Here is a 57,671-nt window from a genome sequence, read left to right on the forward strand (position 1 = left end):
GTGGCGCCCCGCCCCCGGCCGGCGCGCCACCGGCGCCCGCCGAGAACGACCGCGACGTCCCTCTGGCCACCCGCATCCAGGACGAGAAGAAGCTGCGGCAGAGCAGCGAGCAGGCCATCCAGATCCTGGCACTGCAGTTCCAGGCGACCCGATGCGACGAAGAAGACGTGCTGGCCGGCAACGACGACCCGAACCTGCCGTTGGTCACGTGTTCGACCGACGGGCAGGAGGTCTACCTGCTGGACAAGTCGATCATCTCCGGCGAGGGCATCGCCAACGCCAGCTCCGGACTGGACCAGCAGCGCGGCGAGTACGTCGTCGACGTCGAGTTCAAGAGCGACGCGGCCAAGACGTGGGCCGATTTCACCGCCGCCAACGTCGGCACCCAGACCGCCTTCGTGCTGGACTCGCAGGTCGTCAGCGCGCCTCAGATCCAGGAAGCCATCCCCGGTGGGCGCACCCAGATCACCGGCAGTTTCAACCAGGACTCGGCGCGCGAACTGGCCAACGTCCTGAAGTACGGCTCGCTGCCGCTGTCGTTCGAGTCGTCGGAGGCCGAGACGGTGTCGGCCACACTCGGGCTGTCCTCGTTGCGGGCCGGCCTGATCGCCGGCGCGGTCGGGCTGGTGGCGGTGCTGCTCTACGCCCTGCTGTACTACCGCGTTCTCGGTCTGCTCGTCGCGTTGTCACTGGTCGCTTCCGGCGCCATGGTCTTCGCGATCCTGGTGCTGCTGGGGCGCTACATCAACTACACGCTGGACCTGGCCGGTATCGCCGGTCTGGTCATCGGTATCGGTATGACGGCGGACTCGTTCGTGGTGTTCTTCGAACGCATCAAGGACGAGATACGTGAGGGTCGATCGTTCCGGTCCGCGGTACCGCGCGGTTGGGCGCGAGCGCGCAAGACGATCCTGTCCGGTAACGCCGTGACGTTCCTGGCCGCGGGGGTGCTGTACTTCCTCGCCGTCGGTCAGGTCAAGGGCTTCGCGTTCACGCTCGGCTTGACCACCATCCTCGACGTGATGGTCGTGTTCCTGGTGACATGGCCGCTGGTGTTCCTGGCCTCGAAGTCCGCCACGATGGCCAAGCCGGGACTCAACGGACTCGGCGCCGTCCAACAGATCGCCCGGGAACGACGAGCGGCCGCGCACGCGGCGGGACGGGGCTGACCCATGGCACGTAACCGCACCGACGACATCGAATCGACGGCGATCGAAGCGCCGGACCTGGAAACCGCGGCGGGCGACGCACCCAAGCACAACTTCTTCGTCCGGCTGTACACCGGCACAGGCGCTTTCGAAGTGGTCGGCCGGCGCAAGCTCTGGTACACGGTCAGCGCGCTGATCCTGCTGGTGGCCATCGGCGCGATGCTGCTGCGCGGATTCACCTTCGGCATCGACTTCGAGGGCGGCACCAAGGTGTCCTTCCCGCGGGGCAGCGGCGACATCACCACCTCGCAGGTGGAGACGGTCTTCAACGACACGATCGGCGCCCCGCCGGAGTCGGTGGTCGTCGTCGGCACCGGGGATTCGGCCACCTTCCAGATCCGGTCGGAGACCCTCACCAACGAGCAGACCGAGGAACTGCGCACCGCGCTGTTCGAAGCGTTCCAGCCGGTCGGCGCCGACGGGCAACCCTCCAAGGCGGCGGTCAGCGACTCGGCGGTGTCGGAGACCTGGGGCGGCCAGATCACCGACAAGGCGCTCATCGCGCTGGGTGTGTTCCTGGTGCTCGCCGCGATCTACATCACCGTGCGCTACGAGCGCTACATGGCCGTCGCGGCGCTGGCCACCCTGATGTTCGACCTGATCGTGACCGCCGGCGTGTACGCGCTCGTCGGGTTCGAGGTCACGCCCGCCACCGTGATCGGGCTGCTCACCATTCTCGGCTTCTCGCTCTACGACACGGTGATCGTGTTCGACAAGGTCGAGGAGAACACCGACGGCTACGAACACACCACCCGACGCACCTTCGCCGAACACGCCAACCTCGCGGTGAACCAGACGTTCATGCGCTCGATCAACACCAGCGTCATCTCGACACTGCCGATCGTCGCGCTGATGATCGTCGCGGTCTGGCTGCTCGGCGTCGGCACGCTGATGGATCTGGCGCTCGTCCAGCTGGTCGGCGTGATCGTCGGGACCTACTCGTCGATCTACTTCGCCACCCCGCTGCTGGTGAGCCTGCGCGAGCGCACCGAACCGGTACGCAAGCACACCCGCAAGGTGCTCAACCGCCGCGCGGCCGCCGCAGCCAAGACCGCCGGCGGATCCGAGCTGCTCGACGTGGACGAGACCGACAGCGTCGTCGACGAACCCCGCCAGAGCGCTGTGACCGTGCCCGTCGCCCCTGCGCCGGACAAGCCGGCACCCGGCGCGCGCCCCGTCCGACCGACGTCGAGCCGCACGGGCCGTCCGTCGGGTAAGCGAAGCCCCCGGAAGCAGTAGTCCCGGTGGCTCGACGTTGGGCCGCGCTGTTGACGGTGGTGACCGTCCTCGGCGGTATCGGGCTGAGCGGGTGCGCTCGCGGCGCGGCCGAGTCGGTCGACTACGTCGTCGACGGCGCCCTGATCACCTACAACACCAACACCGTCGAGGGCGCGGCCTCCGGCGGCGCCCAGGCCTTCGCGCGGGTGCTGACAGGCTTCAACTACCACGGTCCGCAAGGACAGGTGGTCGGCGATCACGACTTCGGCACCATCGCGGTGGTCGGCCGGACGCCGCTGATCCTGGACTACGAGATCAAGCCCGAAGCCGTCTACTCCGACGGCAAGCCGATCACCTGTGACGACATGGTGCTCGCGTGGGCCGCGCAGTCGGGCCGGTTCCCGGCGTTCGACGCCGCCAGCCGAGCCGGCTACGCCGACATCGCCAGCATCGATTGCGCGCCGGGCCAGAAGAAGGCACGCGTGTCCTTCGCGCCGGACCGCGGCTTCGTCGACTACGGCCAGCTGTTCGCCGCGACGGCGCTGCTGCCGTCCCACGTGATCGCCGACGACCTCGGCCTCGGCGACGGTGGCGTCACCACCGCTGTGCAAGCCAACGACGGCCCCGCCGTGGAACGCATCGCCACCGCCTGGAACACCCTCTGGCGGCTGACCCCCGACCTGGACCTGGCGAAGTTCCCGTCCTCGGGGCCCTACAAGCTGGAGTCGGTCACCGAGGACGGTGCCGTCCAACTCGTCGCCAACGACAAGTGGTGGGGCACCCCGCCGGTCACCGAGCGCGTCACCGTGTGGCCGCGCAGCGCCGAACTGCAGGACCGGGTCAACGAAGGCGCCTACGACGTGGTCGACATCGCGGCCGGCTCGTCGGGGACGCTGAACCTGCCCGAGGACTACGTCCGCTCCGACACTCCGTCGGCCGGCATCGAGCAACTGATCTTCGCGCCGCAGGGCCCGCTCGCCGCGACACCGGCGCGCCGCGCGTTGGCGCATTGCACACCGCGCGACGTGATCGCCCGCAACGCCGAGGTTCCGGTGGCCAACTCGCGGCTGAACTCCGCCACGGAGGACGCCTACAGTCCGGCCGAGGCCACGCCGCAGGTCAACGAGTTCGCCGTCGCCAATCCCGACGCGGCGCGCGCCGCGCTGGACGACCAGCCGCTGACGGTGCGGATCGGATACCAGACCCCCAATGCGCGGCTGGCCGCCACGGTCGGTGCCATCGCGAACTCGTGTGCACCGGCAGGCATCACCGTCGTGGATGCGGCCGCGGACAACACCGGCCCGATGTCGTTGCGCAACAACGAGATCGACGTGTTGATCGCCAGCCTCGGCGGAGCTGCCGGCAGCGGCTCGTCGGGGTCGTCGGCGATGGACGCCTACAGCCTGCACAGCGGCAACGGCAACAACCTGCCGCGCTACGCCAACGCGCGCATCGACGGGATCATCGCCACGATCGCCGTCACCTCCGACCCGAAGGAACTGGCGCGCCTGCTCGCCGAGTCCGGGCCGATCCTGTGGGGCGACATGCCGACGCTGCCGCTGTACCGGCAGCAGCGCACGCTGCTCACCTCGTCGAAGATGTATGCCGTCAGCAGCAATCCGACCCGCTGGGGTGCGGGTTGGAACATGGACCGGTGGAGACTGGACCGGTGACCCCACCCCCCAGCGACGTCGCCGACGTCATCGCATCGCTGCTGCGTGAAGTCCCGGATTTCCCCGAGCCGGGTGTGCAGTTCAAGGACCTCACCCCGGTGCTCGCCGACCCGCGCGGGCTGGCCGAGGTGTGCCGGGCCATCGCCGACATCGCCCGCGGAGCCGACCTCATCGCCGGCGTCGACGCGCGCGGCTTCCTGCTCGGCGGCGCCGTGGCCCTGCACCTGGGTGTCGGCGTGCTCGCGGTGCGCAAAGGCGGCAAGCTGCCGCCGCCGGTGCTGAGCCAGACCTACGACCTCGAGTACGGCTCGGCGACGCTGGAGGTCCCGGCCGACGGGGTGACGCTGGCGGGCCGCAACGTGGTCGTCATCGACGACGTGCTGGCCACCGGGGGAACACTGGCAGCAACCAACCGGTTGCTGATGTCAGCGGGTGCCACCGTGTCGCGTGCCGTGGTGATGCTCGAACTGAGCGGCCTCGGTGGCCGCGGAGTGCTGGAGCCGGTCCCGGTCACCAGCTTGTACACCGTCTGAACGGGATATCCTGCCCACAGCGAGTCGTGGAGGTGAATATGGCCGACGAGGTCCCGACGGGTCCGCGCGCGGGCCAGGCCGTGCAGCCGCCACCGCCCTCGACCGAACCGCCGTCATCAGAGGTCGCCAAGACGTCGACCAGCGCATCGCGGCGCGTGCGTGCCCGGCTGGCGCGACGGATGACCTCGCAGCGCAGCGCGATCAACCCGGTGCTCGAGCCGCTGGTATCGGTGCACCGGGAGTTCTACCCGAAGGCCAACCTGACACTGCTGCAGAAGGCCTACGAGGTCGCTGAGCAGCGCCACGCCGATCAGATGCGGCGGTCCGGTGACCCGTACATCACCCATCCGCTCGCGGTGGCCAACATCCTCGCCGAACTCGGCATGGACACCACCACGCTGATCGCCGCGCTGCTGCACGACACCGTCGAGGACACCGGCTACACACTCGAGGCCCTGACCGCCGAATTCGGTGTCGAGGTCGGCCACCTCGTCGACGGCGTCACCAAGCTCGACAAGGTCGCGCTGGGCACCGCCGCCGAAGGCGAGACCATCCGCAAGATGATCATCGCGATGGCCCGCGACCCGCGGGTGCTGGTGATCAAGGTGGCCGACCGCCTGCACAACATGCGCACGATGCGGTTCCTGCCGCCGGAGAAACAGGCCCGCAAAGCCCGCGAAACGCTGGAAGTCATTGCACCGCTTGCTCATCGGCTGGGCATGGCGACCGTGAAGTGGGAACTCGAGGACCTCGCGTTCGCCATCCTGCACCCGAAGAAGTACGAAGAGATCGTGCGGCTGGTCGCCGACCGTGCACCGTCGCGCGACACCTATCTGGCCAAGGTGCGCGCGGAGATCATCAACACGCTGACCGCGTCGAAGATCAACGCCGTGGTCGAGGGCCGGCCCAAGCATTATTGGTCGATCTACCAGAAGATGATCGTCAAGGGCCGCGACTTCGACGACATCCACGACCTGGTGGGCGTGCGCATCCTGTGCGACGAGATCCGCGACTGCTATGCCGCCGTCGGCGTCGTGCACTCGCTGTGGCAGCCGATGGCCGGCCGCTTCAAGGACTACATCGCCCAGCCGCGTTACGGGGTGTACCAGTCGTTGCACACCACGGTGGTCGGTCCCGAGGGCAAACCGCTGGAGGTGCAGATCCGCACCCGCGACATGCACCGCACCGCCGAATACGGCATCGCCGCGCACTGGCGCTACAAGGAGAACAAGGGCCGCAACGGATTACCGGCCGGACACGCCGCGGCCGAGATCGACGACATGGCCTGGATGCGCCAGCTGCTCGACTGGCAGCGGGAGGCCGCCGACCCGGGTGAGTTCCTGGAGTCGCTGCGTTACGACCTGGCGGTCCAGGAGATCTTCGTGTTCACGCCGAAGGGCGACGTGGTCACCCTGCCGGCCGGCTCGACGCCGGTGGACTTCGCCTACGCCGTGCACACCGAGGTCGGGCACCGCTGCATCGGCGCCCGCGTCAACGGGCGGCTGGTCGCGCTGGAACGCAAACTGGAAAACGGTGAGGTCGTCGAGATCTTCACCTCCAAGGCGCTCAACGCCGGCCCGTCCCGAGACTGGCAGAGCTTCGTCGTCTCGCCGCGGGCCAAGGCCAAGATCCGGCAGTGGTTCGCCAAGGAGCGTCGCGAAGAGGCACTCGATGCGGGCAAGGAAGCCATCGCCCGCGAAGTGCGACGCGGCGGACTTCCCTTGCAGCGCTTGATGACTGCCGAATCGATGGCTGCCTTGGCGCGCGAGTTGCGCTACGCCGACCTCTCGGCGCTCTACACCGCCGTCGGGGAAGGGCACGTGTCGGCGAGGCACGTGGTGCAGCGCCTGGTCGCCGCAGTCGGCGCCGACGACGACGCCACCGACGAGCTGGCCGAACGCTCCACGCCGTCGACGATGCCGGTGCGACAGCGCACCAGCGACGACGTCGGCGTCGCGGTGCCGGGCGCCCCCGGCGTCCTGACCAAGCTGGCCAAGTGCTGTACGCCGGTCCCGGGCGACAACATCATGGGCTTCGTCACGCGTGGCGGCGGGGTCAGCGTGCACCGGACCGACTGCACCAACGCCGCATCGCTGCAGGACCAGTCCGAGCGCATCATCGACGTGCAGTGGGCCCCGTCGCCGCACTCGGTGTTCCTGGTCGCCATTCAGGTCGAGGCGCTGGACCGCCATCGTCTGCTCTCCGATGTCACCCGCGTACTCGCCGACGAGAAGGTCAACATCCTCTCGGCGTCGGTCACCACGTCGAACGACCGCGTGGCGATCAGCCGCTTCACCTTCGAAATGGGCGACCCCAAGCACCTGGGTCACGTCCTCAACGTGGTGCGCAACGTCGAGGGCGTCTACGACGTCTACCGCGTCACGTCGGCGGCCTGACCCGGCGGCGAGTGGTCACCAGGTAGATCACGACGCCCAGCACCGCCGCGCCCACCAGCGCACCGGCCGCCACCAGACCGATCCGCACCGCGGAGCCATCGGCCAGGGTTGCCGGTGCCGACTCCTCGGCCGTGAGCGTCAGTGGCAATTCGCCGCCGGCGAGGATCGCGGCCACGTCGCGTGCGTCCTGCTCGGACAGCCCGGTGACCCGCACGACGCCCGTCTGCGGGGTCTCCGCAGGTCCGAGGACCTCGGTGTCGAGGACTGCGACGAGTTCGTCGCCCGGTGCGGCCGTCGCGGTGGATTTCAGCACCACGGCGTGACCGTTTCCGTCCGGAGCGACGGCCGCGTCGGTGAACTGGTCACCGACGGCGGTCGCGGGCTCGAGGAGAAAGACCTCGGTGTCGTCGCGCGCACAGGTGATCAGCGGTCGATCCGGGTCGTCCGCGCCGGCCAGTCCGTCGGGCAGGGCGCAGCGCGACGCTTGGAACTGCAACGCCAGGACCTGCATGGTGCGGTCGGTGTTCTGCCGCAGTTCTTGCTCGTCGGCTGCGTTCGACGGCGACGTGCGGGTCGGTGGAATCTGAACGGCCGGCAGCGAGTGCACGACCGTGCGCAGGGCGAACCGACCGCGAGCAGAGGCGATGCGGTCCATGTCGGCGCCGTCGCCGGGCGCGGTGACGGTCACGGTGTCGCCGTCGGCGGTCACCGTCGCATCTGGCAGGCCGTACGCCTCGACCCGGCGGGTCAGGACATCTGTGACCGTGGCGAGCTGGTCGGGCGTCGGCTCCGACCCGTCCGGCGCACCGGGGGCGAAGGTGACCGCGGTCGCGGCGGTGTCCCCACCGCCGGACCAGTGCTCCCGGGTCACCAGCAGCGCCATCCCGTAGCCGATGACCAGGACGATCACCACCGCCGTGATCAGATAGCGAGCCGTATTTGACTGCCCGTCGCCCGGCCCGACCATCGCAGCGTCAGTCCAGCGCGATCGACTTCACCGTGGTGGCCAGCTTCGGCGCACCGTCGGGGCCGCCGCCCTCGACACCCTCGGCGGCGATCTTGTCCAGCGTGGCCAGACCTGTCTCGTCGATGGTGCCGAAGACCGTGTACTGCGGCGGCAACTGCGAATCCTGGTAGACGAGGAAGAACTGGCTGCCGTTGGTACCGGGACCCGCGTTGGCCATCGCCAACGTGCCGCGCGGGTAGAGGACGGGCTCGTTGAGCCTCGGGTCGTCCGGCTGGTACTGGTCGGTGGGGTACTCGTTGGCGAACTGGTAGCCCGGGCCGCCGGTGCCCTGACCGGTCGGGTCGCCGCACTGCAGCACACCGAGGGATTCGCTGGTGGTCAAGCGGTGGCACGGCGTGTCGTTGAAGTAGCCCTGCTGCGCCAGGCTCGCGAAGCTGTTGACGGTGCACGGCGACTTGGCGTTGTCGAGCAGCAGACCGATGTTGCCCCGGTTGGTGGCCATGCTGGCGCTGACCTCGGCGGGTTCCGTGGGCACCTGACCGGTGCGGGGCGGGGTGTTCGGCTTGCTGGCTTCTTCGGCCTCCGGGTATTGGCAGTCGCTGCCGAGGTCGTCGGCGGCGACGAACGAGGGCAGCCGTCCGGACGTGTCCGGCGTCGAGGCGGTCTCGTCACCGGAATCGCGGTTGGTGAGGACGATCGTGGCCGCCACGGCGCCGATGACCACCAGCGCGGCGACCGCCGAGCCGATGATCGTGTACAGGCGGCGCTTGCGTTCGTTCTCGGCGCGGCGCTCCATCTGGCGTTCCAGCTTGCGTTTGGCGGCGGCTCGCCGTTGTTCGTTCGTCGGCACTGCCGGTGTCCTCCTCGGGTGTCGATCAAGTCGGCACCGAGTGTGCCACGCGCATCCGACGTGGGAAGCTGGGCAGGTGTTGATCACCGGATTCCCGGCCGGCATCTTGGCGTGTAACTGCTACGTGCTGGCCCCGCGGCAGGGCGCCGACGCCGTCGTCGTCGATCCGGGTCAGCGCGCCATGGGACCGCTGCGCCGCATCCTCGACGAGAACCGGTTGACCCCGTCGGCCGTCCTGCTGACCCACGGCCACATCGATCACATGTGGTCGGCGCAGAAAGTCGCCGACACCTACGGCTGCCCGGTCTACATCCACCCCGCCGACCGATTCATGCTGGCCGACCCGATCGGGTCGCTGGGGCAGGGGCTGTTCGCGGGGCTGGGCCGGCTGGCGTCCGTGGCGATGTTCCGCGAGCCCAAGCAGGTCGTCGAACTCGACCGCGACGGCGACAAACTCGAGCTCGGCGGCGTCACCGTGGTCGTCGACCACACACCCGGCCACACCCAGGGCTCCGTCGTGTTCCGCGTCGAACAGGGACCCGAGCAGGTGGCGCTCACCGGCGACACGCTGTTCCGGCAGTCGGTCGGGCGCACCGACCTGCCCGGCGGCAGCGGACGCGACCTGCTCGAATCCATCGTCACCAAGCTGTTGGTGCTCGACGACCACACCCTGGTATTACCGGGACACGGCGAGCGCACCACCATCGGCGCCGAGCGCCACACCAACCCGTTCCTCGAAGGTTTGACTTAAGTGACTGAGACCACCTCTTTCAAGGCGCCCAAGGGCGTCCCCGACTACCTGCCGCCGGACTCGGCCGAGTTCGTCGCCGTGCGCGGCGGCCTGCTCGATGCGGCGCGGCGCGCCGGGTACGGCGACATCGAGTTGCCGATCTTCGAGGACACCGCCTTGTTCGCGCGCGGGGTGGGGGAGTCCACCGACGTGGTGTCCAAGGAGATGTACACCTTCGCCGACCGGGGTGACCGCTCGGTGACGCTGCGGCCCGAGGGCACGGCCGGGGTGATGCGAGCGGTGATCGAGCATGGCCTGGACCGCGGCCCGCTGCCGGTGAAGCTGTGCTATTCGGGACCGTTCTTCCGGTACGAGCGTCCACAGGCCGGCAGGTACCGGCAGCTGCAGCAGGTCGGCGTCGAGGCCATCGGCGTGGACGACCCGGCACTGGACGCCGAGGTGATCGCCGTCGCCGACAGTGGTTTCCGAGCGTTGGGCCTGGACGGGTTCCGGTTGGAGATCACCTCGCTGGGCGACGATTCCTGCCGACCGCAGTATCGGGAACTCTTGCAGGACTTCCTGTTCCAGCTGGATCTCGATGACGAGACTCGGCGCCGGGCGGAGATCAACCCGCTGCGGGTGCTCGACGACAAGCGTCCGCACGTGCGGGAGATGACCGCCGACGCACCGGTGATGCTCGACCATCTCTCTGACGCCGCCAAGGCGCATTTCGACACCGTGCTCGCGCATCTGGATGCGTTGGGTGTGCCGTATGTGATCAATCCGCGGATGGTGCGCGGGCTGGATTACTACACCAAGACGACGTTCGAATTCGTCCACGACGGTCTGGGCGCGCAATCGGGCATCGGTGGCGGTGGTCGATACGACGGGCTGATGAGCCAGCTCGGCGGAAAAGAGCTCTCCGGCATCGGTTTCGGTCTCGGTGTGGATCGCACGCTGCTGGCCTTGCGCGCCGAGGGGAAGACTGCCGCCCCGGCTGCCCGGGTGGACGTGTATGCGGTGCCGCTGGGCGCCGACGCGAAGGTGCGCCTGGCGGTGCTGGCGGCGCAGCTGCGCGCGGCGGGTGTGCGGGTCGACATGGCCTACGGGGACCGCAGCCTCAAAGCCGCGATGAAGGGTGCCGACCGCTCGGGTGCGGCGATCGCGCTGGTGGCAGGGGAGCGGGATCTGGAGGCCGGCACTGTCGGGGTGAAGACCATGGCCACCGGCGAGCAGGTCGACGTCGCGATCGACACCGTCATCACCGAGGTCCTCTCCCGCCTGCGGTAGGTAGGTTCCCCCAGTTGTTCCGCGAGCGCGCGTGTCTGTCCCTCGACACGCCGCGCATTCGCCTGCGGCAGCGCGCGCTCGTCAGCGGCTGCCGGTCGAAGATGGCGACGGGACGGAACTCGCCGGGCGGGCGCATGTGTCGCCGCCAGGCGTCGGCGCGCGTTCGTCGTCATGGTGCGCTGCGGCACCGGCATGACCAGCACGACAGAATTCCGTTCGACGACCGCCACGCCGCCGTACTCGGCCACCGGTTGCGGGGTGCGTCCATGGCCCCAGTGTCGCCGGATTCGGTAGCGAGCGCGCGCTTTTGCATGCCGATACGCGGCGCGTCGAGGGACAGACACGCGCGCTCGCCGAAACGACGAGCACGCGCGCTCGCCGAAACGACGCTAGATGGCCATGGCGGCGCGGACGTCGGCCTCGGAGGCCGAGCCGCCGGTGCCGCTGGAGGTGATCCGGCCCGCCTCGAGGATGTAGTAGCGCTGCGCGGACTCCAGCGCGAACCCGATGTGCTGTTCGACGAGCAGCACACCGAGATCGCCGCGCGCGGTCAGCGCTGTGATGGCCTGCTCGATCTCGGCGACCACCGACGGCTGGATACCTTCGGTCGGTTCGTCGAGGATCAGGCACTTGGGGGAGGTGATCAATGCCCGCGCGATCGCCAGCTGCTGACGCTGACCGCCAGAGAGCAACCCCGCGCGGCGCGTCAGCAGTTCTTTGAGCGCCGGGAACAGGTCGAGCTGCTCGTCGATCAGCGCCTTGCCGTTCTTCCGGCCGTCGGCGACCACCTGCAGATTCTCCGCAGTCGTGAGCTGACCGAACGACTGCTGCCCCTGCGGCACGTACGCCAGCCCGCGCGCCACCCGCGCGCTGGGCCGCAGCCTGGTGATGTCCTCGCCGTCGAACAGGACCTTGCCCGCAGTGCATTTGAGCAGACCCACCGCCGCGCGCAGCAGCGTCGTCTTGCCCGCGCCGTTGTGTCCCATGACCGCGGCCACCCCGTCGGTGGGCACCTCGATGCCGGCGCCGTGGATCACCTCGCTGCGGCCATAGCCGCAGCGGACGTCGACCAGTTGCAACATCAGGACTTCTCCTCGACGAGTTCGATTCCGTCGGCACCGGCCGCGGCGGTCCCCAGATAGACCTCCTGCACCTTCGGATTGGCTTGTACCTCGGCCACGGAACCCTCGGCGATCACCTGTCCGCGTGCCAACACCGTCACCGACGTCGCGAACGCGCGCATGAAATCCATGTCGTGTTCGACAACGACCACGGTGCGCTCGGCGCCGATGCGCCGCAACAGGTTTCCGGTCTCCTCACGTTCCTCGGTGCTCATCCCCGCGACCGGTTCGTCGAGCAGCAGCACGTCGGCGTTCTGCACCAGCAGCATGCCGATCTCGAGCCACTGCTTCTGACCGTGGGCCAGCACGCCGGCGGGTTGTTCGGCCAGATGTGTCAGGCCGATGGTGTGCAGCGCCTGCTCGATCGACGGCAGGATGCCCCGTCGCCGACGCAGCAGTGTCCACGGCGAGCGACCCGCGCCCGCGGCGATGTCGAGGTTCTGCAGCACGGTGAGCTGTTCGAACACGCTCGCGGTCTGGAAGGTGCGGCCCACACCCTGGCGGGCGATCTGGTGCACCTTCTTCCCGAGCAGTTCCACACCGGACTTGTTCACCGAACCCGCCGCGGGCACCAGGCCGGTGATGGCGTCGATGACGGTGGTCTTGCCGGCCCCGTTGGGGCCGATCAAGAAGCGCAGATCGCCCTGGAACAGCGTCAGGTTCACGTCGCTGACCGCCTTGAAACCGTCGAAATCGACTGTGAGACCGCGTACTTCGAGGTACTGCGCGCTCATGCCGGCGTTGCCGCCCTCGGCGGGCTCCTTGCCTGCCGCGCTGGCCTGGATGTCGGTCATGTGCCGGCACTCACCTTCTGTGCGTCGGAATCGGTGTCGGGCGCGGGATCGGCCGGCGGTTCGGCTTTGGCCTTGCGGCGACGCTTGACCAGTGCCCCGAGCCCGGCGAGCCCGGCCGGGAAGAAGCCGACCACCACGATGAACAGCAGACCCTGGGCGTAGGTCCATTCCGATGGAAAGCGTTCGGAGAACAGGGTTTGCGCCCATGCGACGCCGATGGCGCCGAGCACCGGCCCCAGCAGCGTGGTCCGGCCGCCGATCGCCACCCCGATCAGGAACGCGATCGAGGGCAGGATGCCCACCTGCGATGGTGCGATGAACCCGACGATCGGCGCGAACAGCGCGCCGGCGATACTGGCGAACAACGCGGCGACCGTGTAGGCCACGACCTTGATGTTGGCCGGGTCGTAGCCCAGGAAGCGCACGCGCTCCTCGCCGTCGCGGACGGCGACCAGCAGTTCGCCGTAGCGGCTCTGCATCAGCTGCCGCACCACCGCGACCACGATCAGCAGAACCGCCGCGGCGATGAAGTACAGCATCCGGCGGTTGACCGGGTCGCTGAGCGTGAAGCCGAAGAACGTGCGAAACCGATTGAGGCCGTTGGATCCTCCGAGGCTGGTCTGACCGACGAGCAGGATCGCCAGCGCTGCGGCCAACGCCTGGGACAGGATCGCGAAGTACGCACCCTTGACCTTGCGTTTGAACACGCCCAGACCCAGCGCGGCGGCGATGCCCGTGGGGATCACCAGGATCGCGATCAGGGTGACCAGCGGTGAGGCGAACGGCTGCCAGTAGCCCGGCAGTTCGCGCACGCCCTGGATCTGCATGAAGTCCGGCACGTCGTCACCGAGCAGTTGGGCGTCGGCGATCTTGAGGTGCATCGCCATCATGTAGCCGCCCAGGCCGAAGAACACGCCCTGCCCGAGCACCAGCATGCCGCCGCGGCCCCAGGCCAGACCGATGCCGACCGCGACGATCGCGAAGCACAGGAACTTGCCCAGCAGCGAGAGCCGGAAATCCGACAGCACCGCGGGGGCGATGACGAACAGCACCAGCGCCGCGACACCGAAGCCGGCCCACGTCTGCCAGCGTCCCAAAGTAGTTCTCACACGAGACTCCTTGTCCGCACGGTGAACAGCCCCTGCGGGCGGGCCTGCAGGAAGATCACGATGATCACGAACACGATCACCTTGGCCAGTGACGCGGTGGTGTTGTACTCGATGAACGAATTCAGGAAACCGAGGGTGAACGCCGCGATCACGGTGCCCTTGATCTGTCCGAGCCCGCCCACCACGACGACGAGGAACGCGTCGATCAGGTAGCTCTGGCCGATCGTGGGGCTGGTCGAGCCGATCAACGTCAGCGCGACCCCGGCCACAGCCGCGAGGCCGGAACCGATGAAGAAGGTCGTGATGTCGGTCTTGCGCGACGAGATACCGCTGGTCTCAGCGAGATCCCGGTTCTGCACCACGGCGCGGATGCGCCGCCCCATCGGCGAGGTCTTGAGCACGGTGGCCAGCACCGCGACGCACACCACGGCCAGCACCAGGATGAACAGGCGGGTCTTGGGGACGACGGCGCCGAGGATCTCGACTCCGCCGGACAGCCACGCGGGAGCGACGACGTTGACGGCGGGCGCGCCGAACACGTCGCGGGCCACCTGCTGCAGGATCAGTCCGACACCGAAGGTGACCAACAGAGTGTCCAGCGGACGGTGGTACATGCGCTGGATCAGCGTCACTTCCAGCAGCGCGCCCATCGCACCGCCGATGACGAACCCGATGACCAGCGAGATCAGCAGGGACGCACCGGCACTGGAGATGATCTGCTGTACCACATAGGCGGTGTAGCAGCCGGCCATGATGAATTCGCCGTGCGCCATGTTGATGACGCCCATCTGGCCGAAGGTCAGCGACAAACCCAGGGCCGCGAGCAACAGGATCGAGCCGAGGCTCAATCCTGTTGCCAGCTGCCCGATCAGGACATCCACGGGGTCAGCCGGACAGGCCGGCGGCCCACGGGTAGGACTTCAGGAACGGATCGGGATCGATCGGTCCGGGCGATTCCCACACGGTGTAGATGAGGCCGTCCGCGCGGATCTCGCCGATGCGTGCGGTCTTGGTGATGTGGTGGTTCTCGCCGTCGATGGTGACCTTGCCTTCGGGGGCGTCGAAACTCACACCGTCGGCGTTGTCCTGAATTGCCTTGACGTCGAACGACTGTGCTTTCTCGACGGTGTTCTTCCACAGGTAGACCGACACATAGGCGGCTTCCATCGGGTCCGAGGTCGGCTTCTCGGCGCCGTACTTGGCCTTGTAGGCGGCGACGAACTCGTTGTTCACCGGCGTGTCGATGGTCTGGTAGTAGTCCCACGCCGTCAGCTGTCCGGTGATGTTCTGCACCCCGATGCCGCCGACCTCTTCCTCGGCGATCGACACCGAGACCACCGGCATGTCGGCCGGCGCCAGGCCGACGTTGCGGTACTCGCGGAAGAACGCGACGTTCGAGTCGCCGTTGAGTGTGTTGAACACGGCGTCCGCGTCGGCGGTGCGCACCTTGTTGATGATCGTGGAGAAGTCCGTCGAGCCGAGCGGGGTGTAGTCCTCACCCTTGATCTCGATGCCGTTGGCTTCGGCGTAGGCCTTGATGATGCGGTTGGCCGTCTGCGGGAAGACGTAGTCGCTACCCACGAGGTACAGGGACTTGATGCCCTTTTCCTTCAGGTAGTCCAGGGCCGGCACGATCTGCTGGTTGGTGGTGGCGCCGGTGTAGAAGATGTTGGGGGAGGACTCCAGGCCCTCGTACTGCACGGGGTAGTACAGCAGGGAGTTCGCGCTCTCGAACACCGGCAGCATCGCCTTGCGGCTCGAGGAGGTCCAGCCGCCGAACACCGCGGCAACGCAGTCGCTGCTGATCAGCTTCTCGGCCTTCTCGGCGAACACGGTGGGTTCGGACGCGCCGTCTTCACCGACCAGCTGGATCTGCTTGCCCAGCACGCCGCCGGCGGCGTTGATCTGCTCGACCGCCAGATCGATGGCGTTGCGGACGGTGACCTCGGAGATCGCCATGGTGCCCGACAGAGAGTTCAGTGCGCCGACTTTGATGGTGTCGCCGGAGGTGTCCACGCAGGACTGCGCATTTGCTGCGTCGGAGTCGCTGGCCTTGCTGCCGCATCCCGCCAACAGCAGGCTCGTCACCGCGACGACACTTCCGGTAACAAGTGCGGAACGTCTGAAGGTGAAGCGCCGGGGTTCTTCCATGGGCGGCCTTTCTGGTGTGCACAGCGCTTATCCGCACATGAAGCCTGATGAGGCGCCATGAGACGCTGCGTTTCGAGTACTGTCGGCGACCGGGATCGCGACACCTTGCCGGTGTCAAATCGGGACGTTAGAGCGCCCGTGTTTCTGTCAAGTGTCTGTGTGTGACGAACAAATTAACCGTGTCGCGGACGGGAACTCATTTGCCGTCATGGAATTCGCCGACGTAAAACCGCCACGGTTGTAACGATCGGGTACGGTCCGGCGATGTGACCAACATGCGAACAGCTACAGCGAAGGTAGGGGCGGCGCTCGGTGCAGCGGCATTGGTGGCGGCCGCCGGAATGGTCAACCCGGCGGCGGCCGGCGCGCAGGACGGCCAGACGGTCCGCTACACCGTGACCTCGGCCGGCGCCTACGAGTTCGAGCTCTTCTATCTGACGGCGCAGCCGCCGAGTATGCAGGCCTTCAACGCCGACGCGTACGCCTACGCCAAGCGCGAGAAGGTGCAGCTGGCTCCGGGTGTGCCGTGGGTGTTCGAGGCGAATTTCGCGGATCCGCAGTGGGCCATCCTGACTGCCAGCAGCACCGCCCGTGGCGGGCAGGCCGCACCGAACGCGCACTGCGACATCGCCGTGGACGGCCAGGTCCTGGTCAACCACGACGATCCGCACAACGTGCGGTGCCAGCTCGGCCAGTGGTGAGTTAGCGCGGCGTCAGCCCGGTCAGGGCCGGCGGCAACTCGTCGCGGTGCAGCACACCCAGTCGTTGCGTCGCACGGGTGAGCGCGACGTACAGGTCGGCCGCGCCGCGCGGCCCGTCGGCCAGGATCCGTTCCGGGTGCACGATGAGCACTGCGTCGTACTCCAGTCCCTTGGTATCGGCCGGGGTCACCGCGCCGGGCACGTCGGCCGGCCCGATGACGACGCTGGTGCCCGCACGGCCGGCCTCGTCCCGGACGAATTCGTCGATGGCCCCGGGCAATTCCGCATCGGTGACGCGCCGTGACCACGGCGGCGAACCGCTGGCTCGCACCGACTCCGGCGGGGTCGCGCCCGGTGCGAACTCGGCGAGCACTCCGGCGGCGACTGCCATGATCTCGGCGGGCGTGCGGTAGTTCACGGTCAGCGAGCGGTACTGCCAGCGGCCCGGCACGTAGCGTTCGAGCATCGCGCCCCATGACTGCGCTCCGGCCGCCGACCGACGCTGCGCGAGGTCGCCGACGACGGTGAACGACCTGCTCGGGCAGCGCCGCATCAGCACCCGCCAGTCCATCTCCGAGAGTTCCTGCGCCTCGTCGACGACGACGTGCCCGTAGGTCCACTCCCGGTCGGACGCCGCGCGTTCGGCGAGCTCGCGGGTGTCGCGTTCGAGGAACCGCTCGGCGAGGTCCTCGGCTTCGATCACATCGCGGGCCAGCAGCAGGTCTTCGTCTTCCATGAGGTCTTCGCGGTCGACCATGAGGTCGAGCACGCCGGCCGCATAGGCGGCCTCTTCGCGGCGTTCCCGTTCGGCGGCCTCCTCACCGGACTTGTCCCGGCCCAGCAGGTCGACGAGTTCGTCGAGCAGCGGGACGTCCGCCACCGTCCAGGCCTCCCCGTCTTCGCGGTACAGGGCCGGGTCGGCGCCGGCCGCGCGCAGGCGGTTGGGTGACGAATACAGTTCGGACAGCAGCTTTTCGGGGGTGAGGACGGGCCAGAGTGCCTCGAGTGCCGCGATGAACCCGGCATGGTCTTCGAGCTCATCGAGCAGGTCGGCGCGTAGGTGTTCCCAGGCCGCGCGGTCGTCGCGGGTCAACCAGCCGCGGCCGATCTTGCCGATCGCGCGTTCGGTCACCGCCCAGGTGACGACGTCGACGAACGTCGCGCGCGCGTCGTTGTGCGGCTGGTCGGTGGTCCGCGCTTCGGAGATCGCCCATTCGGCGACCCCGGCATCGATGCGGACCGACACGTCGGACAGGTCGATCGGGAGCGGTTCGGCCGGGACGCGCTGACGATCCGCGACGGCGGCGGCGAGCACGTCGAGCATGGCCAGCGATCCCTTGACGCGCGCGACCTCCGGCGGGTCCTGTGCGGCGACGTGGCGGCCGGGCACCAGGTCCCCGGTGGTCATGAACACGACGTTGGTCTCGCCCAGGGACGGCAGGACACGGCCGATATGGCTGAGGAACGCGGCGTTGGGTCCGATGACCAGCACGCCGTGGCTCTCCATGCGCTTGCGCTGGGTGTAGAGCAGGTACGCGACGCGATGCAGCGCGACCACCGTCTTGCCGGTGCCGGGACCGCCTTCGATGACGAGCACGCCTGGATGGTCGAGGCGGATGATCGCGTCCTGCTCGGCCTGGATGGTCGCGACGATGTCGCGCATCCCGTCGCCGCGCGGCGCGTTGACCGCGGCCAGCAGCGCGACGTCGCTGGACGGCCCGGGCTGGCTGCCGGCCTCACCCTGCTGCGGGCGTCCGAACACCTCGTCGGTGAAGTCGACCAGACGCCGTCCGATCGAGTGGAACTGCCGGCGCCGCCGCATGTTCTCCGGGTGCGCGCCGGTGGCCGTGTAGAAGGGCCGCGCCGCCGGTGCCCGCCAGTCCAGCAGCAGCGGTTCGCGGTCGGCGCCGTCGTCGAGGATGCCGATGCGGCCGATGTAGAGCCGTTCGCCGCTCAGCGCGTCCAGGCGCCCGAAGCACAAGCCGGCGTCGGCGACGTTGAGCCGGTCCATCCGCGCGGCGGTCGCGCGGACCTGCGCGTCGCGCTCCACCAGCGTGGAGCCGCTCTGCGGATCCACCTCGCTGCGCAGCGCTGCGGCGTGCCGGTCTCTGACCTGGACACGCTCGGCGTCCAGCCGCGCGTACAGGCCGTCCACGTAGCGCTGCTCGGCGGCCAGCTCGTCGTCATAAGGGTGGTGCGGCACTGCACCAGCCTAGCCGCTCCTTGACACGGATTCGAACGTGTGTTCGCATGAGGTATGCGCTGGGCAGGTCAGGCACTCCAGGTCGACGACGGAGCGCTGCCCGGGCTGCAGCGGCTCGGGCTGGTGCGCACGGTGCGCACCCCGCAATTCGACGGGATCACGTTCCACGAGGTGCTGTGCAAGTCCGCACTGAACAAGATCCCTGCCGCCTCGATGCTGCCGTTCCGGTACACCGTCAACGGCTACCGGGGATGTTCGCACGCGTGCCGCTACTGCTTCGCCCGGCCCACCCACGAGTACCTCGAATTCGACTGCGGGCGTGACTTCGACACGCAGCTGGTGGTCAAGACCAACGTCGTCGACGTGCTGCGCCGCGAACTGCGTCGTCCGTCGTGGACGCGCGAGACGGTCGCGCTGGGGACGAACACCGACCCGTATCAACGCGCCGAGGGTCGCTATGCGCTGATGCCCGGCATCATCGGCGCACTCGCCGAGTCGGGGACCCCGTTCTCGATCCTGACCAAAGGCACACTGCTGCGACGGGACCTGCCATTGCTCGGCGATGCAGCGCGCCACGTCGACGTCAGTGTCGCGATCTCGCTGGCCGTCGGCGACGCCGAACTGCACAGTCGCCTCGAGCCGGGGACGCCGACGCCGCAGGCCCGGCTGGACCTCATCTCCGCCATCCGCGCCGCAGGTCTGCGGTGTCATGTGATGGTCGCCCCGGTGCTGCCAGGTCTGACCGATTCCGACGAACACCTCGACGACCTGCTCGGGCGTATCGCGGCCGCCGGAGCCACCAGCGTGACGGTGTTCGGACTGCACCTGCGGGGCAGCACCCGCGGCTGGTTCATGGACTGGCTGGCCCGCGACCACCCCGATCTCGTGGGCGAGTACCGCCGGCTGTACCGGCGCGGGGCCTACCTGCCCGCCGATTATCGCGCGACGCTGCAGAAGCGGGCGGCCGCACTGACTGCCAAGCACCGCCTCACCGGCGCGTCCCGGGTGGCGGTCACCGCCCCGGTGGCAGTGGCCGCCGCCGAGCCGGCGCAACCGACGCTGTTCTGAGCGCTACAGCCGCCAGGCCTGCACGCCGACCTGTTCGGTCAGGGCCTGCATGGCGGGGACGGCCTCGCGCAACGCCGCGGCATGGTCTGCGGAGAGCGTCTCGAGCGCCGCGGACACGGTCGCGGCGATCGCGTCCTCGATCTGGCTGCGCTCGGACAGTGCGCGAGGTGTCGGCTCCAGCAGCGAGATGCGGCGATCGTTGGCGTCGGGGCGTTTGTCCACCAGCCCGCGTTCGACCAGCGAGCGGACGGCAGCGCTGGCATTGCTCTGCTGCATGGCCAGCGACTGGGCGACCTCGGAGACGCTGCGCCCGGGCTGGTCCATGACGGTTCGCAGTACTGCGAGCTCGGAGGCCGGCAGCGGCGTCACCCCCACCTGCGCGGGACCGAAACGTGCGATGCGCCAGGACAAGTCGTGAATCACCAGCGCGAGAGCACGTAAGTCCTCGGCCCGCGAGGGCGGCGGGGCGTCATCCATCTCACACTCCAAACATATGACGACATATGTATGCTGTTATAAGCATTTATACCTCAAAAGAAGGCTGTCCGTCGTTGTCCATGAAGCATCCGCCGTCCGTGCCGCTCGTTCTGGTGCTCGCGCTGCTGACCGCGGTGACACCGTTCGCGGTCGATATGTACATGTCGGCTTTTCCTCAGATGGCCGCCGAGTTCGACACCACGGCCTCGGTGGTTCAGCTGACGCTGACGACGTTCCTGGCCGGTCTGGCGGTGGGTCAGCTCGTCATCGGCCAACTCTCCGACCGGCTCGGCCGCCGGCGTCCGTTGCTGGCCGGCATCGTGGTGTGCCTCCTGGCGAGCGTGGCGTGTGCGATGGCGCCGTCGATCGAGATCCTGGTGGGACTGCGATTCGTCCAGGGCTTCGCCGGAGCGGCCGGGGTGGTGATCGCACGCGCCATCATCACCGACCGTGCCGAAGGCACGCGCGCGGTACAGCTCTATGCGGTGATGATGGTCATCGGTGTCCTCGCGCCGATCGTCGCGCCTGTGGCGGGCGGTCTCGTCGTCGCCGAATTCGGCTGGCGGGCGGTGTTTTACGTGCTGTCCGGACTCAATCTCCTGATGTTCGTCGGTGCCTACCTGCTGGCCGCCGAGTCTCTGCCCGAGGCCGACCGACGGCCGGCGGGACTGCGTGCCTTCGCCGACAGCGCCGGTTCGGTGCTCGGGAACCGACGGTTCCTCGGATATGCGCTGGCACTCGGCGCCGCGTCGGCGGCGATGTTCGCCTACATCTCGGCCTCGCCGTTCGTTCTGCAGAACATCGTCGGCCTGTCGCCGCGGACCTATGCTCTGACCTTCGGCGCCTGCGCTCTGGCCGTCGCGGCGTCGGGAATCGTGTCGGCCCGACTGGTCCGCTCGATCGCACCCCGCACCCTGCTGCTCGGCGGGGTCGGTGCGATGGTGGTGGCGGCGACGGCCATGCTGCTCAACGTGGTCGTCGCCGGGGTGGTGCCGTGGCTGACGATCACGCTGATGGCCTGTTTCATGGGCACGGTCGGCTTCATCTTCTCCAACGCGACCGCCCTGGCGGTCGGGGAGGTGCGTCATGCGGCCGGAACCGGTTCGGCGATCCTGGGATTCCTGCAGTACGCGCTCGGGGCCATCGCCTCGCCGCTGGTCGGTCTGGCCGGCCAGCACAGCGCCGTGCCGATGGCGGTGGTGATGCTGACCTGTGCGGTGGCGGCCGCCACCGCGCTGCTGGTGCTCACCCGCGGTCGCGACGCGGTCGAGACCTCGGACCCGTCCGTGCCGACGCTCAGTCCTGTGTCAGCAGGTGGCACCAGGAATCGGTGAGCGTCCGCAGGCAGACCTCGCGGTCGGCCTCCCATCCGCGGGTGAACCACCGGCGTGACATGAACTCGAACTGGCCGAACGCCAATGCGCTTCGTACCCAACGGCTTTCCGGTTCGAAGCGGCCGGCGTCATCGAGGCCGCGCCGGATGGCGGCGATGGTGCCGTCGAACCAGGACGCGATGGTCGCCGCGACCTCGGCCTCGCTGGCCTCGGCCTGATGGGCAGCCAACAGGTAGGGCCCGACCCGTGACCACTGGCTGATCTTGTGGTCCAGCCACCGGCTGATGATCATGCGATCCCCGGACCGCACCACCTCCGCCAGGGGCGGGTCGTCGTCGCCGGTCAGCACGGCATCGGCTTCGGCGAGCAGCTCCTTGATCAGCGCTGCTTTGGACTTGAAGTGCAGGTAGAAAGTGGTGCGTGTGGTCCCTGCGGCAGCCGCGATGTCGTCGATTGTCGTTGCGGTGTAGCCCTTTTCGTTGACCAGTGCCAAGCCCGTGTCGAGTAGCAGGCGACGTGTCTGCTGCTTCTGCGTCTCTCGCAGGGTGGCCATGTGACCGACTTTACACTGGAGCAACTCGCACAACAGGCTGTAAAGTCAAATTATTCGTCGTCATTCGAGCGGGTTCTCCGCCGAGTCATCCACACAGACAGAGGGGCCACCCATGGCATCTGCCGCGCGCTATTCCGTCGGCATCGACATCGGCGGGACGTTCACCGACGCCGTCCTGCTCGACGATTCGGGCACCGCCCGCTTGCTCAAGACGCCCACCACGCCGCAAGACCCCTCCGAAGGCGTCAACAACGCACTCGCACTGGCCGAGAAGGAACTGGGTCGCGAACCCGGCGCGCTCCTGAGCGAGGTCGAGTTCTTCGGCCTGGGCACCACCGTGGCCACCAATGCGCTGATCGAGCGCAAGGGCGTGCGCACCGGCATCATCACCACCAAGGGGTTCGGCGACACCATCCTGATGCAGCGCGCACACGGCCACTGGATCGGACGCGAACTGCACGAGATCATGCACGACTCACAGCGCCGCGTCGCCGAGCCCGTGGTGCCCCGTCAGCTCATCCGCGAGGTATCCGAGCGCGTCGACTACCGCGGCGACGTCATCGTCGCCCTGGACGAGAACGACGTCCGCACGCAGGTGCAGGCACTGCTCGACGACGGCGTCGCCGCCATCGCGGTGTGCCTCCTGTGGTCGTTCCGCAACCCCGCCCACGAACAACGCGTCGCCGCGATCATCCGAGAGATGGCGCCGCAGGTGTACCTGAGCACCTCCAGCGAACTCGCCCCGGTGCTCGGTGAATACGAGCGCACGGCGACGACGGCGTTGAACGCGTACCTCGGGCCTGCCGTCCGTGACTACATGACCAAACTCAACGGCTCGCTGCGCGCGCGCGGACTGAACGGCTCACTGCGCATCCTCGACTCCGGCGGCGGCGTCATCACGCCGGAACGCTGCGGAGAGACCGCGGTCTCGGTCCTGACGTCCGGTCCCGCAGGGGGCGTGCTGGCCAGCGCCCAACTGGCCCGCCAGATCGGCACCCCCAACGTGCTGACCACCGACATGGGCGGCACCTCCTTCGACGTCGGCATGATCACCGACTACGAGCCGGTGGTGCAGACCTACCAGGAGGTCAACGGCTACCGGGTGCTCAAGCCTGCCGTGAAGGTCACCGCGATCGGCGCCGGCGGCGGCTCGATCGCCCGCGTGGTCGGCGGCCAACTCCTGGTCGGCCCGACCAGCGCCGGCTCGGTACCCGGCCCGGTCTGCTACGGCCGCGGCGGTACCGAACCCACCGTCACCGACGCCGACGTGGTGCTCGGCATCATCGACCCCGCGTACTTCCTCGGTGGGTCCTTCGCGCTCGACCGCGACGGTGCCGAACGTGCCATGTACGACAAGATCTCTGCGCCGCTGGGTATTTCGGTTCAGGAAGCCGCCGCGGGGATCAAGTCCATCGCTGATCACCGGATGGCCGACCTGCTCGACACCCTGACCGTCGGCCAGGGCCACGACCCCCGGGACTTCGTGGTCTTCGCCTACGGCGGCGCCGGCGGTTCACACTGCCACCAGTTCGGCGCCGAACTCGGTGCGCAGTCGATCATCGTGCCCGCTACCGCCACCGTGCATTCCGCCTTCGGGGCGGTGATGAGCGACCTGCACGTCTCGGCCGAGATCTCCGACCCGATGCACTCGGCCACCTGGCACGGCGCGGTGGACGCGTTCGACCCGGAGCGATTCAACCGGCACTTCGCCGAACTCGAAGCCGAAGTCAGCAAGGAACTGTTGGAGGGTGGCGCCGCCGCCGAGCGCATCGTGATCTCCCGCTTCGCCGAAGTCCGATTCCGGATGCAGAGCAAGACGTTGAGCGTGCCGGTCGAGCCCGGCCTGCTGAACTCCGATTCGATTGCGCGGCTGTTGAATTCGTTCGAGACGCAGTTCGTCGACCTCTACGGCAGCGAGGCACTGTTCCACGGCGCCGGCGTGGAGATCGTGTCGCTGCGGGTGCAGGCCAAGGGTGCGCTCGACAAGCCACGCGTCACCCGAGTCGTGAGCGCCGGTGCGGGCGTCGGCAACATGCCGTCGTCGCGTCCCATCTATCTCGGCCCTGACCACGGCCTGGTGATGGCCGACGTCGTGCGCGGCACCGAGTTGCGGCCGGGGGACCGGGTGCAGGGACCCGCGGTGATCGAGCACCCCGGCACCACCATCTTCGTCGGACTCGGTCAGGGCGCGGTCATCGACGACCTCGAGAACACCGTCATCAACAACGACCCGAAGGGCAACTGACCATGGACATCGCCACCGATCCCGTCACCTACGAGGTCATCCGCAACCGGCTCACCGCCATCGTCGCCCAGCAGTCCGCGGTGCTCAAGAACGTCTCGGGGTCACCGTTGGTGACCGAGGCCAACGACTGCAACACCGGAGTTTATCTGGCCGACGGCGAAGTCGTTGCGATGGGCCCGCACAACCTCTTTCACTCCGGTTCGATGGAAACCGTGGTCGACCACATCATCGCCGACTGCACCGAGACCATCGGCATCGACGAGGGCGACGTCTTCATCACCAACGACCCGTACAAGGGCGCCCTGCACATGCCCGACATCACCATGCTCGAACCGGTGTTCTTCGACGGCGAGCGCATCGGCTGGGTCGGCACCTGCGCGCACGTGCTCGACATCGGCGGCATGACCCCGTCGAGCTGGTCGCCGACCGCGCGCGAGATCCATCAGGAGGGACTGGTGCTGCCGCCCACCAAGATCGTCGAAGGCGGCCGCACCCGCCAGGACGTCTGGAACCTGATCCTCGCGGCGTCCCGGCTGCCGGCCAACCTCGGCCTGGACCTCAAGGCGATGATCGCCGCCAACAGCCACGCCAAACAAGGGCTGCTCAAACTCGTCGAACGCTACGGCGCCGACACCGTGCGCGTCGTGATGACCACGATGCTCGACCGGTCCGAAACGCTGGTGCGCGAGCGCCTGGGTGCGCTGCCCGACGCGGTGACCCGCGCGCGCGGCTACTTCGACCACAACGGTCACGAAAGTACCTTGGCCAGAGTCGAAGTGGAACTTCGCAAGGACGGCGACCGGCTGGTGTTCGACTACGGTCGCACCGCCGAGCAGCTGCCGGGATTCTTCAACTGCACCATGTCCGGACTGCGCGGCGGCGTGTTCTCCTCGATCCTGCCGCTGCTGGCCCACGACATCCCGTGGAACAGCGGCGTGATGCGGGCCATCGAGGTCACCGCCCCGGAGGGCAGCATCGTCAACGCAAAGCACCCGGCGCCGTGTGGCGCCGCGACCGTGGGTGCCACCGCGATGGTCTGCAACACCGCCAGCGCCGCGGTGTCGAATCTGGTCAGCGCCGACGATGTCCTGCGCACCGAGGCACGCGGCGGCACCACCGGCGGCCTGATGGTGTGCCACATCGCCGGCCGCAACCAGTACGGCGAGCCGTTCGGCGGCGCGATCACCGAGGTGCTCGCCGGCGGTGGCGGCGCCAACGTCGGCTCCAACGGCGTGGATTACCGCGGGCCACACGAGATCCTGACCGCGCAGTTCAACAACGTCGAAGGGGAGGAGTCGATCTTCCCGATCCGGTACCTGGGTCGGTCGGCGAACACCGACGGCGGGGGAGCGGGACGTCACCACGGTGGTGTGTCGGTCTCGTCGAGTTTCACACTGCACCATGCCGATTCGATGCATGCGGTGATGGCCGGCCATAGCATGTCGATGCCGTCGACCTACGGCGTGCACGGCGGCCTGCCCGGGTCGACACACCACGTCACCATCGAGCGGGCTTCCGGCGAGCGCGAGGTGTTCACCGGCTCGCCCGGGGAGCTGCAGTTCCACGCCGGCGATGTCGTCGACTGGAGCTTCCACGGCGGCGGCGGCTGGGGCGACCCGCTCGATGCGGACCCGCACGACGTGGCGGCCGATGTGCGCGCCGGCCGCATCTCCGCCGAGGGCGCACAGCGGTACTACCGCGTCGTCGTCGACGGCGACGGTGTCGACGACGCGGCCACCGCGGCCCTGCGGGACCGTACGCGGGCCGAGCGCAAGAGCTGGAGCCGCGCGCCCGGCGGGCACAACGTGCGGACTCGGCTGCCGCAGAACACCACGAAACTCGGCGATCACCTGGTTCTGGCGCACGGTCTGGAAAGCACGGTGTACGCGTGTGACTGCGGGACTGTCCTGGCGCCGGTCGGCCACGGCTGGAAACGGCAGGCCTGTCACGCCGAACTGGCGGCCGAGGACCTCGGCGCCAAGGTGCGACTGCACCCCGGCCTGCGGGCCGATGCGTACGCGTGCCCAGGCTGCGGCGCGCTGCTCGCCGTCGAAGTGCGCGCCCGCACTGACGAGCCGCTGCAGGAGTTCGAACTGGCCGGACGGTGAGACCGATCAGCTCTTGTTGCGTTTGACCTCGTTGAACGGGACGCCGCGGTCGGCGGCGAACTCGCGGGGGAACCCGAGAATGCGCTCGCCGATGACGTTGCGCGCCATCTCCGAGGTGCCACCGCCGATCGAACCCGTCTGACGCGACAGGTATCGCACACCGATCTCCAGCAGACCCTCGAGGTCACCGCCTTCGTCGACGACGCCGGCGGTGCCGGCGATCGCCAGTGCCGTGTCGACCTCGAGTTCGGTGGTCTCGGCGTGGAACAGCCGAATCATGGTGCCGGCGTTCGGGGGCAGCGAGCCGCTGGTGATGCCGCGGAACACATGCTCGATGAGTTGATCCTTGACGATGCGGCGGGTCAGCGCGCGCCCGGCCAGGTCCTGCACGACGGCGTTGTCGGCCTGTCCGGTGAGCTCGGCCAACCCGATGTGGTCGGGCGGCATCTCGCTGGCGTTCTCCGCGGCGGTACCGCTGGCGAACTCCGATCCGCCGCCGACCGCCCGTCGCTCGTGATGCAGTTGGCGCGAGGCCACGGTCCAGCCGTCGTTGACCTCGCCGACAACGGCGTCGAGCGGCAGTTCGAGGTTGTCGAAGAACTCTTCGCAGAACTCCTCGTTGCCGTTGACCTCTTTGATCCGACGCATGGTGATCCCGGGGGCCTTGAGCGGCACCAGGAACATGGTCAGGCCCTCGTGCTTGGGCACGGTCCAGTCGGTGCGCGCGAGCATCAGCCCGTAGTCGCCGGCGAACGCGCTGGTGCTCCAGGTCTTGGCACCGTTGATCACCCACTTGTCGCCTTGGCGTTCGGCGCGGGTGATCACCCCGGCCAGATCGGATCCGCCGTTGGGTTCGGAGAGCAGCTGCACCAGGATCTCTTCGCCGCGGATGGCCGCCGAGATACGTTCGCGCTTCTGTTCCTCGCTGCCCATGTCCAGGATGGTGGCCGCGCAGATCGTGAACGACGGCACATTGAGGATCAGGGGCATCTCGTAGCAGTAGCACTCGGCGTTGAACGCCTTCTGGTAGGCGTAATCCAGTCCCAGGCCGCCGTATTCGCGGGGAAAACAGATGCCGGCGAAGCCGCCCTCGTGCAGGCGCTTCTGCAGTTCCTTGGCGCGGTCCCAGGACGACTGCTCGGCGCGCACCGAGAACGGTGGACGCTCCGGGTCGATCCGGGGCATGTTGTCGGCCAACCAGGCACGGGCCCGGGCGGCGAACTCCTCGACCGACTCGGTGGTGGTCGCGGTGGCGGTCTCGGTCATGCGGAGGTCTCCGTCTTCCTGCTCAAGGCGTACACCGCGCGGTGATGATCCTCGGGGGATCCGAACAGCGCCCGGTAGAGCGCGGCCCGGCGCAGATACAGATGCAGATCGTGTTCCCACGTCACGCCGATCCCGCCGTGCATCTGGACACAGTCCTGCAGCATCACCGGAGTGCGTTCGGCGACATAGGCTTTCGCGACGCTGACCAGCTTGGCCGCGTCGGCCGAGCGGTTGGCGACCGCGTCCACGGCGCCGGCGGTGGTGGCCCGGCAGGCTTCGAACCACATCTTCATGTCCGCGGCACGGTGTTTGAGTGCCTGGTAGGACGCCAGCGGCCGGCCGAAGCTGTGCCGGTCGAAGAGCCACTGGTTGGTCATCGTCAGCACGGCGTCGAGGATGCCGACCAGCTCGGCACACTGCAGGATCAGCGCGATCTGGCGTTGCCGCTCGATGATCGCCGGTGTCTGCTCGGCGGTGCCGACTGCTGCCGACGCGTCGACCTCGACGCCGTTGAATTCCACCCGCGCGTAACGCTTGACGAGGTCGACCGATGCCTGCGAGGTCACGGTGACACCGGCTGCGTCGGTGGGCACGAGGAACTGCCGCAGCTCACCGTCGCAGACCGCGACGACGAGCACCGAGGTGCTCTCCGCGCCGGCCTCGACGCGGTCCTTGATCCCGTCGATGCGGAAGCCGCTGTCGGTGCGGACCGCGACCGTGGACACTTCGGTCGGATCGGTGGGGGCGAACGGCCGCTTCGGTTCGTAGACCGCCCACGAAGCGACCGCTTCCCCGGCGATCAGCGCCTCGATGCTGTCCTCGTGGCCCTCGGGCGCCTCGACCAGCCCCGCGAGCACCACGCTGACCGGATGCAGCGGACCCGGTGCCACGGTGTGACCGATCTGCTCGGCCACCAGCGCCAGGTCTTGGACTCCACCCGACACCCCACCGGAGACGCTGCCGCCGCCGAGTTCCTCCGGCACCAGCAGGCTGGTCCAGCCCAATTCGGCGGCGCGCTGCCACCATTCGGGCTGGAAGGAAACCTCTGATGCGTGCAGACCACGCACGTGCGTCAGGGACGCCTGCTTCTCCAGGAACGTCTGGGTCGTCGATACGAACAGCATCTGTTCCGGATCGGCCACGGTCATGCGTGCTCCTCGTCGGTCATCGTTGGTGGGGGTGGGCCGCCGAGGTCAGGCGATGACCAACGCGGGGACCTCGGGGTTGTGGACCTTCTTGTTCTCGACCTTGAACAGGTCAACCAGGTTGCCGCCCATCACCTTTCGGATACCGGCCTCGTCGAGTCCGTTCTCTTCGAGCTGGTCGACCAGCGTGATCGGGTCCGCCAGGCCCTCCGGGTGCGGCCAGTCGGAACCGAAGATGACACGGTCGATGCCGAGCAACTCGGCCATCTTGCCGAAGTCGTCCTCCCAGAACGGGGCGACGTAGACGCAGCGCTTGAAGGCCTCGATGGGGTTCTCCGGGAACTCCTGCGGCATCTTCTTGTACACGTCCTCGAACTGATAGAAGAGGTAGGGCACCCAGGACGCGCCGTTCTCGATCGACAGGATGCGCAGATCCGGGTTGCGCGACAGCGCGCCGTGACAGACCAGCGCGGCCATGGTGTCCTCGATCGGACGCTTGCCCATCGCGACCATCCGGAATGCCGTGGGCCGGAAAGGCAGGAACTCGTCGGCGGGCTCCCAGTCGTTGAGGTACTGGGCATAGCCGCTGTCGGAGGCGTGCATGCAGACCGGGATTCCGGCCTTGACGCAGGCGTCCCAGAACGGGTCGAACTCCGGCAGGCCCAATGACCGCGTGCCGCGGTACCCGGGCACCGGCGCCGGGCGCACCAGCACGGTCTTGGCGCCGCGTTCCAGGCACCACTCGAGTTCCTCGAGCGCGCGGTCGACGACCGACAGGTTGATCACCGGAGTCGAGAGGATGCGTCCCTGGTAATCGAACTGCCAGGTCTCGTACATCCACTGGTTGAGCGCGTGGATGATGTCGAGGATCAGGTCCGGATCGTCCTTCATGCGCTCCTCGACCAGGCTGGCCAGCGTCGGGAACATGATGGTGTAGTCCAGGCCCAGTCCGTCGAGGACCTCGAGGCGTGCTTCGGGATTGCGGAACGCGGGGATGGCCTTCATCGGCTTGCCCATCACCTCGCGGAAGCTCTTGCCGCCGCTTCCGTGCTTGAAGTACTCCTCCTGCGCACCGGGACGGGCGACGACCTCGAAGGTCGGGTTCGGGATGTAGTCGCTGATGTGGTTGCGCACGACGATCTTGGTGCGGCCGTGCACGTCGATGTAGTCGATGACGCCCTTGCGGTGGTCCGGAAGGAACTGCGTCAGCGCTTCCTTCGGCTCGTAGAAGTGGTTGTCGGCGTCGAACACCGGATAGTCGAGATTCCGTGACGGCATTGGGTGACCTCCTGACGTGCGTATTTGCCTGGGCTGGTAACGGCATTACCGTGAGGTGGTAACGACATTACCACGCAGGGGTGTAACGGTGCCCTATCCGGTGAGTCCGCGGACACACAGCGTGTAGACGTGAGCCCCGTCGATCGGCACCCCGTTCAGCTCCGCGCCGAGCTCACGCAACCGCAATGCGCCGAGCACGGTCTGCATCAGGATCGCTGCGTCGGTGTCGACGTCCAGATCGGTGCGGAAGGCGCCCTCGGCGACACCTCTGCGGAGAATGTCGGCGACCAGTTGATGCAGCGGCGCGAGAACCTTGGCGAACTCTTTGGGCCGGTGTTCGAGCAGGTGGTCGTTGTAGTAGGTCAGGCCACGGTTGATGCTGTCCTGCGTGGACGACTCGGCGGGCGCGCCGATGCGTTCGATGAGCCGGCGCAGCGCTTCGGCGCTGGGCAGCGACGCGGTCTCGACGCGCCACCGGTCGGTGGCGTCGGCCATGATCTTCTCGACCAGCGCGAGCAGCAACTCGTCCTTGGTGGCGAAGTGTTGATAGAACGCGCGCAGCGACGTCTTGGACCGCTCGACCACTTCGAGCACGGTGAAGTCGGTGCGGCCCGTCTCCCCGAGAATCGCCAGCGCAGAGCGCATGAAGCGGGTGGCGCGCGACTCGTCCTGGTCTCCGGAGTCCTTGGCGGACGCCGTCGCCCTCGGGGTCGCCCTCGAGCCCTTCGCGGCCATCGACGCCATCCTTCCGCAGCTCGCCAGTTGTCGGTAATGACGTTACCGCTATCGGCGAAGCTCGGTTACTGTTCGTGCGACAGTCAATTCGGCGGAGGCGAGCACACAGATGACGACGGAATCAGCGCAAACACAGTGGACCGTGCAGGGCCTGCTGGACCTGTTCGACGCAGAGCCCAGCGGGACGGACACCTATATCGCGCAGGCCGGACCGGCCGGCGAGGACGAACGCCAGGTGGTCGAGGGCACGCAGATCCTCGCAGCGTCAATCGTGGCCGCTGCCAAGCAGTTCCCCGACAAGTCGATCCGCTCGGTGTATTCGGTGTTCGCGCGTGCGGTGATGGTCAGCGCGGGCCCGGTCGAGTTGCAGGTCGACGTGATCAGTGCCGGCCGCTCCACGGCCTCGGCGGTGATCACCGCCGTGCAGAACGGCAAGCGGTGCATCACCACCACGGTGCTGGCCGACGTGCCGACCGAAGACGTCATCCGCCACCACGTGCCCAAACCCGACGTGGCCGGTCCCGCCGACGCCCACGTCTCGTCGATGCCGATGGTCGGCCGCGAATTGCGTCTGGTCGACGTCGTCGACGTCAACAGCCCCGACGAGGTGGGTCCGCCGGAACTCCACGCGTGGTTGCACTACGACCCGATCCCCTCGCGCGACGATCTGGCCAAAGCGCTCGTCGCGTATTTCACCGGCCACCTCGGGATCTCGACGACCATGCGCGCGCACGAGGGCATCGGAACGAGTCAGGCGCACCTGACCGTGTCGACCGCCCCGATGACCGTGTCGGTCAGTTTCCACGAACCGTTCCGCTGGGACGGATGGCTGCTCTACAGCCACGAGAGCACCCAGGTCGGCGCCGGAATGTCCTACGTGCGCGGCACCGTGCACACCGAGGCCGGCGAGCTCATCGCGTCGTTCACCCAGGACGGGTTGATCCGGCCGCTGCGGACCACCGACACCGCGATCAAGGAGCAGTCGAGGCTGTAGCCGATCGCAGCGCGGACTGCAGCACCTCCAGCGGCAGTCCGCCCAGATCCAGGGCATGGCGGTGAAAGTCCTTCAGCGCCATGCCCTTACCGGTCATCTCGGCGCGGAGCTGCTGCCAGATCCGCTGGCCGATGGCATAGGACGGCGCCTGGCCCGGCCACCCGAGGTACCGGTCGAGTTCGAACTGAAGGTGCTCGGCGTTCATAGCGCTGTGCGAGGTCAGAAAGGCCCACGCCTTCTCCACGTCCCAGACGCCGCCGTCGGGCGCGCGCAGCCCACAGTGCACACCGATGTCGATGACCACCCGCGCCGCGCGGAAACGTTGGGCGTCGAGCATGCCGATGCGGTCGCCGGGGTCGTCGAGCCAGCCGAGTTCGGCCATCAGCCGTTCGGCGTAGAGCGCCCAACCCTCGCCGTGCCCGGAGACCCAGCAGGCCAGCCGGCGCCACCGGTTGAGCTGGTCGGCCAGCAGCACCGCGCGACCGATCTGCAGGTGATGACCGGGCACGCCCTCGTGGAACACCGTCGTGGTCTCCTGCCAGGTGTGGAACGTGTCCACCCCATGGGGCACCGACCACCACATCCGGCCGGGCCGGCTGAAGTCCTCCGATGGCCCGGTGTAGTAGATGCCGCCGGTGTGGGTCGGTGCGATCCGGCACTCGAGGCGGCGCAGCGGGTCGGCGATGTCGAACTCGGTGTCGGCCAGCGCATCGACGGCCCGGTCGGACAGGTCCTGCATCCAGACCTGCAGCGCGTCCACGCCGTGGATCAGGTAGCGCTCCTCCTGGTCCAGACGGCGCAGCGCCTCGCCGACCGACGCACCGGGATACAGCTGCCGGGTCAGCGACTCCTGTTCGGCCACAATGTCGTTGAGCAACGACAGGCCCCACTCGTAGGTCTCGTCGAAGTCGACGTCGGCGCCGAGGAATGCGCGCGACCACAACTGGTATGCGTCGCGGCCGACGGCGTCCTCGACCCGGGCGTGCGGTGCGATCTCGTCGCCGAGCAGCCGGCCCAGCTCCCGGTAGGCGTGCGCGGCGTTGGCGGCGTGGCGTTGCAGTTCGTCGTGCAGTGCCCGGTTGTCGGGCACCGCTTCGGCGACCAGATCCACCAGCAGCTGTTGGATGCTCGTCGACTGATCGATGCCGCGCGCCACCTGCCGCACGGCCGGCGGATTCCCGGCAGTCACCGCGGCGCGCAGCCCCTCGGCATATCCGGCCACCCGGTCGGGGAGCCGGGACAACCGGCGGCTGATGACGGCCCAGTCGTGTTCGGTCTCGGTGGGCATCAGGTCGAACACGTTGCGCATCGACTGCAAAGGTGAAGCGATGACGTTGAGTTCGCCGACGTCGAGGCCGGCGTCGTTGAGCGCGATGACGACGCCGAGGCGCTCCTGCATCGCTGCCATCGTGACCTTGTCGACATCGTCTGCGGCCGTGAGTTTTTCCAGCTGACGCAGCGCGTCGCGCGCTGCGTCGGCGCGCGCGGCGACGCCGTCGGGGGAGTAGTCGGTGATGTCCTCGTCATGGCCGGCGATCCCCATGTCGGTGGCCGCGCAGGGATCGAGCTCCGCGAGCGTCTCGAGATACCCTTCGGCGACGCCGTCGACGGCGGTGGCGGGCCTACCCAAGATCGGCCGCCGAGAAGGTGTCGCAGGCCCCAGGGTCGCCCGTGCGGTACCCCTCGGTGAACCATTTCTGCCGCTGGGCCGACGAGCCGTGGGTCCAGGCTTCCGGGTTGACCCGGCCGGTGGCCGCCTCCTGGATGCGGTCGTCACCGACCGCCGCGGCCGCCGACAGCGCGTCCTCGATGTCACGGTCGGTCAACGGTTTCAGGAACGCCACGTCGGTGCCCTCCTGTTTGGTCGTTGCTGCGTAATGCGCCCAGACCCCCGCGTAGCAGTCGGCTTGCAGTTCGGTGCGCACCCCGGCGCCGGTGGCACCCTGGGCGCCCGGCCCCTGCGCCCGGCCCAACACGCCCTGCAGGTTCTGCACGTGGTGGCCGAACTCGTGGGCGACCACGTACTCCTGCGCCAAGGGTCCGCCGCTGGAACCGAATTGGTTCTGCAACACGCCGAAGAATCCGACGTCGAAGTAGGCGGTCGTATCGGCCGGACAGTAGAACGGGCCCACCTCGCTGGTGGCATAACCGCATGCCGTCTCGACATCGCTGCTGAACAGATGGACGCCGGGCCGGGTGTAGCGGTCCGGCAGCAGCTGCGCCCAAGTGGTGTCGAGCGAGTTTCCGGTGGCCAGCACCCGGCACTCCACGATGTTGTTCGCGTCCGCGGCGGTCTGACACTGCGCGACGTCGAACCCGGGGGCGGTGAAGCCGTCGGCGTTGTACTGCTGCTGCGGCACCACCGTGCTCGGATCCACCCCGAGCAGCAGCGCCACCACCACGATCAGCAGCCCGCCCACGCCTCCGCCGACGGCGATCCCGCGCCCGGGGCCGCGGCCGGTGCCTCCACTGGACGAGGCCGTACTGGTGTCGATGCGGATGCCTTCGTTGAAGGTCATGCCGGCTAGCTTCGCACACCGCGCAGATCAGGCGATGGCAAACCGTTTCGCGCAGTAGTCACGCAGGTTGTAGAGGAACTTCTGGAACATCGCGCCCATCACCGGCCGGCCCAGAGTCATGCCGACGCGCGCGGCGAGGCCCTTGGGCTGCATCGCCATCACCCAGGTCAGATGACAGCCGCCGGGGGTGCGCACGACGCGGTAGTCCTCGGCGAACGCGGCGATGCTGTTGGTGGACGCCTCGTTGAACCGAAAAGCCATGCGCCGGTACGGCTCCCAGGCCAGGAACTCCTCGTCGCCGACGATGCCGCCGCGCATGGTCACCCTGCGGGTGGTGCCGATTCCGCGGGGCTCCGGGCTGGTCCACGTCACGTCGGTGATGACGGTGGCCCACCGCGGCCACGACTGCGCGTCGGCGAGCACCTCGAACAGCTGTTCCGGGGTGATCGCCAGGTCCACCGTGCTGACGAATCGGAACGGGGCGGACTCGACGAAGCTCAGGTCGACGCGCTCGCAGGCCTGCATGGCCATACAGACTAGGTCATGGTGACTGGTCTGGCCGGGTGGAGCTGTCCGCGCGGTGGAGGCAGACTGCTCGACCTCTAGACTGAACCGTTGACATTCCCCCGTGAACAGGAGTACTTCGTGCTGCGCAGTCATGCCGCCGGATCGCTGCGGCCCACTCATGCCGGCCAGACCGTGACGCTGGCGGGCTGGGTGGCACGTCGACGTGACCACGGCGGGGTCATCTTCATCGACCTGCGTGACGCCTCGGGGGTGTCCCAGGTGGTGTTCCGGGAAGGCGACGTGCTCGCTGCGGCCCACCGGTTGCGCGCGGAGTTCTGTGTCGCGGTGACGGGCGTGGTGGAGATCCGCCCCGAAGGCAACGCGAACCCCGAGATCGCCACCGGCGAGGTCGAGGTCAACGCGACCGAGCTCACCGTGCTCGGGGAGAGCGCGCCGCTGCCCTTCCAACTCGACGAGACCGCCGGTGAGGAAGCGCGCCTGAAGTACCGCTACCTGGACCTGCGCCGCGAGGGGCCGGGCCGGGCGCTGCGGTTGCGTTCCCAGGTCAATGCCGCGGCCCGGGGCGTGCTGGACGCCCACGACTTCGTCGAGATCGAGACGCCGACGCTGACCCGCTCCACCCCCGAGGGGGCGCGCGACTTCCTGGTGCCCGCGCGCCTGCAGCCGGGGTCGTTCTACGCGCTGCCGCAGAGCCCGCAGCTGTTCAAGCAGCTGCTCATGGTCGCCGGCATGGAGCGCTACTACCAGATCGCCCGCTGCTACCGCGACGAAGACTTCCGCGCCGACCGTCAGCCCGAGTTCACCCAGCTCGACATGGAGATGAGCTTCGTCGACGCCGACGACGTCATCGCGGTGTCCGAGGAGATCCTGCGGGCGGTGTGGGCGTTGATCGGCTACGACCTGCCGCTGCCGTTGCCTCGGATCAGCTACGCCGAGGCCATGCGCCGCTTCGGCAGTGACAAACCGGACCTGCGGTTCGGGCTGGAACTGGTCGAGTGCACCGACTACTTCTCCGACACCCCGTTCCGCGTGTTCCAGGCCCCGTACGTCGGCGCGGTCGTGATGCCCGGCGGCGCGTCGCAGCCGCGACGCACTCTCGACGGGTGGCAGGAGTTCGCCAAGCAGCGCGGCCACAAGGGCCTCGCCTACGTGCTGATCGGCGAGGACGGTGAACTCGGCGGGCCGGTGGCCAAGAACCTGTCCGACGCCGAACGCGCCGGGCTGGCCGCCCATGTCGGCGCGAATCCCGGTGACTGCGTGTTCTTCTCGGCCGGGTCGGCGAAGGCCGCCCGCGCGCTGCTGGGAGCGACGCGCATCGAGATCGCGAAGCGTCTGGACCTGATCGACCCCAACGCGTGGGCGTTCACGTGGGTGGTCGACTTCCCGATGTTCGAGTCCGCCGACGACGCGACCGCCTCGGGTGACGTCGCCGTCGGTTCAGGCGCGTGGACGGCGATGCACCACGCCTTCACCTCGCCCAAAGCCGAGTCGGTGGACACCTTCGACACCGATCCGGGCGCCGCGCTGTCCGACGCCTACGACATCGTCTGCAACGGCAACGAGATCGGCGGTGGCTCGATCCGTATCCATCGTCGCGACGTCCAGGAGCGGGTGTTCGCGATGATGGGCATCGACAGCGCCGAAGCCCAGGACAAGTTCGGATTCCTGTTGGACGCGTTCACCTTCGGCGCACCGCCACACGGCGGGATCGCGTTCGGCTGGGACCGCATCACCGCCCTGCTGGCCGGAGTCGACTCGATCCGCGAGGTGATCGCGTTCCCGAAGTCCGGGGGCGGCGTGGACCCGCTGACCGATGCGCCGGCCCCGATCACCGCGCAGCAGCGCAAGGAATCGGGAATAGACGCCAAGCCGGATCAGCTGGACAAGGCGTGACCGAGATTCCTTCGCTCGACGACTTCAACCGCAACATCGTCGACGAGTTCCGCGCCAACGGCGGGCGCGTCGGCGGCCAGTTCGAGGGCGCCACGTTGCTCCTGTTGCACAGCACCGGCGCCAAGTCGGGACAGCCGCGTCTGTCTCCGCTGGCCTACATGACCATCGACGACAAGGTGATCATCGTCGGCTCCTATGCCGGGGCGCCGAACAACCCGGCCTGGGTGCACAACCTGCGCGCCCATCCGGAGGCGCGCATCGAGATCGGCACCGAGACCTACGACGTCCGCGCCCGCGAGTTGCCGGCCGACGAGCGTGCCGTCGTCTACCCGAAGATCGTCGAGCACGCTCCGGTGTTCGCCGAGTACCAGGCCAACACCACACGTGCCATCCCGGTGTTCGAGCTCGCCCGCGCATAAAGTTCCTCGCGCAAAGGACAGCCCGTCTAACCACACCACGATACGATCCGCGGGTGATGGCCCCTGAGGAGCCCAAGTCCACGCCGCGTCCCACCCGCGCTCAGCGCGCCACGGTCCTGACGACGGTGTTCGCTGTACTCGCGGTCTACATCGCGTCGGTTGTCGGGTACCGGCTGCTGGAATCCCCGCCGGCGCCTTTCGAGTTCTCGGAATCCTCTGTCGATGAACAGACGTCGGTGATCATCCGTCTGCACCAACTGGACACCGCCCAGAACCTGCTCACCGCGGACGTGCTGTTTCATCCCGGCCAGGATCTGGTCGCGAATGGTCCGGAAGCGATGGGCAATCCCGTTGTGCGGTTGAGCTCATGGACCGATACCCACGAGCTGATCTATGTGCGCGACGACCTGACCAGCAGCTCGTCGAAGGTGGAACTGACCGCTGTCGGTGATCCCGACCATTGGCCGCTGGACACCTACACCACGAACGTGCACGGGGTCGAGGTCTTCCTAAGCGAGGGGCCCGACCGACGCAAGATCGACGCGCGGATCATCGTTGCGGGCAACGTGAACGGTTGGATGGTGGACAGCGATGTCGGCACGCTCGAGGCGCCCTGGGGCCCCATCCAGCGGGTCCAGTTCACGCTGGAACGCACCCGCGGTGCCCACGCCATCGACGTCGGGATCCTGTTGGTGCTGCTCGTGTTGCCGGCCACGGCGTTGTTCGTGGCCATCGAGATGCTGCTGGGTCGGCGAAAGTTCCTGCCGCCGTTCATCACCTGGTTCGCGGCCATGCTGTTCGCGGTGGTGCCGTTGCGCAATGTGCTGCCCGGTTCACCGCCGCCGGGATCCTGGGTCGACCTGGCCGTCATCCTCTGGGTCCTCCTGGCCCTGGCCGGCGCGATGGTCATCTTCATCGCCGCCTGGTGGCGGCAGACCAAAGGCGAGCTCGCGCCGCCTAGAAGTCCAGACGCTCGATGATGGTGGCGTTGGCCATGCCGCCGCCTTCGCACATGGTCTGCAGCGCGTAGCGTCCGCCGCGCTGGTGCAGCGCGTTGACCAAGGTGGTCATGATGCGGGCACCGCTGGCGCCCAACGGATGTCCGATCGCGATCGCCCCGCCGTTGACGTTGGTCTTGGCCAGGTCGGCACCGGTGTCGATCGCCCACGCCAGCACCACGGGGGCGAACGCTTCGTTGACCTCGAACAGGTCGATGTCCGACAGCGACAGTCCGGCGCGTGCCAGCACTTTCTCGGTGGCCGGGATGACGCCGGTGAGCATGTAGAGCGGATCGGAGCCGACGGCAACGGTGGTGTGGATGCGGGCCAGCGGGCGCAGACCCAGTCGGCGCGCTGCTGCACCGCTGGTGATCATCAGGGCGGCGCTGCCGTCGGACAGTGGAGAACTGTTGCCCGGGGTGATGTTCCAGCCGATCTGCGGGAACCGCTCGGCCATCGCGTCGCTGTGGAACGCGGGCCGCAGGCGCGCCAACGTCCCCACGGTGGTGTCGGGGCGGACGATCTCGTCGACCGACAGCCCGGCGATCGGGGCCAGTTCGGCGTCGAACAGCCCGTCCTTGGCGGCGCGGGCGGCCTTCTGGTGGCTGGCGGCGGAGAACTCGTCGAGCTCGGTGCGCGACAGCTGCCACCTGGCTGCGATCAGTTCGGCGCTGATGCCCTGCGGCACCAGCGATTCCGGATAGCGCGCGGTCATTCCGGCGCCGAACGGGTTGCTTCCGGGCAGCACCGACGACCCCATCGGAACCCGGCTCATCGACTCCACGCCGGCGGCGATCACGACGTCGTACGCGCCGGCCAACACGCCCTGGGCAGCGAAGCTGACGGCCTGCTGACTGCTGCCGCACTGCCGGTCGACGGTGGTTCCGGGCACGCTCTCGGGGAAGCCGGCGCCCAGCGCCGCGCTGCGGGCGATGTTGGCGGCCTGGTCGCCCACCTGGGTGACCGCGCCTGCGATGACGTCGTCGACCTCGGTCGGGTCGATCCCGGTGCGATCGACCAGGGTGCGCAGGCTGTGCGCCAGGAGGTCGGCGGGCAGCACGTCGTGCAGCGCTCCGCCGGGCTTGCCTTTCCCGACGGGGGTGCGTACTGCGCCGACGATGACGGCGTCGCGGTCGGAGTAATCGGACATGGTGTCCTCCTGCACTCAACTCTGGGTATTGTTGGCTATACTCAGGTGTAGCACCTGAGTTCAGTTGAGACAACCCAGCCCGGAGTGATGTGGATGACAGTCCTGGAAGGCGCGTTGGTCGACCGCGGCACGTGGTCGGCGGTCGGCCGCTGCCCGATCGAAAAGACCATGACCGTGGTCGGTACCAAGACCGCGATGCTACTCATGCGTGAGGCCTATTACGGCACAACACGATTCGACGATTTCGCGCAACGCGTCGGAATCACCCGGGCCGCCACGTCGGCGCGCCTGTCCGACCTCGTCGACGCCGGACTGCTGGCCAAGCAGCCCTACCGCGAACCGGGTCGGCGGGTCCGCGAGGAGTACGTGCTCACCGAGGCCGGTCTCGACTTCATGCCGGTGGTCTGGGCGCTGTTCGAGTGGGGACGCAAGCACCTCGGCGGCAGCCCCCTGCGGCTGACCCACCGTGACTGCGGGGCGGAGGCCACCGTGGTGCTGCGCTGCACGGACGGCCACGACGTCGCCGCCGAGGACCTCGGCGTCCGGGTCGCCTCCCGCTGACGTGATCTGCACCGGTGACGCCGGTGTGGTGGGATCAGCGCTATGGGTATCAAGGTTGCCCTCCAGCACCGCACCACCTACACGTTCGACCGGCTCGTCGAGGTGCACCCGCACGTGGTGCGGCTGCGTCCGGCGCCGCATTCGCGCACCCCGATCGAGGCGTACTCCCTCAACGTCGACCCGGCCGATCACTTCGTCAACTGGCAACAGGACGCTTTCGGCAACTTCGCGGCACGCCTGGTGTTTCCGAGCCGGGTCCGGCAGTTGACCATCACGGTGGGGCTGATCGCCGACCTCAAGGTGATCAACCCGTTCGACTTCTTCATCGAGGACTACGCCGAGCGGGTCGGGTTCTCCTACCCGAAGGCGCTGGCCGAGGACCTCAAGCCGTACCTGCGTCCGGTCGACGAGTACGACGAGGACAGCGGCCCGGGTGACCTGGTCACCGCGTGGGTCAAGAACTTCGCCATCGCCGAGGGCACCCCGATCATCGAGTTCCTCGTCGCGCTCAACCGCGCGGTCAACGCCGACGTCGGCTACAGCTTGCGCATGGAACCCGGCGTGCAGACACCGGACACCACGCTGCGCACCGGTATCGGCTCCTGCCGCGACTCGGCGTGGCTGATGGTGTCGATCCTGCGCCAGATGGGTCTGGCGGCGAGGTTCGTATCCGGATACCTGGTTCAGCTGACCTCCGACGTGCCGGCATTGGACGGTCCCGCCGGTCCCGAGGCCGACTTCACCGACCTGCACGCCTGGACCGAGGTGTACGTGCCCGGCGCCGGCTGGATCGGCCTGGACCCCACCTCGGGACTGTTCGCCGGCGAGGGGCACATCCCGCTGGCGGCCACGCCGCATCCCGAGTCGGCCGCGCCGATCACCGGCGCCACCGAACCGTGCACCAGCACAATGGATTTCAGCAATCTCGTGACCCGAGTGCACGAGGACCCGCGCGTCACCCTGCCCTATACGGAACAGGCCTGGGCGGCCATCACCGCCCTCGGTCACCGCGTCGATGCGCGACTGAGCGCCGCCGACGCGCGGTTGACCGTCGGCGGCGAACCCACCTTCGTGTCCATCGACAACCAGACCGCTGCGGAGTGGACCGTCGCGGCTGACGGCGCCCACAAGCGGGAACGCGCGTCGGTGCTGGCCGCCCGGCTGAAGAACATCTGGGCTCCGCACGGGCTGGTGCAGCGCAATCAGGGCAAATGGTATCCGGGAGAACCGTTGCCGCGCTGGCAGATCGGTCTGCTGTGGCGCACCGACGGGCAACCGCTGTGGCGCGACGCGACGCTGCTGGCCGACCCGTGGCCTGAACGCGGCCACCCCGCCGCGGCGCCGGCCGATGCCGCCCACCGCCTGCTGCGCACCGTCGCCGACGGGCTCGCACTGCCCGAACGCCAGGTCCGTCCTGCCTACGAGGACCCGCTGTCCCGGCTGGCCGCTGCCGCGCGGCTGCCCGCCGGCGACCCCGTCGCCGCCGAGGACGACCTGCGCGACGACAGCCCGGACGCGCGGGCCGCCCTGCTGGCTCGGCTGGAAGCCGCGGTCACCGAGCCCGCGGCGTACGTGCTGCCGCTGCACCGGCGCGACGACGACACCGGTTGGGCCAGTGCGAACTGGCAACTGCGCCGCGGACGGGTGGTGCTGGTCGACGGCGACTCGCCGGCCGGGCTGCGCCTGCCGCTCGATTCGATCAGCTGGACACCGCCGCGGCCGCGCCACGACCCCGACCCGCTGCACCACCGACCCGCGCTGCCCCCGCACGACACCTCTTCGGCCGCGGTGGTCACCGACGCCGCCTCGGCGCCGACCACCGCCCTGGTCGCCGAGATCCGTGACGGTCTGCTCCACGTATTCGTGCCGCCCACTGAGGAACTGGAGCATTTCGTCGACATCGTGCACCGTGTGGAGGCCGCGGCCGCCGCGATCGGCTGCCCGGTGGTGGTGGAGGGGTACGGCCCGCCTGCGGATCCGCGGCTGCGCTCGGTGACCATCACCCCGGACCCCGGAGTCATCGAGGTCAACGTCGCACCGACGGCGAGTTTCGCCGAACAGCGCGAGCAGCTCGAAACGCTCTACGAACAGGCCCGCTTGGCGCGGCTGTCCACCGAGTCGTTCGACATCGACGGCAGCCACGGCGGCACCGGTGGTGGCAACCACATCACCCTGGGCGGACCCACCCCGGCCGACTCGCCTCTGCTGCGGCGTCCCGACCTGCTGGTCTCCCTGCTGACCTACTGGCAGCGGCATCCCGCGTTGTCCTACCTGTTCGCCGGACGGTTCATCGGAACCACATCGCAGGCACCGCGCGTGGACGAGGGCCGGCCCGAGGCGCTCTACGAACTCGAGATCGCCTTCGCCGAGATCGCGCGGCTGTGTGGGAGGGAAGGAGCACCGGCTCAGGTACATGGTCGCTCCGCAAGCGTCGCTCCGTGGGTCACCGACAGAGCACTGCGCCACCTGCTCACCGATATCACCGGCAACACTCACCGCGCGGAGTTCTGCATCGACAAGCTCTACAGCCCCGACGGTCCGCGCGGCCGGCTCGGGCTGCTCGAGCTGCGCGGGTTCGAGATGCCCCCGCATCCGCAGATGGCGATGGTGCAGTCGCTGCTGGTGCGCTCTCTGGTGGCTTGGTTCTGGGACGAGCCGCTGCGGGCCCCACTGATCCGGCACGGCGCCAATTTGCACGGGCGCCACCTGTTGCCGCACTTCATCATCGGTGACATCGCCGAGGTCGCCGCCGACCTGCGTGCGCACGGCATCGAGTTCGACACGAGCTGGCTGGACCCGTTCACCGAGTTCCGCTTCCCCCGCATCGGCACCGCGGTGCTCGGCGGCGCCGAGATCGAACTGCGGGCCGCGATCGAACCGTGGAACGTCCTCGGCGAGGAGGCCACCGCCGGCGGCACCGCCCGCTACGTCGACTCGTCGGTGGAACGCCTGCAGGTGCGCCTGATCGGTGCCGACCGGCAGCGGTTCCTGGTGACCGTCAACGGATTCCCGATCCCGATGCTGGCCACCGACAACCCCGACATCCAGGTCGGCGGTGTGCGCTACCGGGCATGGCAGCCGCCCAGCGCACTGCATCCCTCGATCACCGTGGACGGGCCCCTGCGGTTCGAACTCGTCGACACCGCGACGGGACTGTCGCGCGGCGGCTGCACCTATCACGTCGCCCACCCGGGTGGCCGGGCCTACGACACCCCGCCGGTGAACGCGGTCGAAGCCGAGTCGCGGCGCGCCCGCCGCTTCGAGGCCACCGGCTTCACGCCCGGTCCGGTCGACGTGGCCGCCCTGCGGGAGCGGCAGGCGCGGCAGGCCACCGACGTGGGCGCACCCGGCATCCTCGATCTGCGGCGAGTGCGTACCGTGCTGCAGTAATGGTTCTTCCTGCCTCTGGCCCCCGCCCTCTCGACGACCCGCTGGCGCCGTACCGCCGCATGCGGGCCCAGCAGGCGCTGTTCGATCTGCAGGCCGGCGGGCCCGCCACCGGCTACGACGAATTCGTCGACACGGCAGGCGATGTGCGGCCGGCGTGGGCGGAACTGGCCGGCTGCCTCCGCGACCGTGGCCGCGGCGGACTGGACCAGTTGCGGGCGGTGGTCCGCAACCTCGTCGACAACGACGGGATCACCTACATCCAGGTCGACGGTCGGGATGCCGACGAGGACGCCGGACCGATGCCGGTGCCGTGGCGGCTGGACCCCCTGCCGATCGTGGTCTCGGCCGCCGACTGGGACCGGCTGGAAGCGGGCCTGGTGCAGCGGTCGCGGCTGCTCGACGCGGTGCTCGCCGACATCTACGGCCCACAGCGCAGCGTGACCGGGGGAGTGCTGCCGCCGCAGTTGCTCTACGCCCACCCCGGATACGTGCGCGCCGCACACGGGGTCGCGCTGCCCGGTCGGCATCAGCTGTTCCTGCACGGCTGCGACGTCAGCCGCGCGTCCTCGGGCGAATTCCTGGTCAATGCCGACTGGACGCAGGCCCCGTCGGGCGCCGGCTATGCGCTGGCCGACCGGCGCGTGGTGGCCCACGCGGTGCCCGATCTGTACGAACAGATCGCACCGCGGCCCGCCTCGCCGTGGGCGCAGGCGCTGCGGCTGGCACTGATCGACGCGGCACCGGAGTCGGCGGAGGAGCCGGTGGTGGTGGTGCTGAGCCCCGGTATCCACTCCGAGACCGCGTTCGACCAGGCCTACCTGGCGAGCCTGCTCGGCTTCCCACTGGTCGAGAGCGCCGATCTGGTGGTCCGCGACGGCAAGCTGTGGATGCGGTCGATGGGCACCCTCAAACGGGTCGACGTGGTGCTGCGCCGAGTCGACGCCGACTACGCCGACCCGCTCGACCTGCGGGCCGACTCACGCCTGGGGGTGGTGGGTCTGGTGGAGGCGCTGCGCCGCGGGTCGGTCACGGTGGTCAACACCCTCGGCAGTGGAGTCCTGGAAAGTCCGGGCGTGCAACGGTTCCTGCCCGAGCTGGCCGAGGCGCTGCTGGGCGAGACGCCGTTGCTGGCGACGCGGCCGACGTACTGGGGAGGCATCGATGTCGAGCGGTCCCATCTGCTGGCCAACCTGTCGACGCTGCTGATCCGGCCGGTCACCGGCGGGGAACCGATCGTCGGCCCGGAGTTGTCGTCGGCGCGACGTGAGCAGCTGGCGGCCGCGATCGGGGCGGAGCCGTGGCAGTGGACGGGCCAGGAACTGCCGGAGTTCTCCTGTGCCCCGGCTGCTTTCACGGCGGGTGGACCGACCCCGGCCGGCGTCGGGATGCGTTTGTTCACGGTGGCCCAGCGCGGCGGGTACGCACCGATGATCGGCGGTCTGGGCTATGTGTTGGCGTCGGGGCCGGCCGCGTATCGGTTGAATTCCATTGCCGCCAAGGATGTCTGGGTGCGGATGGCAGCGCGGGCCACGGCCGAGAAGCGTACCGAGGTCTCCGGGCTGCCACCGATGGCCGTGTCGAGCCCCACCCGTGAGGTCAGCTCGCCGCGCGTGTTGTCGGACATGTTCTGGATCGGCCGCTACGCCGAACGCGCCGAGCACCTGGCTCGGCTGCTGACCGTCACCCGAGAGCGGCACCACGAGTTCCGTTACCGCCAGGCCGCCGACGGCAGCCAATGCGTGCCCGTGTTGCTGACGGCACTGGCCGAACTCACCGGCAACGACATCGATGCCGACGACGTGACCGAGATGCTCGCGACCGTGCCGTCGACGCTGTGGTCGCTGACCGCCGACCGCCATCGTCCCGGTTCGCTGGCCCAATCGATCGAGCGTCTCGGGTTGGCCGCCCGCGCGGTGCGCGACCAGATGTCCAACGACACCTGGATGGTGCTGTCAGCGATCGAACGCGCCTTACTGCAGGCGCCGGAGCGTCCGCCGGAGTCGAAGGTCGAGGGCGAGGCCTTCCTGGCCACGACGAACAACCTCGCCCTGGCCGGCATGTTGTCACTGTCGGGCATGATCGCCGAGTCCATGGTGCGCGACATCGGCTGGACGATGATCGACATCGGCAAGAGAATCGAACGCGGACTGGGACTGTCGGCGCTGTTGCACAGCACGCTGACCACGGCCCGGCGCCCCGGTGCCGAACAGACCATCATCGAGTCCGCTCTGGTGGTGTGCGAATCGCTGGTGATGTACCGCCGACGCAATCCCGGGAAGGTGAGTGTGGCTGCAGTGGCCGAGCTGGTGTTGTTCGACGCGACGAATCCGCGTTCGCTGGTCTATCAGCTGGAACGGTTGCGGGCTGACCTCAAGACACTGCCCGGTGCGTCGGGGTCTACCCGACCGGAGCGGATGGTCGACGAGATCAGCGCGCGGCTGCGACGCATCGAACCCGGCGATCTGGACGACGTCGACGCCGACGGCCGCCGCCCGGAGCTGGCCGGACTGATGGCCGGAACCCACCGGGATCTGGGCGAACTCGCCGGGGTGATCAGCTCGACGCATCTGTCGTTGCCGGGCGGCATGCAGCCGCTGTGGGGACCCGACCGCCGGCGACTGCTGCCATGACCAGCCGGTGCTACGAGATCACCCACCGCACCGAGTACCGGTACGCCGACGTGGTGACCAGTTCGTACGGTCGGGGCTTTCTGACACCGCGGGATTCGCAGCGGCAGCGCTGCCTGTCCCACGAGTTGTTCATCGAACCCGCCGCCGACGACAGCTCGACCAGCCGCGACGTATACGGCAACGTCAGCTCCTACTTCCACGTCACCCGGCCCCACCGCACGCTGAGCATCACGAGCAGATCGGTGGTGGAGGTCGACGTCCCGCCGCCCGATCTGTACCAGGGCCCGTCGGCGCGCGCGCCGTGGGAGATCGCCCGCCCGGTCGGGCCCGACGGTGCGCGCGCCACCGAGTTCACTCTGGACCTGCAGCCGCCGGAGATCACCGAGGAGTTACGGGCTTATGCCGCACCGAGTTTCGTCTCGGGGCGACCGCTGATCGAGGTTCTGGGAGACCTGACCACCCGCATCTACACCGACTTCACCTATCGATCGGGGTCGACGACGGTGTCGACCAAGGTCAGCGAGGTTTTGGCGGCCCGAGAAGGGGTATGTCAGGACTTCGCGAGGCTCGCGATCGCATGCCTGCGCGCCAACGGTCTGGCAGCCAGCTATGTCTCGGGGTATCTGGCCACTGACCCTCCGCCGGGAAAGGAACGCATGGTGGGCATCGATGCGACGCACGCCTGGGCGTCGGTGTGGACGCCGCAGAACAAGTGGCTGGGGCTGGATCCCACCAACGATCAGATGGTCGACGAACGCTACGTCACAGTGGCTTTCGGCCGCGACTATGCCGATGTACCACCGCTGCGCGGAATCATCTACACCGACTCCGACCGTAGTGTGATCGACGTCTCGGTGGACGTGGCGCCGTGTGAAGGGAAGATGTCACATGCGTGATTTCACCTGCCCCAACTGCGGGCAGCGCCTCGCGTTCGAAAACTCCCTGTGTCTGAATTGCGGTAGCGCCCTGGGCTTCTCGCTCGAGGACATGGCGTTGCTGGTGATCGCGCCTACCGAGGAAAGCGAGCACGCCGGGGCGGTCGACGAGCGCCGGTATCAGCTGTGTGCGAATCTGCATCTGGCCGAATGCAACTGGCTCGTGGAGAAGGGGCCGATCGCCAAACTCTGTGTCGCGTGCGCGCTGACCCGGACGCGGCCCAACGACGCCGACACTATCGCTCTGGCGGCCTTCGCCGCCGCCGAGAGGGCCAAACGGCGGTTGATCGCCCAGCTGCACGAGCTCAAGCTGCCCATCGTGGGGCGCGACGAGGATCCCGACTTCGGGCTGGCGTTCGACCTTCTGTCCAGCCAGTTCGAGAAGGTCTTCACCGGCCACGACAACGGCGTCATCACCCTCGACCTCGCCGAAGGCGACGACGTGCACCGCGAGCAGCTGCGCATCTCCATGGACGAGCCGTACCGCACGCTGCTGGGTCACTTCCGCCACGAGATCGGGCACTACTACTTCTTCCGGCTGATCGGCACGTCGCCGGACTATCTGGAGCGGTTCCACGAGCTGTTCGGCGACCCCGACCTCGACTATCAGGAGGCGCTGGACCGCCACTACAGCAAGGGTGCTCCGGCAGGTTGGGAGGAGGACTATGTGTCCTCCTACGCGACCATGCACCCCGCCGAGGACTGGGCCGAGACCTTTGCGCACTACCTGCACATCCGCGACACCCTCGACACCGCCGCGGCGTTCGGCTTCGCGCCGGCGACGGCCACCTACGATCGAAGGTTCCTGGGGCCCAGCGGCTTCGACACCGTCATCGACATGTGGTTGCCGCTGTCGTGGGCACTGAACATGGTCAACCGCTCGATGGGCAAAGACGACCTGTACCCGTTCGTGCTCCCGCCGCCGGTGCTGGAGAAGATGCGGTTCATCCACACCGTCGTCGACGAGATCACCTCCGACCCGGAGAAGCTCGCCGAGGTCGGCGCGCCGGTGCAGGAGCAGAAGCAACAGCTGGGCTGAACCGTCCTACGATCACCTGCGTGGCTGATCGCTATGGCACCGACATCCTGGCCGACGACCCGCACCGGTCGCGCAAACCCCGCTCCGTCGAAACCCCGATCGAAATCGGGATGGTCGTCGAGGACGCGCAGACCGGCTTCGTCGGGGCGATCGTGCGTGTCGAGTACGGCCGCATGGAACTCGAGGACCGGAACGGCCGTACCAAACCGTTTCCGGTCGGCCCCGGCTATCTGATCGACGGTAAGCCGGTGATCCTCACCGCCCCGAAGAAGGCACCGCCGAAAGCTCCCGCGCGTACGGCGTCGGGATCGGTGGCCCTGGCCGGCGTGCGCGCCAAGGTCGCCTCGGCCAGCCGGATCTACGTGGAGGGCCGCCACGACGCCGAGCTCGTCGAACAGGTCTGGGGCGACGACCTGCGCATCGAGGGCGTGGTGGTCGAATACCTCGGTGGCGTCGACGATCTGGCGGCCATCGTCTCCGACTTCCGCCCCGGCCCGGGCCGTCGGCTCGGTGTGCTGGTCGACCATCTGGTCACCGGATCCAAGGAGGCCCGCATCGCCGAGGCCGTGCGGCGCGGCCCCGGCGGCGACCACACGCTGGTGGTCGGTCACCCGTTCATCGACATCTGGCAGGCCGTCAAACCCGCACGGCTGGGTATCGCGGCGTGGCCGGTGATCCCGAAAGGCCAGGACTGGAAGCGCGGGGTGTGCGCCGCGCTGGGCTGGCCGCACCGCGACCAGGCCGACATCGCCGCCGCGTGGCAGCGCATCCGCGGTCGGGTCCGGGACTGGACCGACCTGGAACCGGAGCTGATCGGCCGTGTCGAAGAGCTGATCGACTTCGTCACCGCACCCGTGTAAGCACGACAACGTGTCCGACAGTCTTTTCGACGTTCCCGGTGACGCCCCCGCGGCGCCCACCGGTCCCGTCGGAGCCTCGGTGCCGCTGGCGGTGCGGATGCGGCCCGCGTCCCTCGACGAGGTGGTGGGACAGGAACACCTGCTGAAGACCAACGCGCCGCTGCGCCGGCTGGTCGAAGGCTCCGGCGCGGCCTCGGTGATCCTCTACGGCCCGCCGGGCACCGGCAAGACCACGCTGGCGTCTCTGATCTCCCAGGCCACCGGCCGGCGCTTCGAGGCGCTCTCGGCGTTGTCGGCCGGCGTCAAGGAGGTGCGGGCGGTCATCGACCAGGCGCGCCAGTCCGCGATGCGCGGCCAGCAGACCGTGCTGTTCATCGACGAGGTGCACCGGTTCTCCAAGACCCAACAGGACGCACTCCTCGCGGCGGTCGAGAACCGCGTGGTGCTGCTGGTGGCCGCGACCACCGAGAACCCGTCGTTCAGCGTGGTCGCGCCGCTGCTGTCCCGCTCGCTGATCCTGCAGTTGCAACCGCTGACACCCGAGGCGATCGCCACGGTCATCCGCCGCGCCATCACCGACGAGCGTGGGCTGGCGGGCAAGGTCGCGGTCACCGACGAGGCGATCGACCTGCTGGTGCAACTGTCCGCCGGCGACGCACGCCGCGCGCTGACCGCGTTGGAGGTGGCCGCCGAAACCGGCGACGAGGTGACCGTCGAGGTCATCGAGCAGTCACTGGACAAAGCCGCGGTGCGTTACGACCGCGACGGAGACCAGCACTACGACGTCATCAGCGCGTTCATCAAGTCGGTGCGGGGATCCGACGTCGACGCGGCGCTGCACTACCTGGCGCGCATGCTGGTGGCGGGGGAGGACCCGCGGTTCGTGGCGCGGCGGCTGATGATCCTGGCCAGCGAAGACATCGGGATGGCCGACCCGACGGCGCTGCCGATCGCCGTGGCGGCCGCGCAGACAGTGCAACTGATCGGGATGCCCGAAGCCCAACTCACCCTGGCCCACGCCACGGTGCACCTGGCCACCGCGCCGAAATCCAACGCCGTCACCACCGCGCTCGGTGCGGCGATGGCCGACATCCGGGCGGGCAAAGCGGGTTTGGTGCCCCCGCATCTGCGCGACGGCCACTACTCGGGTGCAGCCAAACTCGGCAACGCGGTCGGCTACCGCTACGCCCATGACGCCCCCGGCGGCGTCGCCGCACAGCAGTATCCGCCCGACGAACTGGTGGGAGTGGACTACTACCGGCCCACCGGACGGGGCGCCGAACGCGAGATCACGACCCGACTGGAGAAGCTGCGCGCCATCATCCGTCGCAGCCGCTGAGCGTGAAGTGGTCCCCGGCCGGTCGGGGGGCCCGGCCGGGGACCACGTGAACAGTGCCTCGAATCAGCGCATGAGCCCGGAGCGACGACGTCCGACCGCCCCGGTGTTGCGCCGCCCCATCAGCGCCGCCACCAATGCCACACCCACGGCCGCGACGACGACCTGGACCAACAGTTCGAGCCAGTCGACCCCGCTGGTCGCTGTCGGGATGCCGATGGCGCGGGCCAACGCGGTGCCCAGCAGCGCGCTGACGATGCCGACCAGAATGGTGACCAACATGCCGATGGCCTGCCGGCCCGGCAGAACCAGGCGGCCGAGGACCCCGACCACGATGCCGATGAGAATCGCGCTGATGATGCCGGTGACGGTCATGTCTCCTCCAAGAGTTCGGTGGCCGCAGACATACCCTCGGCCCACGGAATTAAACGCTCGCGTAAACGCCGAAGACTCGCTCCACTCGTACGCTCGTACGCTCGTTTCCGTGAACACCGAAGTACTCGAACTCGACACGTCACATCGGCGCATCGTCGACCTCACCGCCGCCGTCCGGGACTTCTGCGCGCCGCAGGGAGACGGCCTCTGCAATGTGTTCGTGCCGCACGCCACCGCCGGGGTCGCCGTCATCGAGACCGGGGCCGGCTCCGACGACGACCTGATCGACACCCTCGAACGACTGCTTCCGCGCGACGACCGCTACCGGCATGCGCACGGTTCCCCCGGTCACGGAGCCGACCACGTCCTGCCCGGTCTGGTCTCGCCGTCGGTGACGGTGCCCGTCGGCGATGGACAGCCCCTGCTGGGCACGTGGCAGAGCATCGTGCTGGTCGATCTGAACCGCGACAATCCCCAGCGTTCGGTCCGGCTTAGCTTCGTGTCGGGCTGACCGTGCCGACCGGTACTGTGGTGCGGTCGAGTATTCGCAGGTGGCCCCGAATCATCGGCGCCGCATCCCAGAACCGAAGGACAGCAGGACGTGCAGACACACGAGATCAGGAAGCGTTTCCTTGATCATTTCGTGAAAGCGGGACATACCGAGGTGCCCAGCGCCTCGGTGATCCTCGACGATCCGAACCTGTTGTTCGTCAACGCCGGCATGGTGCAGTTCGTGCCCTACTTCCTCGGACAGCGCACCCCGCCGTGGGATCGGGCCACCAGCGTCCAGAAGTGCATTCGCACTCCCGACATCGACGAGGTCGGGATCACCACCCGGCACAACACCTTCTTCCAGATGGCCGGCAACTTCAGCTTCGGCGACTACTTCAAGAAGCGCGCCATCGAGCTGGCCTGGTCGCTGCTGACCAACCCGGTGTCCGAGGGCGGCTACGGGTTCGACCCCGAAAGGCTGTGGGCCACCGTCTATCTGGACGATGACGAGGCCATCGAGCTGTGGCAGGAAGTGGCCGGGCTCCCGCTCGAGCGCATCCAGCGTCGCGGGATGGCCGACAACTACTGGTCGATGGGGATCCCCGGCCCGTGCGGGCCGTGCTCGGAGATCTACTACGACCGCGGACCCGAGTACGGCATCGAGGGCGGGCCGGAAGCCAACGAGGACCGCTACATCGAGATCTGGAATCTCGTGTTCATGCAGAACGAGCGCGGGGAGGGCACCTCGAAGGACGACTTCGAGATCCTCGGGCCGCTGCCGCGCAAGAACATCGACACCGGCATGGGCGTCGAGCGCATCGCGTGCCTGCTCCAGGGCGTCGACAACGTCTACGAGACCGATCTGGTGCGCCCTGTCATCGACCTGGTCGCCGCGATCGCCCCCCGCGGATACGGGCAGGGCAACCACACCGACGACGTCCGCTACCGCATCATCGCCGACCACAGCCGGACGGCGGCCATCATCATCGGCGACGGTGTGAGCCCGGGCAACGAGGGCCGCGGCTACGTGCTGCGCCGGCTGCTGCGGCGCATCATCCGCGCGGCCAAGCTGCTCGGCGTCGAACAGCCGATCATGGCCGACCTGATGGCGACCGTGCGCGACGAGATGGGACCGTCCTACCCGGAGCTGGTCGCCGACTTCGAGCGCATCCAGCGCATCGCGGTGGCCGAGGAAAGCGCGTTCAACCGCACGCTGACGTCGGGTTCACGACTGTTCGACGACGCCGCCCGCGCCACCCGCGCCACCGGAGCGAAGGTGATCTCCGGTGACGACGCGTTCACCCTGCACGACACCTACGGCTTCCCGATCGAGCTCACCCTCGAGATGGCCGCCGAAGCGGGCCTGTCGGTCGACGAGGCCGGTTTCCGCACCCTGATGGCCGAGCAGCGACAGCGCGCCAAGGCCGACGCCGCGGCACGCAAGCAGGCCCACACCGACCTGTCCGCCTACCGCGAACTCGTCGACGCCGGCCCCACCGAGTTCACCGGATTCGACGAATTGTCCAGCGAGGCACGGATTCTGGGCATCTTCGTGGACGGCAAGCGGGTGCCGGTGGTGACCCACGAAGGATTGAGCGCCGATCGCGTCGAGCTGATCCTGGACCGCACGCCGTTCTACGCCGAATCCGGCGGTCAGATCGCCGACGAGGGTGCCATCACCGGCACCGGATCCTCGCAGACCGCCAAAGCGGCGGTCGGCGACGTCCAGAAGATCGCCAAGACGCTGTGGGCGCACCGCGTCACCGTGGAGTCCGGCGAGTTCGTCGAGGGCGACACCGTGGTCGCCGCGGTCGACCCGCGCTGGCGGCACGGGGCCACCCAGGGACATTCGGGCACCCACATGGTGCACGCGGCGCTGCGCCAGGTGCTGGGCCCGAACGCGGTTCAGGCCGGCTCGCTGAACCGGCCCGGATATCTGCGCTTCGACTTCAACTGGCAGGGCGCGCTGACCGAAGAGCAGCGCACCGCCATCGAAGAAGTCACCAACGAGGCGGTCGAAGCGGACTACGAGGTGCACAGCTTCACCACCGAGCTCGAGCGTGCCAAGGCGATGGGCGCCATGGCGCTGTTCGGCGAGAACTACCCCGACGAAGTGCGGGTGGTCGAGATCGGCGGCCCGTTCTCCCTGGAGCTGTGCGGCGGCACCCACGTGCGCAGCTCGGCGCAGATCGGCCCGGTGACGATCCTCGGCGAGTCCTCGGTCGGCTCCGGCGTCCGTCGCGTCGAGGCCTACGTCGGATTCGACTCGTTCCGGCACCTGGCCAAGGAACGCGCGCTGATGGCCGGGCTCGCGTCGTCGCTGAAGGTGCCGTCGGAGGAGGTACCCGCCCGCGTGGCCACGCTGGTGGAGAAGTTGCGCGCGGCGGAGAAGGAGCTGGACCGCCTGCGGCTGGCCAACGCGCGCGCCGCGGCGGCCAACGCGGCCGCGGGCGCCGAGCAGATCGGTAAGGTCCGACTGGTGGCCCAGCGCATGGCCGGCGGGATGTCGGCGAATGATCTGCGGTCGCTGGTCGGCGACATCCGCGGCAAGTTGAGCAGCGACCCCGGCGTGGTCGCGCTCATCTCCGAAGGCGACAACGACACCGTCCCGTTCGTGGTGGCGGTGAACCCGGCGGCGCAGGACCTCGGTCTGCGCGCCGACGAGTTGGTGAAGGTGCTGGGTGCGGCGGTCAACGGCCGCGGCGGGGGCAAAGCAGACCTGGCACAGGGGTCCGGTAGGGGGGCGGCGGGTATCGACGCGGCACTGGCGGCGGTACGCGCGGAGATAGACCGGAGCTAGCCCGGTGGCCACCACCGACTGGACCCGCCGATTGCCCGACCGGCCCGGCGGCGACGAGTCGTCGCCTGACCCCGGACGCGGCCGCCGGCTGGGAGTCGACGTCGGCACCGTCCGCATCGGGGTCGCCGTCAGCGACCCGGACGCCGTGCTGGCCACCCCGGTGATGACCGTGGCCAGGGAACGGCGCTCCGACAAACACCTACGGCGGCTGGCCGCGCTGGTCCGTGAATACGAGGCGGTCGAGGTGGTGGTGGGTCTGCCCCGCACCCTCGCGGACCGGGCCGGGTCCTCGGCCAAAGATGCGGTGGAGACGGCCGACGCCCTGGCCGGGCGTATCGCGCCGGTGCCGGTGCGGCTGGCCGATGAGCGCTTCACCACCAGCAGTGCGCAGCGCTCCCTGCGTGAGGCGGGTGTGCGTGCCCGCGGGCAGCGGTCGGTCATCGACCAGGCGGCCGCGGTGGGAATCTTGCAACACTGGCTGGACCAGCGGCGGACGGCGTTGTCCGCGCACGGAGAGGTCGGGAATGTCTGACGATTGGCGAAGTGACCGTGCCGAGCCGCTGGCGGTCGGGCCGCCCCGCCACCGGATGACGCGTCGGGAACGCATCCGGGAACAGCGTTACCGCCGGCGCCGCAAGATCGCCGCGGTGGTCGCGGTCAGCGGACTGGTGGTGGTCGTCGTGGTCGCGGTATTCCTGGGTTCCCAGTTGTGGCACTCGGTGTTCGGCAACTCCGGCAGCGACTACGCCGGCGACGGTGTCGCCGACGTGGTGATCCAGGTCCACGAGGGCGACTCGACCACCGCGATCGGGAAGACCCTGCAGGACAACAACGTGGTGCGCACCACCAAGGCGTTCGTCGACGCCGCCAACGGCAACGAGGCCATCTCGGCCATCCAGCCCGGGTTCTACAAGGTGCGCACCGAGATCCCCGCCGCTGATGCCGTAGAGCGGCTGACCGATCCGGCCAACCGCGTCGGCAAGTTGGTGATCCCCGAAGGCCGCCAGCTCGACGACGTCCAGGACGTCAAAACCGGGGCGGTCACCGACGGCATCCTCACGCTGATCGCGAAGGCATCGTGCGTGGATCTCGACGGGGACCGGACGTGCGTGTCGGCCGACGCGCTGCGCGACATCGCGGGCTCGGCGACTCCGGCCGCGCTCGGAGTGCCCAAGTGGGCCGGCACCGCGGTGGAGAGCCTCGGCCCCGACCACCGCCGGCTGGAGGGGCTCATCGCGCCGGGATCCTGGAACATCGACCCGTCGTCCGAACCCCAGGATCTGCTCGCGACGCTGATCTCGCGCAGCGCTGCCCAGTACGAGAACAACGGGCTGCTGGAATCGGCCGCCGTGGCCGCCATGTCGCCCTACGAAATCCTGACGGTCGCCTCGCTGGTGCAGCGCGAGGCGATGGCCGAGGACTTCGCCAAGGTCAGCCGCGTCATCAACAACCGGCTCGCCGAGAACCGCACCCTCGAGTTCGATTCCACGGTGAATTACCCGCTGGACCGCATCGAGGTGGCCACCACCGACGGCGACCGCGCGCAGATGACGCCGTGGAACACCTACGTGCGGCCCGGGCTGCCCGCCACGCCCATCTGTTCGCCCAGCCTGCCGGCGCTCAACGCCGCCGAGTACCCCGAACCCGGTGACTGGCTGTACTTCGTCACCATCGACATGCAGGGCACCACACTGTTCACCCGGGAGTACGAGCAGCATCTGGCCAACATCGAACTGGCCATCCGCAACGGCGTCCTCGACTCCGCGCGATGACGCCGGCCCCGCGGCGGGCGGGCGTGCTGGGCTCGCCGATCGCGCATTCCCGGTCGCCGCAGCTCCATCTGGCCGCCTACCGAGCGCTGGGCCTGACCGGGTGGACCTACGACCGCATCGAATGCACCGGTGAGCAACTCCCGGCGATGGTCTCGGCGTTCGGGCCCGAATGGGTCGGGGTGTCGGTCACCATGCCGGGCAAGATCGCGGCCCTGCGCTTCGCCGACGAGGTCACTGCGCGCGCGCAGCTGATCGGTTCGGCCAACACGCTGGTGCGCACACAGGCGGGATGGCGCGCCGACAACACCGACGTCGACGGCGTCGTCGGCGCGCTGGCCGGGCATCGTCCCGCGCACGCGATGGTGATCGGGTCGGGCGGAACCGCACCCTCGGCGGTGGTCGGGCTGATCGAACTCGGCGCCCGCCGGGTGACCGTGGCGGCGCGCAACCCGACGAAGGCCGCCACGCTGGTCGACCTCGCGGCGCGCTGCGGCGTGGAGGCCGACCACTGCGACATCACCACGGACGTGACGGTCGACGGCGTCGACGTGCTGGTCAACACGGTGCCCGCCGACGCGGTGGCGCCGTATGCGCCCGCACTGGCTGCCGTGCCGGTGCTGCTGGACGCGATCTACGACCCGTGGCCCACACCGCTGGCCGCTGCGGTCGGAACGGCCGGCGGGGAGGTGATCAGCGGCCTGCACATGCTGCTGAACCAGGCCTTCACCCAGGTCGAGCAGTTCACCGGGCGGCCGGCGCCGCGGGAAGCCATGCGGGCTGCCCTCCTGGCCGACTGATTTGGTGCCGGGGCGAGGTGCGCGACGGGCTTAGCCTTCAACGATGGGGGAGATGGTCGCGGCGTCCGCGGTGGCGCTGTGGCTGATCGCGTTGAGCACCTTCGACCTTCGTCAGCGTCGTCTGCCCAACTGGCTGACGCTGCCGGGGGCCGCGGTCATCCTGACCGGCGCGCTGCTCGGCGGACGCGGTGCCGCGGCGCTGTGCGGTGCGTTGGCTCTGTTCGGTGTCTATGCGGCGGTGCACCTGGTCGCGCCGCGTGCGATGGGCGCCGGCGACGTCAAACTGGCGCTGGGGCTGGGCGCCCTGACGGGCGCGTTCGGTGTGGATGTCTGGTTGCTCGCGACGGTGGGTGCCTCGGTGTCGACCGCGGTCGCGGGGACGTGGTCCCTGGCGCGCGGCGGCGGTGCGCTGGTGCCGCACGGGCCGTCGATGTGCGCGGCCACGGCGCTGGCGGTGGCGGTGTGGTCGGGACAGTGAATTCGACGTGCGAAAATGGGTCACGTGTTGCGATGGACGACAGCTGGTGAATCCCATGGCCGTGCTCTGGTAGCGATGCTCGAGGGCATGGTCGCCGGCGTCCATGTCACCTCCGACGACATCGCCGCGCAGCTGGCACGACGACGCCTCGGCTACGGCCGCGGTGCGCGGATGAAGTTCGAGCAGGACCAGATCACCATGCTGGCCGGCATGCGCCACGGCCTGACCCTCGGCGGACCGATCGCGATCGAGATCGGCAACACCGAGTGGCCCAAATGGGAGACGGTGATGGCGGCCGACCCGGTGGATCCGGCCGCCCTGGCCGAAAGCGCCGCCCGCAACGCGCCGCTGACCCGTCCGCGCCCCGGGCACGCCGACTACGCGGGCATGCTCAAGTACGGATTCGACGACGCCCGCCCGGTGCTGGAGCGGGCCAGCGCCCGCGAGACCGCGGCCCGGGTGGCCGCAGGCACCGTCGCGCGCGCATTCCTGCAGCAGGCGCTCGGCGTCGAGATCGTCTCCCACGTGATCTCCATCGGCGCGTCAGAGCCC

Annotated in this window: 49 protein-coding genes (1 of these 49 running past the window's edge); 30 read left to right on the forward strand and 19 right to left on the reverse strand. The window is 68.7% G+C overall.

Annotation, left to right across the window (positions count from 1 at the left end):
• From secD to ACQI46_RS10515, 5 genes are all read left to right on the forward strand, one after another.
• On the forward strand, nt 1-1,169 hold a 1,169-nt coding region (gene secD, locus ACQI46_RS10495), incomplete at its 5' end, for a protein translocase subunit SecD (RefSeq protein ID WP_427093936.1).
• Nucleotides 1,170-1,172: 3 nt separating this feature from the next.
• A complete protein-coding gene (secF, locus tag ACQI46_RS10500; RefSeq protein ID WP_427093937.1) occupies nt 1,173-2,447 on the forward strand; it encodes a protein translocase subunit SecF in 1,275 nt (424 codons plus the stop codon).
• Between the two features lie 5 nt (nt 2,448-2,452).
• On the forward strand, nt 2,453-4,099 hold the full coding sequence (locus tag ACQI46_RS10505; protein WP_427093938.1) for an ABC transporter substrate-binding protein: 1,647 nt from the start codon (nt 2,453-2,455) through the stop codon (nt 4,097-4,099).
• Nucleotides 4,096-4,632, forward strand: coding sequence for an adenine phosphoribosyltransferase (locus tag ACQI46_RS10510; protein ID WP_427093939.1), 537 nt, complete (start codon nt 4,096-4,098; stop codon nt 4,630-4,632). Before ACQI46_RS10505 ends, ACQI46_RS10510 begins: the two co-directional genes overlap by 4 nt.
• Before the next feature lie 38 nt (nt 4,633-4,670).
• Nucleotides 4,671-7,028, forward strand: coding sequence for a RelA/SpoT family protein (locus tag ACQI46_RS10515; protein ID WP_427093940.1), 2,358 nt, complete (start codon nt 4,671-4,673; stop codon nt 7,026-7,028).
• Here ACQI46_RS10515 and ACQI46_RS10520 read toward each other — a convergent pair.
• Nucleotides 7,012-7,995 (reverse strand): hypothetical protein, encoded by a 984-nt coding sequence (locus ACQI46_RS10520; RefSeq protein WP_427093941.1) that lies wholly within the window; start codon nt 7,993-7,995, stop codon nt 7,012-7,014. The genes ACQI46_RS10515 and ACQI46_RS10520 overlap by 17 nt on opposite strands.
• 7 nt (nt 7,996-8,002) lie before the next feature.
• Nucleotides 8,003-8,845 carry a peptidylprolyl isomerase gene (locus ACQI46_RS10525; RefSeq protein ID WP_427093942.1) on the reverse strand — a complete coding sequence of 281 codons (843 nt, stop codon included), beginning with the start codon at nt 8,843-8,845 and terminating at the stop codon, nt 8,003-8,005.
• A gap of 76 nt (nt 8,846-8,921) precedes the next feature.
• On the opposite strand from ACQI46_RS10525, the gene ACQI46_RS10530 reads away from it, so the two are divergent.
• Nucleotides 8,922-9,596, forward strand: a complete 675-nt coding sequence (locus ACQI46_RS10530; RefSeq protein ID WP_427093943.1) for an MBL fold metallo-hydrolase — start codon at nt 8,922-8,924, stop codon at nt 9,594-9,596.
• Nucleotides 9,597-10,865, forward strand: coding sequence for a histidine--tRNA ligase (gene hisS, locus ACQI46_RS10535; protein WP_427093944.1), 1,269 nt, complete (start codon nt 9,597-9,599; stop codon nt 10,863-10,865).
• Nucleotides 10,866-11,254: 389 nt separating this feature from the next.
• On the opposite strand, the gene urtE is transcribed toward hisS, so the two are convergent.
• Genes urtE through urtA form a run of 5 tightly spaced genes read right to left on the reverse strand, consistent with a single transcriptional unit; the run spans nt 11,255 to nt 16,040 of the window.
• A complete protein-coding gene (urtE, locus tag ACQI46_RS10540) occupies nt 11,255-11,947 on the reverse strand; it encodes an urea ABC transporter ATP-binding subunit UrtE (protein WP_427093945.1) in 693 nt (230 codons plus the stop codon).
• Nucleotides 11,947-12,780, reverse strand: coding sequence for an urea ABC transporter ATP-binding protein UrtD (urtD, locus tag ACQI46_RS10545; RefSeq protein ID WP_427093946.1), 834 nt, complete (start codon nt 12,778-12,780; stop codon nt 11,947-11,949). Before urtD ends, urtE begins: the two co-directional genes overlap by 1 nt.
• On the reverse strand, nt 12,777-13,889 hold the full coding sequence (urtC, locus tag ACQI46_RS10550; protein WP_427093947.1) for an urea ABC transporter permease subunit UrtC: 1,113 nt from the start codon (nt 13,887-13,889) through the stop codon (nt 12,777-12,779). The genes urtD and urtC overlap by 4 nt, the downstream gene beginning before the upstream one ends.
• Nucleotides 13,886-14,770 (reverse strand): urea ABC transporter permease subunit UrtB, encoded by an 885-nt coding sequence (gene urtB, locus ACQI46_RS10555; protein WP_427093948.1) that lies wholly within the window; start codon nt 14,768-14,770, stop codon nt 13,886-13,888. The genes urtC and urtB overlap by 4 nt, the downstream gene beginning before the upstream one ends.
• Nucleotides 14,771-14,774: 4 nt before the next feature.
• Nucleotides 14,775-16,040 (reverse strand): urea ABC transporter substrate-binding protein, encoded by a 1,266-nt coding sequence (urtA, locus tag ACQI46_RS10560; RefSeq protein WP_427093949.1) that lies wholly within the window; start codon nt 16,038-16,040, stop codon nt 14,775-14,777.
• Between the two features lie 275 nt (nt 16,041-16,315).
• Here urtA and ACQI46_RS10565 point away from each other — a divergent pair, with 275 nt between their 5' ends.
• Nucleotides 16,316-16,741: a hypothetical protein gene (locus ACQI46_RS10565; protein WP_427093950.1), complete on the forward strand. Its 426-nt coding sequence runs from the start codon at nt 16,316-16,318 to the stop codon at nt 16,739-16,741.
• A 1-nt stretch (nt 16,742) separates the two neighbouring features.
• Here ACQI46_RS10565 and helR read toward each other — a convergent pair whose 3' ends face one another.
• Nucleotides 16,743-18,944: an RNA polymerase recycling motor ATPase HelR gene (gene helR, locus ACQI46_RS10570; RefSeq protein ID WP_427093951.1), complete on the reverse strand. Its 2,202-nt coding sequence runs from the start codon at nt 18,942-18,944 to the stop codon at nt 16,743-16,745.
• Nucleotides 18,945-18,998: 54 nt separating this feature from the next.
• On the opposite strand from helR, the gene ACQI46_RS10575 reads away from it, so the two are divergent.
• Nucleotides 18,999-20,012 (forward strand): Rv2578c family radical SAM protein, encoded by a 1,014-nt coding sequence (locus ACQI46_RS10575; protein ID WP_427093952.1) that lies wholly within the window; start codon nt 18,999-19,001, stop codon nt 20,010-20,012.
• A 3-nt stretch (nt 20,013-20,015) separates the two neighbouring features.
• On the opposite strand, the gene ACQI46_RS10580 is transcribed toward ACQI46_RS10575, so the two are convergent.
• Nucleotides 20,016-20,489 (reverse strand): MarR family winged helix-turn-helix transcriptional regulator, encoded by a 474-nt coding sequence (locus ACQI46_RS10580; RefSeq protein ID WP_427093953.1) that lies wholly within the window; start codon nt 20,487-20,489, stop codon nt 20,016-20,018.
• Nucleotides 20,490-20,569: 80 nt separating this feature from the next.
• On the opposite strand from ACQI46_RS10580, the gene ACQI46_RS10585 reads away from it, so the two are divergent.
• On the forward strand, nt 20,570-21,823 hold the full coding sequence (locus tag ACQI46_RS10585) for a multidrug effflux MFS transporter (RefSeq protein WP_427093954.1): 1,254 nt from the start codon (nt 20,570-20,572) through the stop codon (nt 21,821-21,823).
• Here the strand turns inward: ACQI46_RS10585 and ACQI46_RS10590 are convergent.
• On the reverse strand, nt 21,786-22,376 hold the full coding sequence (locus ACQI46_RS10590) for a TetR/AcrR family transcriptional regulator (protein ID WP_427093955.1): 591 nt from the start codon (nt 22,374-22,376) through the stop codon (nt 21,786-21,788). The two genes, ACQI46_RS10585 and ACQI46_RS10590, sit on opposite strands and share 38 nt — an antisense overlap.
• A 112-nt stretch (nt 22,377-22,488) precedes the next feature.
• Here ACQI46_RS10590 and ACQI46_RS10595 point away from each other — a divergent pair, with 112 nt between their 5' ends.
• A complete protein-coding gene (locus ACQI46_RS10595; protein WP_427093956.1) occupies nt 22,489-24,621 on the forward strand; it encodes a hydantoinase/oxoprolinase family protein in 2,133 nt (710 codons plus the stop codon).
• A 2-nt stretch (nt 24,622-24,623) separates the two neighbouring features.
• Entirely contained in the window at nt 24,624-26,729 is a 2,106-nt protein-coding gene (locus tag ACQI46_RS10600) for a hydantoinase B/oxoprolinase family protein (RefSeq protein ID WP_427093957.1), read from the forward strand.
• A 6-nt stretch (nt 26,730-26,735) separates the two neighbouring features.
• Here the strand turns inward: ACQI46_RS10600 and ACQI46_RS10605 are convergent, their stop codons facing one another.
• From ACQI46_RS10605 to ACQI46_RS10620, 4 genes are all read right to left on the reverse strand, one after another.
• The gene (locus tag ACQI46_RS10605) at nt 26,736-27,995 is read right to left on the reverse strand and encodes an acyl-CoA dehydrogenase family protein (RefSeq protein ID WP_427093958.1); all 1,260 of its coding nucleotides are present in this window, start codon (nt 27,993-27,995) and stop codon (nt 26,736-26,738) included.
• Entirely contained in the window at nt 27,992-29,143 is a 1,152-nt protein-coding gene (locus ACQI46_RS10610; RefSeq protein ID WP_427093959.1) for an acyl-CoA dehydrogenase family protein, read from the reverse strand. Before ACQI46_RS10610 ends, ACQI46_RS10605 begins: the two co-directional genes overlap by 4 nt.
• Before the next feature lie 45 nt (nt 29,144-29,188).
• Nucleotides 29,189-30,418, reverse strand: a complete 1,230-nt coding sequence (locus ACQI46_RS10615; protein WP_427093960.1) for an amidohydrolase family protein — start codon at nt 30,416-30,418, stop codon at nt 29,189-29,191.
• A 93-nt stretch (nt 30,419-30,511) separates the two neighbouring features.
• Nucleotides 30,512-31,153, reverse strand: a complete 642-nt coding sequence (locus tag ACQI46_RS10620; RefSeq protein ID WP_427093961.1) for a TetR/AcrR family transcriptional regulator — start codon at nt 31,151-31,153, stop codon at nt 30,512-30,514.
• 109 nt (nt 31,154-31,262) lie between these two features.
• Here ACQI46_RS10620 and ACQI46_RS10625 point away from each other — a divergent pair, with 109 nt between their 5' ends.
• The gene (locus tag ACQI46_RS10625; RefSeq protein ID WP_427093962.1) at nt 31,263-32,147 is read left to right on the forward strand and encodes an acyl-CoA thioesterase; all 885 of its coding nucleotides are present in this window, start codon (nt 31,263-31,265) and stop codon (nt 32,145-32,147) included.
• Here the strand turns inward: ACQI46_RS10625 and ACQI46_RS10630 are convergent.
• The 3 genes from ACQI46_RS10630 to ACQI46_RS10640 are packed head-to-tail and all read right to left on the reverse strand — an operon-like array spanning nt 32,125 to nt 35,191.
• Complete coding sequence (locus ACQI46_RS10630) at nt 32,125-33,777, reverse strand: DUF885 domain-containing protein (protein ID WP_427093963.1); 1,653 nt, start codon at nt 33,775-33,777, stop codon at nt 32,125-32,127. The genes ACQI46_RS10625 and ACQI46_RS10630 overlap by 23 nt on opposite strands.
• Nucleotides 33,770-34,666: a KPN_02809 family neutral zinc metallopeptidase gene (ypfJ, locus tag ACQI46_RS10635; protein ID WP_427093964.1), complete on the reverse strand. Its 897-nt coding sequence runs from the start codon at nt 34,664-34,666 to the stop codon at nt 33,770-33,772. The genes ACQI46_RS10630 and ypfJ overlap by 8 nt, the downstream gene beginning before the upstream one ends.
• A 27-nt stretch (nt 34,667-34,693) precedes the next feature.
• Nucleotides 34,694-35,191, reverse strand: coding sequence for an SRPBCC family protein (locus ACQI46_RS10640; RefSeq protein WP_427093965.1), 498 nt, complete (start codon nt 35,189-35,191; stop codon nt 34,694-34,696).
• 120 nt (nt 35,192-35,311) lie between these two features.
• Here ACQI46_RS10640 and aspS point away from each other — a divergent pair, with 120 nt between their 5' ends.
• From aspS to ACQI46_RS10655, 3 genes are read left to right on the forward strand one after another with little or no spacing between them, the layout of a single operon-like run.
• A complete protein-coding gene (aspS, locus tag ACQI46_RS10645; protein ID WP_427094200.1) occupies nt 35,312-37,087 on the forward strand; it encodes an aspartate--tRNA ligase in 1,776 nt (591 codons plus the stop codon).
• Complete coding sequence (locus tag ACQI46_RS10650) at nt 37,084-37,506, forward strand: nitroreductase family deazaflavin-dependent oxidoreductase (protein ID WP_427093966.1); 423 nt, start codon at nt 37,084-37,086, stop codon at nt 37,504-37,506. The genes aspS and ACQI46_RS10650 overlap by 4 nt, the downstream gene beginning before the upstream one ends.
• 56 nt (nt 37,507-37,562) lie before the next feature.
• Complete coding sequence (locus ACQI46_RS10655; RefSeq protein ID WP_427094201.1) at nt 37,563-38,486, forward strand: DUF4436 family protein; 924 nt, start codon at nt 37,563-37,565, stop codon at nt 38,484-38,486.
• Here the strand turns inward: ACQI46_RS10655 and ACQI46_RS10660 are convergent.
• Nucleotides 38,464-39,654 (reverse strand): thiolase family protein, encoded by a 1,191-nt coding sequence (locus ACQI46_RS10660; RefSeq protein ID WP_427093967.1) that lies wholly within the window; start codon nt 39,652-39,654, stop codon nt 38,464-38,466. The genes ACQI46_RS10655 and ACQI46_RS10660 overlap by 23 nt on opposite strands.
• A gap of 93 nt (nt 39,655-39,747) precedes the next feature.
• On the opposite strand from ACQI46_RS10660, the gene ACQI46_RS10665 reads away from it, so the two are divergent.
• From ACQI46_RS10665 to ACQI46_RS10695, 7 genes are read left to right on the forward strand one after another with little or no spacing between them, the layout of a single operon-like run.
• A complete protein-coding gene (locus ACQI46_RS10665) occupies nt 39,748-40,215 on the forward strand; it encodes a winged helix-turn-helix transcriptional regulator (RefSeq protein ID WP_427093968.1) in 468 nt (155 codons plus the stop codon).
• A gap of 42 nt (nt 40,216-40,257) precedes the next feature.
• A complete protein-coding gene (locus ACQI46_RS10670; RefSeq protein ID WP_427093969.1) occupies nt 40,258-43,605 on the forward strand; it encodes a DUF2126 domain-containing protein in 3,348 nt (1,115 codons plus the stop codon).
• Nucleotides 43,605-46,235 carry a circularly permuted type 2 ATP-grasp protein gene (locus ACQI46_RS10675; RefSeq protein ID WP_427093970.1) on the forward strand — a complete coding sequence of 877 codons (2,631 nt, stop codon included), beginning with the start codon at nt 43,605-43,607 and terminating at the stop codon, nt 46,233-46,235. Before ACQI46_RS10670 ends, ACQI46_RS10675 begins: the two co-directional genes overlap by 1 nt.
• Entirely contained in the window at nt 46,232-47,131 is a 900-nt protein-coding gene (locus tag ACQI46_RS10680; protein ID WP_427093971.1) for a transglutaminase family protein, read from the forward strand. The genes ACQI46_RS10675 and ACQI46_RS10680 overlap by 4 nt, the downstream gene beginning before the upstream one ends.
• Complete coding sequence (locus ACQI46_RS10685) at nt 47,124-48,209, forward strand: zinc-binding metallopeptidase family protein (RefSeq protein WP_427093972.1); 1,086 nt, start codon at nt 47,124-47,126, stop codon at nt 48,207-48,209. Before ACQI46_RS10680 ends, ACQI46_RS10685 begins: the two co-directional genes overlap by 8 nt.
• Before the next feature lie 20 nt (nt 48,210-48,229).
• Nucleotides 48,230-49,069 carry a DUF3097 domain-containing protein gene (locus tag ACQI46_RS10690; RefSeq protein WP_427093973.1) on the forward strand — a complete coding sequence of 280 codons (840 nt, stop codon included), beginning with the start codon at nt 48,230-48,232 and terminating at the stop codon, nt 49,067-49,069.
• A 10-nt stretch (nt 49,070-49,079) separates the two neighbouring features.
• Nucleotides 49,080-50,408, forward strand: coding sequence for a replication-associated recombination protein A (locus tag ACQI46_RS10695; RefSeq protein ID WP_427093974.1), 1,329 nt, complete (start codon nt 49,080-49,082; stop codon nt 50,406-50,408).
• Nucleotides 50,409-50,471: 63 nt separating this feature from the next.
• Here ACQI46_RS10695 and ACQI46_RS10700 read toward each other — a convergent pair whose 3' ends face one another.
• Nucleotides 50,472-50,780, reverse strand: coding sequence for a GlsB/YeaQ/YmgE family stress response membrane protein (locus tag ACQI46_RS10700; RefSeq protein ID WP_427093975.1), 309 nt, complete (start codon nt 50,778-50,780; stop codon nt 50,472-50,474).
• A 109-nt stretch (nt 50,781-50,889) separates the two neighbouring features.
• Here ACQI46_RS10700 and ACQI46_RS10705 point away from each other — a divergent pair, with 109 nt between their 5' ends.
• The 7 genes from ACQI46_RS10705 to aroC form a co-directional block, all read left to right on the forward strand.
• Nucleotides 50,890-51,291, forward strand: coding sequence for a secondary thiamine-phosphate synthase enzyme YjbQ (locus tag ACQI46_RS10705; RefSeq protein ID WP_427093976.1), 402 nt, complete (start codon nt 50,890-50,892; stop codon nt 51,289-51,291).
• 90 nt (nt 51,292-51,381) lie between these two features.
• Nucleotides 51,382-54,072 carry an alanine--tRNA ligase gene (gene alaS, locus ACQI46_RS10710; RefSeq protein WP_427093977.1) on the forward strand — a complete coding sequence of 897 codons (2,691 nt, stop codon included), beginning with the start codon at nt 51,382-51,384 and terminating at the stop codon, nt 54,070-54,072.
• A 4-nt stretch (nt 54,073-54,076) separates the two neighbouring features.
• Nucleotides 54,077-54,604 (forward strand): Holliday junction resolvase RuvX, encoded by a 528-nt coding sequence (gene ruvX / locus ACQI46_RS10715; protein WP_427093978.1) that lies wholly within the window; start codon nt 54,077-54,079, stop codon nt 54,602-54,604.
• Nucleotides 54,597-55,844 carry an endolytic transglycosylase MltG gene (locus tag ACQI46_RS10720; RefSeq protein ID WP_427093979.1) on the forward strand — a complete coding sequence of 416 codons (1,248 nt, stop codon included), beginning with the start codon at nt 54,597-54,599 and terminating at the stop codon, nt 55,842-55,844. The genes ruvX and ACQI46_RS10720 overlap by 8 nt, the downstream gene beginning before the upstream one ends.
• Nucleotides 55,841-56,641 carry a shikimate dehydrogenase gene (locus ACQI46_RS10725; RefSeq protein WP_427093980.1) on the forward strand — a complete coding sequence of 267 codons (801 nt, stop codon included), beginning with the start codon at nt 55,841-55,843 and terminating at the stop codon, nt 56,639-56,641. The genes ACQI46_RS10720 and ACQI46_RS10725 overlap by 4 nt, the downstream gene beginning before the upstream one ends.
• A gap of 43 nt (nt 56,642-56,684) precedes the next feature.
• Nucleotides 56,685-57,119 (forward strand): prepilin peptidase, encoded by a 435-nt coding sequence (locus ACQI46_RS10730; protein ID WP_427093981.1) that lies wholly within the window; start codon nt 56,685-56,687, stop codon nt 57,117-57,119.
• Between the two features lie 24 nt (nt 57,120-57,143).
• Nucleotides 57,144-57,671: the 5' portion of a chorismate synthase gene (aroC, locus tag ACQI46_RS10735; RefSeq protein ID WP_427094202.1), read on the forward strand. 687 nt of this gene lie beyond the right edge of the window; only the first 528 of its 1,215 coding nucleotides appear in the window; it begins with the start codon at nt 57,144-57,146; its stop codon lies beyond the right edge, outside the window.

It is taken from the genome of Mycobacterium sp. SMC-4 (genome assembly GCF_050205565.1).
Taxonomy (GTDB): Bacteria; Actinomycetota; Actinomycetes; order Mycobacteriales; family Mycobacteriaceae; genus Mycobacterium.

What these genes read in the sequence shown, in the direction of transcription:
- secF (WP_427093937.1), top strand. Translation starts at nt 1,173, where the DNA reads ATGGCACGTAACCGCACCGACGACATCGAATCGACGGCGATCGAAGCG.
- ACQI46_RS10515 (WP_427093940.1), top strand. Translation starts at nt 4,671, where the DNA reads ATGGCCGACGAGGTCCCGACGGGTCCGCGCGCGGGCCAGGCCGTGCAG.
- ACQI46_RS10520 (WP_427093941.1), bottom strand. Translation starts at nt 7,995, where the DNA reads ATGGTCGGGCCGGGCGACGGGCAGTCAAATACGGCTCGCTATCTGATC.
- urtE (WP_427093945.1), bottom strand. Translation starts at nt 11,947, where the DNA reads ATGTTGCAACTGGTCGACGTCCGCTGCGGCTATGGCCGCAGCGAGGTG.
- urtD (WP_427093946.1), bottom strand. Translation starts at nt 12,780, where the DNA reads ATGACCGACATCCAGGCCAGCGCGGCAGGCAAGGAGCCCGCCGAGGGC.
- urtA (WP_427093949.1), bottom strand. Translation starts at nt 16,040, where the DNA reads ATGGAAGAACCCCGGCGCTTCACCTTCAGACGTTCCGCACTTGTTACC.
- ACQI46_RS10565 (WP_427093950.1), top strand. Translation starts at nt 16,316, where the DNA reads ATGCGAACAGCTACAGCGAAGGTAGGGGCGGCGCTCGGTGCAGCGGCA.
- ACQI46_RS10575 (WP_427093952.1), top strand. Translation starts at nt 18,999, where the DNA reads ATGCGCTGGGCAGGTCAGGCACTCCAGGTCGACGACGGAGCGCTGCCC.
- ACQI46_RS10580 (WP_427093953.1), bottom strand. Translation starts at nt 20,489, where the DNA reads ATGGATGACGCCCCGCCGCCCTCGCGGGCCGAGGACTTACGTGCTCTC.
- ACQI46_RS10585 (WP_427093954.1), top strand. Translation starts at nt 20,570, where the DNA reads ATGAAGCATCCGCCGTCCGTGCCGCTCGTTCTGGTGCTCGCGCTGCTG.
- ACQI46_RS10590 (WP_427093955.1), bottom strand. Translation starts at nt 22,376, where the DNA reads ATGGCCACCCTGCGAGAGACGCAGAAGCAGCAGACACGTCGCCTGCTA.
- ACQI46_RS10595 (WP_427093956.1), top strand. Translation starts at nt 22,489, where the DNA reads ATGGCATCTGCCGCGCGCTATTCCGTCGGCATCGACATCGGCGGGACG.
- ACQI46_RS10600 (WP_427093957.1), top strand. Translation starts at nt 24,624, where the DNA reads ATGGACATCGCCACCGATCCCGTCACCTACGAGGTCATCCGCAACCGG.
- ACQI46_RS10605 (WP_427093958.1), bottom strand. Translation starts at nt 27,995, where the DNA reads ATGACCGAGACCGCCACCGCGACCACCACCGAGTCGGTCGAGGAGTTC.
- ACQI46_RS10610 (WP_427093959.1), bottom strand. Translation starts at nt 29,143, where the DNA reads ATGACCGTGGCCGATCCGGAACAGATGCTGTTCGTATCGACGACCCAG.
- ACQI46_RS10615 (WP_427093960.1), bottom strand. Translation starts at nt 30,418, where the DNA reads ATGCCGTCACGGAATCTCGACTATCCGGTGTTCGACGCCGACAACCAC.
- ACQI46_RS10620 (WP_427093961.1), bottom strand. Translation starts at nt 31,153, where the DNA reads ATGGCCGCGAAGGGCTCGAGGGCGACCCCGAGGGCGACGGCGTCCGCC.
- ACQI46_RS10625 (WP_427093962.1), top strand. Translation starts at nt 31,263, where the DNA reads ATGACGACGGAATCAGCGCAAACACAGTGGACCGTGCAGGGCCTGCTG.
- ypfJ (WP_427093964.1), bottom strand. Translation starts at nt 34,666, where the DNA reads ATGACCTTCAACGAAGGCATCCGCATCGACACCAGTACGGCCTCGTCC.
- ACQI46_RS10640 (WP_427093965.1), bottom strand. Translation starts at nt 35,191, where the DNA reads ATGCAGGCCTGCGAGCGCGTCGACCTGAGCTTCGTCGAGTCCGCCCCG.
- ACQI46_RS10655 (WP_427094201.1), top strand. Translation starts at nt 37,563, where the DNA reads ATGGCCCCTGAGGAGCCCAAGTCCACGCCGCGTCCCACCCGCGCTCAG.
- ACQI46_RS10660 (WP_427093967.1), bottom strand. Translation starts at nt 39,654, where the DNA reads ATGTCCGATTACTCCGACCGCGACGCCGTCATCGTCGGCGCAGTACGC.
- ACQI46_RS10665 (WP_427093968.1), top strand. Translation starts at nt 39,748, where the DNA reads ATGACAGTCCTGGAAGGCGCGTTGGTCGACCGCGGCACGTGGTCGGCG.
- ACQI46_RS10670 (WP_427093969.1), top strand. Translation starts at nt 40,258, where the DNA reads ATGGGTATCAAGGTTGCCCTCCAGCACCGCACCACCTACACGTTCGAC.
- ACQI46_RS10675 (WP_427093970.1), top strand. Translation starts at nt 43,605, where the DNA reads ATGGTTCTTCCTGCCTCTGGCCCCCGCCCTCTCGACGACCCGCTGGCG.
- ACQI46_RS10680 (WP_427093971.1), top strand. Translation starts at nt 46,232, where the DNA reads ATGACCAGCCGGTGCTACGAGATCACCCACCGCACCGAGTACCGGTAC.
- ACQI46_RS10685 (WP_427093972.1), top strand. Translation starts at nt 47,124, where the DNA reads ATGCGTGATTTCACCTGCCCCAACTGCGGGCAGCGCCTCGCGTTCGAA.
- ACQI46_RS10700 (WP_427093975.1), bottom strand. Translation starts at nt 50,780, where the DNA reads ATGACCGTCACCGGCATCATCAGCGCGATTCTCATCGGCATCGTGGTC.
- ACQI46_RS10720 (WP_427093979.1), top strand. Translation starts at nt 54,597, where the DNA reads ATGTCTGACGATTGGCGAAGTGACCGTGCCGAGCCGCTGGCGGTCGGG.
- ACQI46_RS10725 (WP_427093980.1), top strand. Translation starts at nt 55,841, where the DNA reads ATGACGCCGGCCCCGCGGCGGGCGGGCGTGCTGGGCTCGCCGATCGCG.
- ACQI46_RS10730 (WP_427093981.1), top strand. Translation starts at nt 56,685, where the DNA reads ATGGGGGAGATGGTCGCGGCGTCCGCGGTGGCGCTGTGGCTGATCGCG.